The organism is Marinilabilia salmonicolor (assembly GCF_003003035.1).
GTDB classification, from domain to species: Bacteria; Bacteroidota; Bacteroidia; order Bacteroidales; family Marinilabiliaceae; genus Marinilabilia; species Marinilabilia salmonicolor_A.
Map to the genome: position 1 here is coordinate 57,672 of NZ_PVTS01000016.1, position 57,671 is coordinate 115,342.

At 43.7% G+C, this 57,671-nt stretch carries 35 protein-coding genes and 1 riboswitch (2 of these 36 cut by a window edge); of the genes, 3 read left to right on the top strand and 32 right to left on the bottom strand.

The window, feature by feature from the left end:
* On the top strand, window positions 1-460 hold the 3' portion of the coding sequence (locus tag BY457_RS14855; RefSeq protein ID WP_106154116.1) for an SDR family NAD(P)-dependent oxidoreductase. The gene continues 299 nt to the left of window position 1, outside the view; only the last 460 of its 759 coding nucleotides appear in the window; its start codon lies beyond the left edge, outside the window; its stop codon occupies window positions 458-460.
* A gap of 99 nt (window positions 461-559) precedes the next feature.
* Here the strand turns inward: BY457_RS14855 and BY457_RS14860 are convergent, their stop codons facing one another.
* From BY457_RS14860 to BY457_RS14880, 5 genes are all read right to left on the bottom strand, one after another.
* Complete coding sequence (locus BY457_RS14860) at window positions 560-1,774, bottom strand: serpin family protein (RefSeq protein WP_106154117.1); 1,215 nt, start codon at window positions 1,772-1,774, stop codon at window positions 560-562.
* Between the two features lie 594 nt (window positions 1,775-2,368).
* On the bottom strand, window positions 2,369-3,112 hold the full coding sequence (locus BY457_RS14865) for an NADPH-dependent oxidoreductase (protein WP_106154118.1): 744 nt from the start codon (window positions 3,110-3,112) through the stop codon (window positions 2,369-2,371).
* 49 nt (window positions 3,113-3,161) lie between these two features.
* Window positions 3,162-3,686: a TlpA family protein disulfide reductase gene (locus BY457_RS14870; RefSeq protein WP_106154119.1), complete on the bottom strand. Its 525-nt coding sequence runs from the start codon at window positions 3,684-3,686 to the stop codon at window positions 3,162-3,164.
* A 381-nt stretch (window positions 3,687-4,067) separates the two neighbouring features.
* Entirely contained in the window at window positions 4,068-6,842 is a 2,775-nt protein-coding gene (locus tag BY457_RS14875) for a putative glycoside hydrolase (RefSeq protein WP_106154120.1), read from the bottom strand.
* Between the two features lie 314 nt (window positions 6,843-7,156).
* Complete coding sequence (locus tag BY457_RS14880) at window positions 7,157-9,142, bottom strand: glycoside hydrolase family 97 protein (protein WP_106154121.1); 1,986 nt, start codon at window positions 9,140-9,142, stop codon at window positions 7,157-7,159.
* A gap of 494 nt (window positions 9,143-9,636) precedes the next feature.
* Here BY457_RS14880 and BY457_RS14885 point away from each other — a divergent pair, with 494 nt between their 5' ends.
* Complete coding sequence (locus BY457_RS14885) at window positions 9,637-10,011, top strand: BlaI/MecI/CopY family transcriptional regulator (protein ID WP_106154122.1); 375 nt, start codon at window positions 9,637-9,639, stop codon at window positions 10,009-10,011.
* Between the two features lie 8 nt (window positions 10,012-10,019).
* On the top strand, window positions 10,020-11,942 hold the full coding sequence (locus BY457_RS14890) for a M56 family metallopeptidase (RefSeq protein ID WP_258176755.1): 1,923 nt from the start codon (window positions 10,020-10,022) through the stop codon (window positions 11,940-11,942).
* Window positions 11,943-12,062: 120 nt separating this feature from the next.
* On the opposite strand, the gene BY457_RS14895 is transcribed toward BY457_RS14890, so the two are convergent.
* The 27 genes from BY457_RS14895 to BY457_RS15030 form a co-directional block, all read right to left on the bottom strand.
* Entirely contained in the window at window positions 12,063-14,276 is a 2,214-nt protein-coding gene (locus BY457_RS14895) for a glycoside hydrolase family 3 C-terminal domain-containing protein (RefSeq protein WP_106154124.1), read from the bottom strand.
* Window positions 14,277-14,919: 643 nt separating this feature from the next.
* Window positions 14,920-16,212 carry a cysteate synthase gene (locus BY457_RS14900; RefSeq protein WP_181256500.1) on the bottom strand — a complete coding sequence of 431 codons (1,293 nt, stop codon included), beginning with the start codon at window positions 16,210-16,212 and terminating at the stop codon, window positions 14,920-14,922.
* A gap of 71 nt (window positions 16,213-16,283) precedes the next feature.
* Entirely contained in the window at window positions 16,284-18,137 is a 1,854-nt protein-coding gene (gene cbiD / locus BY457_RS14905; RefSeq protein WP_106154125.1) for a cobalt-precorrin-5B (C(1))-methyltransferase CbiD, read from the bottom strand.
* 42 nt (window positions 18,138-18,179) lie between these two features.
* Window positions 18,180-19,976, bottom strand: a complete 1,797-nt coding sequence (gene cobM, locus BY457_RS14910; RefSeq protein ID WP_106154126.1) for a precorrin-4 C(11)-methyltransferase — start codon at window positions 19,974-19,976, stop codon at window positions 18,180-18,182.
* A gap of 4 nt (window positions 19,977-19,980) precedes the next feature.
* Window positions 19,981-21,165: a precorrin-6y C5,15-methyltransferase (decarboxylating) subunit CbiE gene (gene cbiE, locus BY457_RS14915; RefSeq protein ID WP_106154127.1), complete on the bottom strand. Its 1,185-nt coding sequence runs from the start codon at window positions 21,163-21,165 to the stop codon at window positions 19,981-19,983.
* Window positions 21,166-21,261: 96 nt separating this feature from the next.
* Window positions 21,262-22,662, bottom strand: coding sequence for a precorrin-3B C(17)-methyltransferase (gene cobJ / locus BY457_RS14920; protein WP_106154128.1), 1,401 nt, complete (start codon window positions 22,660-22,662; stop codon window positions 21,262-21,264).
* Window positions 22,663-22,748: 86 nt separating this feature from the next.
* Window positions 22,749-23,456, bottom strand: a complete 708-nt coding sequence (locus tag BY457_RS14925; protein WP_106154129.1) for a precorrin-2 C(20)-methyltransferase — start codon at window positions 23,454-23,456, stop codon at window positions 22,749-22,751.
* Between the two features lie 135 nt (window positions 23,457-23,591).
* The gene (locus BY457_RS14930) at window positions 23,592-25,010 is read right to left on the bottom strand and encodes a cobyrinate a,c-diamide synthase (RefSeq protein WP_106154130.1); all 1,419 of its coding nucleotides are present in this window, start codon (window positions 25,008-25,010) and stop codon (window positions 23,592-23,594) included.
* Window positions 25,011-25,072: 62 nt separating this feature from the next.
* A complete protein-coding gene (locus BY457_RS14935) occupies window positions 25,073-25,612 on the bottom strand; it encodes a bifunctional adenosylcobinamide kinase/adenosylcobinamide-phosphate guanylyltransferase (protein WP_106154131.1) in 540 nt (179 codons plus the stop codon).
* A 43-nt stretch (window positions 25,613-25,655) separates the two neighbouring features.
* Complete coding sequence (gene cobC / locus BY457_RS14940) at window positions 25,656-26,228, bottom strand: alpha-ribazole phosphatase (RefSeq protein WP_106154132.1); 573 nt, start codon at window positions 26,226-26,228, stop codon at window positions 25,656-25,658.
* 386 nt (window positions 26,229-26,614) lie between these two features.
* On the bottom strand, window positions 26,615-27,367 hold the full coding sequence (locus BY457_RS14945; RefSeq protein WP_258176756.1) for an adenosylcobinamide-GDP ribazoletransferase: 753 nt from the start codon (window positions 27,365-27,367) through the stop codon (window positions 26,615-26,617).
* A 517-nt stretch (window positions 27,368-27,884) separates the two neighbouring features.
* Window positions 27,885-28,961, bottom strand: a complete 1,077-nt coding sequence (gene cobT, locus BY457_RS14950) for a nicotinate-nucleotide--dimethylbenzimidazole phosphoribosyltransferase (protein ID WP_106154134.1) — start codon at window positions 28,959-28,961, stop codon at window positions 27,885-27,887.
* Window positions 28,962-28,965: 4 nt separating this feature from the next.
* Window positions 28,966-29,970, bottom strand: coding sequence for an adenosylcobinamide-phosphate synthase CbiB (gene cbiB, locus BY457_RS14955; protein WP_106154135.1), 1,005 nt, complete (start codon window positions 29,968-29,970; stop codon window positions 28,966-28,968).
* On the bottom strand, window positions 29,961-30,971 hold the full coding sequence (locus BY457_RS14960; protein ID WP_106154136.1) for a pyridoxal phosphate-dependent aminotransferase: 1,011 nt from the start codon (window positions 30,969-30,971) through the stop codon (window positions 29,961-29,963). Before BY457_RS14960 ends, cbiB begins: the two co-directional genes overlap by 10 nt.
* Window positions 30,968-32,437, bottom strand: a complete 1,470-nt coding sequence (locus BY457_RS14965) for a cobyric acid synthase (protein ID WP_106154154.1) — start codon at window positions 32,435-32,437, stop codon at window positions 30,968-30,970. The genes BY457_RS14960 and BY457_RS14965 overlap by 4 nt, the downstream gene beginning before the upstream one ends.
* Window positions 32,438-32,946: 509 nt before the next feature.
* Complete coding sequence (locus BY457_RS14970; protein WP_106154137.1) at window positions 32,947-33,990, bottom strand: FecCD family ABC transporter permease; 1,044 nt, start codon at window positions 33,988-33,990, stop codon at window positions 32,947-32,949.
* Entirely contained in the window at window positions 33,987-35,105 is a 1,119-nt protein-coding gene (locus tag BY457_RS14975; protein WP_106154138.1) for an ABC transporter substrate-binding protein, read from the bottom strand. The genes BY457_RS14970 and BY457_RS14975 overlap by 4 nt, the downstream gene beginning before the upstream one ends.
* Window positions 35,095-35,949, bottom strand: a complete 855-nt coding sequence (locus tag BY457_RS14980; protein WP_106154139.1) for a sirohydrochlorin cobaltochelatase — start codon at window positions 35,947-35,949, stop codon at window positions 35,095-35,097. The genes BY457_RS14975 and BY457_RS14980 overlap by 11 nt, the downstream gene beginning before the upstream one ends.
* A gap of 13 nt (window positions 35,950-35,962) precedes the next feature.
* Entirely contained in the window at window positions 35,963-38,125 is a 2,163-nt protein-coding gene (locus tag BY457_RS14985; protein ID WP_106154140.1) for a TonB-dependent receptor, read from the bottom strand.
* A gap of 116 nt (window positions 38,126-38,241) precedes the next feature.
* Window positions 38,242-38,523: riboswitch (cobalamin riboswitch) on the bottom strand.
* Between the two features lie 318 nt (window positions 38,524-38,841).
* Window positions 38,842-41,253 (bottom strand): glycoside hydrolase family 31 protein, encoded by a 2,412-nt coding sequence (locus BY457_RS14990; RefSeq protein ID WP_106154141.1) that lies wholly within the window; start codon window positions 41,251-41,253, stop codon window positions 38,842-38,844.
* A gap of 270 nt (window positions 41,254-41,523) precedes the next feature.
* A complete protein-coding gene (galA, locus tag BY457_RS14995) occupies window positions 41,524-44,391 on the bottom strand; it encodes a beta-galactosidase GalA (protein ID WP_106154142.1) in 2,868 nt (955 codons plus the stop codon).
* A gap of 424 nt (window positions 44,392-44,815) precedes the next feature.
* Window positions 44,816-47,245, bottom strand: coding sequence for a glycosyl hydrolase family 95 catalytic domain-containing protein (locus BY457_RS15005; RefSeq protein ID WP_106154144.1), 2,430 nt, complete (start codon window positions 47,243-47,245; stop codon window positions 44,816-44,818).
* Window positions 47,246-47,264: 19 nt separating this feature from the next.
* Window positions 47,265-49,694 carry a beta-galactosidase GalB gene (gene galB, locus BY457_RS15010; RefSeq protein WP_106154145.1) on the bottom strand — a complete coding sequence of 810 codons (2,430 nt, stop codon included), beginning with the start codon at window positions 49,692-49,694 and terminating at the stop codon, window positions 47,265-47,267.
* Window positions 49,695-49,772: 78 nt separating this feature from the next.
* The gene (locus tag BY457_RS15015) at window positions 49,773-52,613 is read right to left on the bottom strand and encodes a TIM-barrel domain-containing protein (RefSeq protein ID WP_106154146.1); all 2,841 of its coding nucleotides are present in this window, start codon (window positions 52,611-52,613) and stop codon (window positions 49,773-49,775) included.
* 342 nt (window positions 52,614-52,955) lie between these two features.
* On the bottom strand, window positions 52,956-54,680 hold the full coding sequence (locus BY457_RS15020; protein WP_106154147.1) for a cellulase family glycosylhydrolase: 1,725 nt from the start codon (window positions 54,678-54,680) through the stop codon (window positions 52,956-52,958).
* A gap of 171 nt (window positions 54,681-54,851) precedes the next feature.
* On the bottom strand, window positions 54,852-56,696 hold the full coding sequence (locus BY457_RS15025; RefSeq protein ID WP_106154148.1) for a hypothetical protein: 1,845 nt from the start codon (window positions 56,694-56,696) through the stop codon (window positions 54,852-54,854).
* 20 nt (window positions 56,697-56,716) lie between these two features.
* On the bottom strand, window positions 56,717-57,671 hold the 3' portion of the coding sequence (locus BY457_RS15030; protein ID WP_106154149.1) for a RagB/SusD family nutrient uptake outer membrane protein. Its footprint extends 761 nt past the window's final position; the window shows 955 of its 1,716 coding nt (coding positions 762-1,716); the start codon falls outside the window, past its right edge; the stop codon is at window positions 56,717-56,719.

A 57,671-nucleotide genomic window follows, 5' to 3' on the forward strand; every position in this document is an offset into this window, starting at 1 on the left:
CTGGAACGACTGGGAGCAGATGATTGATACCAATGTAAAAGGGCTGCTTGCAGTCAGTAAAGCGGTGATTCCGGGTATGATTTCCCGAAAACAGGGGCATATCATCAATGTCAGTTCCATTGCCGGCTCGGAAGTATATGCCAACGGAAATGTTTATTGCGCATCGAAACATGCCGTTCACGCCATCACCAAAGGTATGCGAATTGACCTGTTGCCACACAACATAAAAGTTTCATCCATCTCTCCCGGAATGGTAGAGACGGAGTTCTCCCTTATTCGTTACCATGGTGACAAAGAAAAGGCCGACAAAGTTTATGAAGGACTGACCCCGCTTTACGCTGAAGATGTGGCCGATGCAGTGGAATTTATGATTACCCGTCCCGGGCACGTGAATGTGAATGACATGCTGCTGATGCCAACAGCTCAGGCAAGTGCAGTTTACAATCACAGAGAGGGGTAGAATGGGTGAAGAGTTGAGAGTTGAGGGATGTTAGAGACGCACAATTGTGCGTCTTTACATCACCAAGAACAAAGACCAACCATTGACTTTGCCCAATTATTACAAGGGATTCTCAATTTTTCCGGAAAAGAGAATGGCACCGCTTTTCTCTTCTGCAATGGCAAAGAAGAATGGTCGATCCACTCTGAATACCGGCAATTCAGGCCCAACAGAGGTAACAACCATTCCCACACTGGTTGCAGCAGCTGCTTCTGTCCCCTCCTCATCCACCTTGATATATGTTTTGTGATTGACTTTATCAATGCAAGCAGGAGCATCAATCATATTGGAAAAATCGGCCTGAGAGGGAGAGAAAGGAAGCTCCATTCCCATATTTACAAGACTTGTATTCAGGAGATACGTGCATTCCACCTCGAAACGAGGCATAAAAACCTTAAGGTTCCGTTCAGCCATATTTCCTAATACAGCGTTCCATTTTTCGGATGTCATATTCTCTATCAACTGGTCAACAGTCGTATCCTCTTCAGGAAGTGCAATAACCATATAAAACGAACCATCGCCATAAGGAAGTTTCAATGCCTGCAGGTCATCACTTTTATGATACTGCAGGTCATTTTCCTGACTCATCATGGGCACCTGAACGACAGATCCGTCAGACAAAAGGAAATCTTCGTCCCGGGTATCGGATTTATCAAATTGATGTTGCCATTTACCCAGAAAATAAACGGCATTGACCAGAAACATATATTGCTGATCACCAATTTCATCAATAATTGTCGGTATTTTACCTCTGGTTTTATCCTTTACCCAATTATTGATAAGCTCCTTTGCAGCTTCTTTATTTGAGAAATCCACACCACTGAAAGCTGCATCATAATACTCTGCAACAGTCTCCCGAAACTCGTTCTTTGCCGGCAGATCCTGCCTGTACCACACCGAATTGGCAATTTCCATCTTCACTTTGGAATCTGTCGCTTGCAATACTTCTCGGATATTTTTAAAGGACTGATTCATCGTTTCCACTTCTCCAAAATCCATAACCTCAAGCATCTGGTCAAGTGTTTCACCGGCAGCACCGTTGGTGGTCATTCCCAATGCCTGAGCAACGCTCAGAGACGATATCACCATATTCTCTCCTTCATTAGCCTCAGAATTAACAGTCTCCAAAAGTTCCCAGCCAAACCGATCGGTTGCTTCCAGCACTTCCAACGACTTGAGATCAAATTCCTTTTTTACCGGTTCTTCATCATTATCAAACCAGCCACAACCTGCAAATGATGCTATGATTAATACAGCGAAAACAGAACGTATCATAATGACATCTTTTTAAAATTCACAATCAGAAATTAGCCTGAATTTATTGGTGTTTAAAAATCTCATAACGAAAACTCATGAATAAACCATGTTGGAGATTTTTACTAAGATGCAAAAAAGTGAAATAGGTTGCTTTTGTCAACCGAATCCTTTTGGCATGATGATTATTTCCCCGGGATGTTTTCTTTGGAAAATGGTAACAAACCAATCCCCTCGCGTCATTGGTGGAATTACGAGCAATTATGACTGCCGATGTAAGGGATAACCCGGGGCCCGGGGTGTTACCATGAATTATTGCCCTCAGACTTTCAGTCTGTTTACACTTTTCCTGAGCCAGGTAACAATAGATCGTTAGTGCCTTACTCCTAATATTCGTGTTTTCTTTGGCAAAACATTTCTAAAATGGCTACGCCATTTTTTGTTTAGCGTCCACGAATTAAGCGAATTAAAACGGCTGTGCCGTTTAACAAAAGCTGTAAAACAGCTTTTGTTATTCATATAATTTCGTGTAATTCGTGGACAACTAAAAATAATTGCAGGATATTGAGGGTTGTTCAGGGCTGCACACAGGCAGAAACCCAGACTATTGTTTTTCTATTTCAAAAAGCCCTGTTTTTTCAAAACATTCAGATAGACATTACTAAAGTGCTCATTATTAGCTTTGGTATAACGAACATCAGTAAAGACCTGCGCCAGAGTTTCCTTATTGTTTTCCGCCACAAACTGCTGATTCGCGTCCAGTTCTTCCTTTTCTTTGTACAACCGATTGATGTCTTCCTCAGAATAATCCTTATACCTCTCCTGGTGCACAACAGCCTCCAACGGAAGTCGCTCTGTCTGATCAGGATCTTCATCGGGCCAGCCAAGAGTTACGGTGGCCACGGGAACCACCCCTTTGGGAAGATTAAGAATATCAATGATTTTATCGGCATTGTAAGTTACGGTGCCAAGATAACAAATGCCCAGGCCTTTGGATTCGGCGGCCACACACACATTCTGGGCAACCAGAAGGGCATCAATAGCCGCAGCCACAAACGACTGGAAGTTATCATACCCCGGCTCCGCATTACGCAGCCGGCACCATTTATTAAACCTATTGAAGTCAGCACAGAAAGTCAATGATACCGGAGCATTTTTGAAAACAGGCTGACCAAAATGCGTAGGGGCCAGTTTCTCTTTCATCTCGTCATCCCGTGTAACCACAATGCTGTAAACCTGCATATTTCCGGTAGTTGAAGCACGGGTTCCTGCAGTGAGAATTTCATTCAGCAATGATTCATCAATGGGTTGATCGGTGTATTTTCTGATTGTGCGATGATTAAGTAGTACGTCCATCATAGTAGTTTACTTTTCAGCAAAGCTAAAAAAAAGATTTTCCATAAAACAATTAATCATTTGAAAGCAACTGGTTCAATAAAGCCAACATTTCCCCGAATTCTTCCTTCGAAAACCCAACAGAAGCGTAAACGATTGTTCCATCAGCATCAACAATATAATTCCGCGGAATATAGCCTTTGGCAAACTTACTGTAGATGCTTTTGTCCCGGTCACCATACATCGGAAACCCAAGATCCTGTTTTTCTTTAAACGTAGCTACCTCCCCATGCGTGTGCCCACGGCCAATTGACATCATTTTAAAATTGCTGTGATCTTTGTATTTCTCCCAAACATCTTTCTGAAGAAAAGGCATTTCCTGACGGCAGGGACCACACCATGTTGCAAAGAAATTAATCAACACAACCTTGCCATCAAAATCTTTCATACTGAGGCTCCCTCCCTCCTCTGTATTAATTGTAAAGGTTGGTACCTGCCCACCTTTTTCCACTATGTCATAGCCCTCCTGTCCAAATACTGAGAATGAGAAACTCATTAAAAAAGCCAGGATTGCCGTTTGATTGATTATTTTTTTCATTCATTTAAAATTTTGTAATTACATGATAAAAAACTAATTAAAAATTTGAGAACGAATGTAACCGCTTCGCTCTCACATAATATTTTTTAAACATATTCTTTTGTGATATTTATGCTTAAAAAATACCATGCTCGTCTCATCAGTAAATAATTTATCTAAGTTATTGGTCTAATGGAACTTCCATGCAAGAACTTATACATATTCTCTTGTGGCAATTGTTGTCATGATCAATTCGTTTGGAACAAAATTTCCTGTTTCCACTCAAATATAGAAATTCTTACCGGGAAAGATATGAAACTCAAATAAAAACCAAAACCGAAAAAAAAGTGAGAGTTTCCCATTTGCGACCCCCCCACTCTTCAATTTGAATACCTTTACCTACTATGGTTTTACATAAACCCTGGAGACATAATCCTTACCTGAGACCGATTTGGCTATCATAAAATACCATCCTTTAGGCCACCCGGAGCAGTTAATCCGCACACCTCCGACGCTTTTTAATGTTTTGGACGATTGTATCTTTTGACCGGAAAGATTAAAAATCTCTATAACCTCCAATTCTTCCGGAATATCCAAAACAAAAAAGGTTGCTGCCGGATTGGGAGAAACGCTGACCCTCTCTGCTGAGACAGCATTCAAAAAAGTGGGCTCGGTAACGGAATAGAAAACATCGTCAAAGATGAAACCATGGGACCGGCTGCCCGAACTCACAGCAAAAACATTCCCAACGATGGAAAGATCTAAAGCAGCCGTCTGGTTAAGAAGAGCGGCCATGGGAACCGAAATAAAATGCCATTCTCCGTTGCGCTGCACCCCATAAGGATCGGTACCCGGAGCAAAGAACAATTCTCCTTTTCCACCTTCTTTATCTTCTACCAGTACCGTAAATGAGTCATTGGAGCTTTCAGGAATTTTTATGCTGAAATTAAGAAATCCACCCTGGAAGTGAGACAAGTCCAAGGGTGTTTCTGAAAAGATCCCGAAGCCAGACCAGCCATCTTCAGAAGATTCAAAAGCCAGTAACTCCTCTCCTTCGTAAGGCGTTTGAGTACTCATTTCTGTAAGGTTATTCCAAATATGCAGAAAACCATTCTCCCGATCAATAGCAAAATGTTCCGTAACATCCGTTCTTTCGGTAAAAATGCCATATTGATCAACAGTAATCCCCGTATCCGGGTTACTGCCACCTGAATTCAAATTTGGATTTTCGGGTTGCTCAGCACCTACCGTATAAATTACATCATCGAAAGCAATATTGGATATAGTCCCTCCACTGGCAGCAAAAGGAATACCAACCGCCGATATATCCAATCCCTGTGAGGTCAATTCACTAACCGGAACAGATACGCGGTGCCACTCACCATCACGAGCAAACCCTTCAGGATCCTGACCATTCATAAAATGAAACAAAGCAACAGATCCGCCGGCTCCGTGAATTTCTATTTTAAAATCCTGTTGGGAGGCCGTTTTAACAGAAAAAGAGAGATACCCATCGGCGAAATGCGTTAAATCATGGGAATTATCATCATGAATACCAAATCCCCACCATCCGGCACTTCCCGTAGAACTGAAAGAAAGAAACTCATCCCCGTCATAAGGAGCCGTAGCAGTGGCAGTCAAAGTGTTATCCCAAATAAAAATATGCCCGTCTGCATCATCAATCAAAAATTGTTCCGACACATTGGGGTTTTCGGTAAAAATGCCGTAGAAATCAGCCTCCACTATGTATTCGGGAAGCTGCACAGGATTGTTTCTGTCCGCATTCAAATCATTATTAATCAATGGAGTCTCCGACAAAGAAAAATACACATCATCAATCAGGATATCAGACAAAACGCCTTCACCACCCAACATAAAAACATTCCCTACAGATGAGAAATCAAGTCCCTGCGCAGTCAGATCAGAAACAGGAATAGAAACCGTATGCCATTGATCATTGCGCGCAAAACCATAGGGATCGGTACCGGCATTAAAATTTATTTTGGCCTCATCCTGACTGGTATCACGCATCCCAAGCCAAAATTCTTGATCAGAAGAGGTTCGCATATTAAAATGCAGATAACCATTGGCATAATGAGAAAGATCCACTCCTGCTGATGAGTTTAGTCCAAAACCAAACCAGGATGCGGCAGGATTGCTATAAAGCGCAATCACTTCAGCCCCATCGTAAGAAGGAGCCCCATCAATAGCATCCATGGTTCCCTCCCAAATCTGAAGAGAGTTACCCACATCATCAATAACAAACTTTTCAGCAATATCAGAATTCTCTGTGAAGATACCGTAAACATCGGTTTGAGGAGCCGCTGGAGGAGTTACCACCATTTGTCCACCATCGGCTTCCTGCTGATATACGCGAATGTAATCGACATACATCTTTGCCGGCATTGGAGCCGAGATAGCGTTTGGGTCTGTAATACCGGAAAAAGAACCTCCCACAGCAAGATTGAGAATAAAAAAGTGGGGCCAGTCACGAAACTCCTCCGCATCTTCGCCATCAATATCCATGGCAAAATAAGGATTTGTATCCTCATTAAAATACATTTCGATTCGTGTGGGGGACCATTGAAGCGTAAAAGTATTGTACTCATATAGATTAGCTCCTTCTGCAGCAGTATATTGAGGACCATAACCGGCATAATTTCCACCATTTTCCCAATGTAAGGCTCCGTTAAAAGTACGTTCCTGAGTGCCGGCTGCGATTCCCTCAGCATGTCCGCCCTCTACAATATCTATTTCACCATTGGCGGGCCAGGTTCCTCCCTGCGTTCCGAGCATCCAGAAGGCAGGCCATAATCCATCGGCTAACTGAGGAAGTTTAATACGAGCTTCAATCTTTCCGTATTTAGCAGCTACTTTCCCTTCCGACTTAATCTTTCCTGAGGTAAATTGATAGCCATTGTAACTTTCATATTTGGCGGTTAGAATCAAAGCATTGCCACCCTCTCCATCAGGCCCCACTTCAACATTTTCAGATTTGTAATGCTGCAGCTCCTGATTAGCCCCCGTGTTCCAGATACCAACATTGTTCTCGGTCGTCCAGTAATCGGTATTGAGTTGGGTTCCGTCAAAGTTTTCTTCCCATACCAATTGATACTGGGCATTCATTGCGGCCATGCTGACCAGCAGACCGAAAAAAAACAAGTAAATTTTCTTCATAAAATAAAGGTTTTTGGGATTGTATATCTAAGCTGTTTTATTCATATCACAGGTATCAACAATTCATAATCAGCTCATAGAAAATAAACGTATTAAGAAATGTTAACAAGCCAAAAATCCTTAAGTCATAAAAAACTCATAATCTGAAAAATACAACCTCATAAAAAACTCATACACGGAGTATCAAAAAACACATGAATGAGCGTTTTACTTAATGCCTCACTTTCATGGCAACACAAAAAAAGGAGTGAATTGATTCAGTAAAATTTTTGAATCAATCCACTCCATATTAAAAGAAAGGTCTTCTTATGGCCTTACCTCACAGGTTCAATAACCGCGGCCCATCCACCACCACTTTTCATTTCAATTTTCAGTTTTTGGTCACCGTTAATGGTAATTTCTTCTTTGGTGTAATCACGGGCGGCCCGGTCAGCGTTGATACCATCGGCAAAAACCGTTGCTTTGTAGGCTCCATCACCCAGGAATGAGAAATCAAGTTCCAACTCACGGCCGTTCCAGTCGGTCATAGCTCCCACATACCAGGTATCTCCTTTACGGCGTGCGACAGCCACATAATCGCCAATTTCACCAGCCAGAGGCACTGTTTCATCGAAAACCGTGGGCACCGAAGCAATAAACTCAACACTCTCCGGCTCACGAAGATAGTTGGTAGGATTATCGCACAGCATAGAAAACGGAGAGTCGAATACCACATACATGGCCAACTGGTGAACCCTTGTACCCTGGCTCATTGGATCGCTATGCACAGCCCGCCAATTGAAACGATTGGCATTCTCCATGGCCCCGGGAGTATAATCCATGGGCCCTGCAAGCATACGAATATATGGCACTGTTACATCATACTCCGGAAAATTGTCGTATTCGGTCCACTTGACCTGTTCCAGACCAAAAACCCCTTCATACGTCAGCACATTGGGATAAGTCCGGTGCAATCCGGTAGGCTTGTAAGCACCATGAAACAGCACAAACTGCTCATATTCAGCCGCTTTCTCAGCAGTTTTATAATAAAAGTTGACCATTTTCTGATCGTCACGGTTCATGAAATCGATTTTATACCCTTTGACGCCCATTTCAGAGTATTTTTCAAAAACCTCGTCCATTTTCTGATTGAGAGGAAGCCATCCGGCCCAGAGTACAATATCCACGCCCTTTGAATTGGCATGGTCAACGATTTCCTGAAGATCAATTTCAGGAATCACATTCAGGAGATTGGTACTTTCTGACCAGCCCTCATCCAGGATAACATATTCAATTCCTTTCTCTGCAGCAAAGTCGATGTAATATTTGTAAGTCTCTGTATTGATTCCGGCCTGGAAATCCACATTGTAAATATTCCAGTCGTTCCACCAGTCCCAGGCCACTTTTCCGGGTTTAATCCAGGAAGTATCTTCAATTCGGGAGGGGGAAGCGAGTTTATAGACCAAATCATTGTCGAGCAATTCTGCGTCATTCTTACCCACTGCAACCATTCGCCAGGGGTACGCGCGATTTCCATGAGTTTTGGCAATAAAATCCGCCCTTTTGGTAACATATGACTGAAGATTATTATGTCCACCCTGCTCTTCTTCCAGGGGATAGCCGGCATATTCGGCCTCAAAACCTGTAGCTTCGTCGTTCAAAGACAAAAACATGCCAGGATAATCTTCCAAATCAGCTTCACTAACCACCAAAGAAGTCCCGTCATTGTTTTTTACCAAAAGCGGGGTTATGATTAATGAATCTGCATCAATTTCTTCCAGTTTTAAAACATCATAAGTACTTTCAAAAGAGACCTGGTACCGTCCAACCGGTTCACGTACATAAGGAACATAGAACTCGGAAGCATCCGGGAACACGAACTCAGTTTTCTCACTTTTTATTTTAATTTCGTTTTTGATGGATGTAACAAACCGATAAGCTATACCATCATTATAAGCCCTGAAGATTAAGCTATACCCACCCTTGAAAATCATATTCAACTCATTATATTGGTTGCTGATTTTCGATTTCTTATAGAAGGAGGTTTCAATAATCTCGTTTCGGGAACCGGGAAAAGAATTTCTCAAAACAGGTTCTTCTCCAAAGATTCCGTAGTCTTCCACCTCCAATGCAATAGCAGAAGGCCCCGCTACCAGATTGTCATTTACTTCAAGACTCCAGGTAATTTCATCGGTGACAGCAATGGAAACTTTTAAGCTGCCGTCGGGAGAAACAACCTCCACCATTTCATTCTTTTTCCCATAAGCTGATGAAGCCAATAAAAACATCAGGAACAACAGATTAACTCCAATTTTCTTCATAACAAAGCAGATTTTCTTTATGTTTTTTTCAAAAATAGGTCTATTTTATTAAATATTCTATCAAAGTATAAAATTCACCTATTGTTTGACAGAATTCGTAAAAAGATTTGTATGAACAGGCATTTCTAAGAAACAATAAAACTTACCCCGGGTCGATAACCCGGAGTTATTCAAATTTGCCCCCTACGGGAACGAACCAAGTCTGTCATAGACCCATTATTCCTCAAATATCTTTGAGGCAGGCACTCGCAATGGACTGTGCATCCGGTTGATGGAGAATATGTTGACAGAGAGCTCAGCCCGTGGCAATCATTAAACTTCCACACGCAACTATAAACTCAATCCAAAGTTTTAACAGCCCCCCTATTACAAAGCTAATTTTCAACATCTTACAAATATTGACTATATTTTTAGTTAATTATTTACCACAAAGCTTGACCGACTAATTTTTTAGTCATATATTTGTCATGAAGGATTGACAAAAAAGAAAAGATATGCAACTGACGAAAGCAGAAGAACAAGTAATGCAAATATTGTGGGAACTGGGCGAGGGCGCTGTTCGCGATATTCGTGAAAAATTTCCGGAGCCAAAGCCTGCGCGCAATACGGTATCTACAGTCGTTCGGATTCTCGAAAAGAAAGGATATGCCAGTCATAAAACATTTGGCAATGTGCACGTATTTCATCCGATAGTAAAAAAAGAAGAGTACTCAAAAAGCCAACTCTTCGGGGTAATGAAAAAGTATTTCAACAATTCGTTCCCAACTATGGCTTCCTTTTTTGCCAGGGAAAAAGATCTCTCCATTGAGGAGTTGGAACAACTCATGGAGGAGACCAAAAAAGAACTGAACAGAAAAAAGAAAAAATGAACCTTATTATGGAAGCTTTACTGTCGTATTTGATAAAATCATCCCTCTGGCTCATAGTTTTTGGGCTGATTTACTTCCTCGTTTTGAGCAACGAACGTTTCTTCGTGCTTAATCGTCTGTTTCTGCTTACCGGTTTGCTGTCTGCTATTTTATTCCCTTTGATTACTATCCGTTATCCTGTAACCGTCCCATTAACGCCGATCCCTTTCACTGCCGAAAGCGTGTCAGCACAGACGACACAGACAATCCGGGATCAATTAATCTCATGGGATTTTGTAATGGCAGCCATCATTGTAACGGGAGCATTGTTTTTTCTTCTGAGAGTTACGATCCAAACGCTGACGGTTTTCAGAACCATCAGACGCTCTGAAGTCAAACATCATAACAATCTGAAAATTGTTAAAACCGGAAAGTTCCGGCATTCTTTCTCTTTTTTCACATACATTATTGTCAATCCTTCATCCACAGAGAAAGAATTTCGGGAGATTATGGCCCATGAATCGGCCCATATCCGGCAATATCACTGGATTGATTTGATATTGACCGAACTGTTACGAACCTTTCAATGGTTCAATCCCATGGCCTGGTTTTATGGTCATTTTATCAGACAAAACCATGAATATCTGGCCGATCGCGCGGCTTTAAAAAACACGCCGGATCAGGCAGTTTACAAAGCCATTCTCATCAACCAGTTAATGGGTGGTGAAGCTATCAGACTGGGTCATTCATTCAGTTATTCACTCAACAAAAAACGATTTATCATGATGAAAAATACATCCATTCCTGTCATCCGTAAAATGAAATTACTCATTATTCTTCCGGTAATCGCCTGCATTTTTTATGCATTCTCTCAACCGGAGTATATCTATGAAACAAATGTCAGCACATCCCCGGAAAAAGTTGATGAAATGGAAACGTCTCCAGGAATTGCGGTTGCTGACAATGTTATTGCCGAGAAAGGAGATTCAAAGCTCTTAACATCCGGAGTAACAATACAGGATAAAACTTCAACACCGGAAGTTAACAACAATTCAAATCGTCGGAATGAATTAGCCAGACTTAAAAGGCTGGAGAATAATATCCGGGTACAACAAACCAAGAGAAAAACCATTGAAGGGAAGGTGATTCAGGAAAACGGTGATCCACTTCCCGGAACATCCGTGGTCATTGTCAACACCACCACCGGATCCGTTACAGACAAAGACGGGAGGTTTAAAATTGAAGATGTTGCCGATAACGCTGAAGTTGCTTTCTCTTTTGTGGGCTTCAAAACTGAAACAAAACAACCCGAATTCAATAAAGAGATGGTCGTTCTGCTCCGAAGAGATACTATTCAGAAAGATTTGAACATATCCATTCGTTCGAACGGAAAAACATCTCCTGAAAACAATCCCGTCATCTACCTGGATGGCAAAAAAGTTCCTTTTGAAACGTTAAGTGAGATTTCGCCTGAAAGCATTGAAGCTATTGAAGTATTGAAGGACAAGTCTGCGACTGAAAAGTATGGAGATGAAGGGAAAAACGGGGTGATTCTGATAACTTCGAAAGAGAAAAAGATTCAGTCTGTAGATAAAACCATCCGGGATAAAGGAGAGGATGCACCCACCTACAACGGAGGTCCCATCTTCTTTATTGTCGAAGAAATGCCCCGGTTTCCGGGAGGTACTAAAGCCCTGCATAAATACCTGGCCTCTAAACTGAGGTACCCCGAAGAAGCAAAAGAAAAAGGTATTGAAGGAACAGTTTACGTTACCTACATCATTGCCCCATCAGGTAAGGTTGACAATACCACGGTCGTCAGAGGAGTAGATCCTCTGCTGGATGCGGAGGCCAAGCGGGTTATTGAGGAAATGCCCGACTGGAAACCCGGTAAGCAACGAGGTGTAAACGTAGCAGTGAGTTATACCTCTCCGGTGAACTTTAAACTATAAAACATAAATAGTGGGGCAGAAAGAGAACGTTATCTCTTCTGCCCCACCATCGTCAAAATTTCAATCTACTAAATCAACTTTCCGTATCGCCGAAATCGTCAAAAAACGGCGACGCAGCTGTCATTCCTCAATGACAAACTGATCTTTCAATTGAATATCGGCCGATGAAGCACCGGCCAGTATTTTTATCATTCCGGGTTCTATTACAAAACGATCTTTCTCTGTATCATAATAAGCCAAATCGTCCAGTTTTACCGAAATCTGCACTTTTTTCGTTTCTCCCGGCTCCAAAGTAACTCTCTTAAACCCTTTTAATGTCTTATCAGGGCGTCTGGCAGATGACTCAGGGAAAGATGCATAGATTTGTACCACCTCATCCCCTTTGACTGGACCCGTATTTTTAAGTTTAATGGTAACCAGAAGTTTCTCCTCTTCCTTATTCACAGAAGATTTATTAATACTGATATCCTGCCATTGGAAAGAAGTATAACTCAATCCGAAACCAAACGGATACAAAGGTTCTTCATTAAAATACATATAAGTATGTCCTTTACGGATGTCATATTCCATCATATCCGGAAGCTGCTCCTCAGATTTGGGCCACGTTTGAGTAAGTTTTCCTCCGGGATTGTAATCGCCAAACAGGACATCTGCCAAAGCCGTACCAGTGGATTGTCCGTTGTGGGTGATATGTACAATGGCAGGTAAATTTTCCTGCGACCAATTGATGGCATAGGGAAAACTACTTTGCAAAACCAGAATGGTATTAGGATTGGCCTCAAAAACCCGCTGTGCCAGATATTCATTGGTCAGGCGCAGCGTTTTACGATCCACAGCTTCACGTCCCATCCCCGGATCAGGACAATCCCCCCATCGTTCGCTGTCGCAATAGGGATGGTTGCCCAGCACCACAATGGCAACATCGGCCTGCGATGCTGCCTCCACTGCAGCATTGTAATCGTTATCTGGTGCAAACAGCACATTTTCGGCACCAACTTTTTCTTTGATTCCATCCAGCGGGGTACTCATAAACGGAGGCATTCCACTGTACCAATCGAGCAAAACAGTGTCGGCCAAATGACCAATAACGGCCACTCTTCCCAGTTTATCTGCATTCAGCGGAAGCACCTCTTTTTCGTTTTTTAGTAAGACAACAGATTCCCGGGCCATTTGCAAGGCAGCTTCCTGATGCTCCGGAGTAGTCCACGGAGCCGGGTTGCCATCGCAACCAATGGATGCATAAGAAACCTGCTCCGGAGGATCGAGCTGTCCCAGTTTAATCATCACCCGGTACACCCCTCTTAACACCTCATCCAAATCTTCCTCAGAAAGATACCCATGAGCCAGCGCCCCCCAAACACCTTCTCTGTAATTGTCAAGAAATTGATTCAATCCGGCTTTGATTACGCCTTCTGCCGCCCTGTAAAAACCATCATACGCCTTATGGGCTCTTACCAACAACGTATATCCGCCCCCATCGGTACAAATAATGCCATTTACACCCCACTTCGCCATAGAAATCTCTTTGTGCATAGGATGAATATGAGCAGGAACACCATTCACAGCATTATAGGCAGCCATATAGGCATTGGATCCACCTTCCACAATTGCGCGACGAAAAGTAGCTCCATAATACTCGTAAAAAAGTTGCATATCGAAGTTGGAAGAAGAACTATCCCGGGTATTCTCATTACTGTTGGCCAGAAAATGCTTCAACAAAGAAGCGGTGCGCCAGTATTTTTGATCATCGCCCTGAAGCCCTTTTGTAAAAGCCGTAGAAAGGGTTCCCACTAAAAAGGGATCTTCCCCCAAAACCTCTTCCGTGCGTCCCCAGCGGGGATCACGTCCCAAATCGGCATTGGGAGCCCTTACCACCAGACCTCCTTTACCTATTTCCGGATTTTGAAAGATGTAACGGGCTTCAATGCTTTCAATTTCTCCAGCTTTACGGATAAGTTCAGGATTCCAGGTTGCTCCCATGCCATACGCCTGAGGAAACTGTGTGGTTGGCACCCGCTCATCGCCTTTAGGGGCCCAGTTGGCCGGACCGCCCATGGCTACTCCGTGGTAACCTTCGATATGCGGTGCACCTTTAATGCCGAGCCTCGGCACTGATGGATCAGTACTTAATGCTGACACTTTTTCTTCCAGTGTCATTCGGGAAAGGAGATCATCCACCCGGGTTTCCATATCCAGATCCGGATTCTGATAGGGATAACCGGTCTGTGCCGATGCATTTAATAAGGAAAAGATCCAGGTTAGTATCAGCAAGTAAGGGAGTCCCCGCAACTTCCCGAAATTGTTATTACTTAAGGAAGGAATTCTTGAGTTCATAATAATAAGCTTTATTAGTTATTGTGTACAGCACACTATAAAACTTAAAATTACATTTTTTTATGGAATTAGACAGATTCCTTCCTTCTGTCATAATTTATCCCTCCAAATAGTTCATTACAAATGATCCATACCTATTTAACCTGCATTTACATCGGGAAGTTGTTTTTTAAAAGGCCTAAGGGCATTAAGTAATAATCTGGAGCAATGCCCCGGGAGTATTATTCCCAGGATTTCAGTCTGCTTACACCTTACCTTTTCCTTGTATAAGGCAGGTTAAAAATACTCCGTACATCCCAAAAATAGTTCTAACATTTACTAAAGCATACGACACCTTCAGCGTCGATATCCTATACTTTGCGAAAAGCTAAAAACATAGGAGCCTTTCAGGCTCAGGATGGATTCTCCTAAATAAAAAAGCCTACCTAAAAAGGCATTTTCTTGAATCGGTTATACTGGATCCACAAAACTTAACACTAAGGAACAATCAGGTTTCCGGGTTCCTATACTTCGAAAACCTTATAGCCAGAGTGATGAGAAATTCAAAAATAAATTTTCTTTTTGGCATTGCCCCCCCAAAAAAAAGCCCTCCGACATTCGAAGAGCTTGCTATATAACTCGAAAATTTGCGCTGACAAAATAACTAAAACAGGTCTTTCAGGACTTTCTTCACATCCTCAATATCGGGTTCGATATCAAAAACATAATCCGGTTTCAGGTATTCCACTTCCTTTTCCCGTTTAAAGAGTTCTTCACCTCCACCGGTAATGTTGAGCATTACGATATCATCCTGGGGAACCGTTCCCTTTTCCACTTCTTTAATAAGTGTTGCCGTGGCAATACCTGCCGCCGGATGGATATCACAGCCTTCCAGTTCTTCGAAGAGCGCTGCAGCCTTACGACCTTCCTCATTTGAGGCCACCAAAACTTCGCCCGAAGTATCTTTTAAAGCATCGTACAAACCACCAAAAATAGGATAAGGAGGTTTACGATTTGACAACACTTTGGCATCCATATCTTCTACCTGCCTGCGGGCTTCATCATTATCAAATTCAAGCATCTGGCGGGAATCGGCCTTCCATGCATCATAGATGGGCGTAAACGGAGCGTTTTGTGCCACACGGAGTTTCATAATATTGGTTCCAAACCGTCCATCCACCATCAGTCGCTGATTGGCTTCCCAGGCGGCAATGGCACCGGTTCCACTTCCAACAGCCTGAAAATAATGATCTGGAATGTGTCCGATAAAAGTGGCAGCTGAAAGAACAGTGGTTCCCATACCATCGCGACGGGCCACATTCTTTGCACCACCTTCAGCAAAAAATCCGGGAAGATCGCAAATCATATTGGAAAGATGAATGGCATCGAAATAATCACTTCCGGAGCGGGTACTCACCAGCTTTACATTGCTTTTGATGGGCCGGTCGAACCACATAGCGCTGAGGTTGTCTTCAGGGACACACAGCAAAAGTTTTATATCATTATCGGAACAAACCCTGGCAAATGCACGTGCCGTATTTCCGGCTGATGCAACCACCAAAACACCCTCTGTATCGGCAGTAAGTCTTCCTCCAACAGAATAGGCTTCGGTCTCCTTAAACGAACAGGTCGGCATGAACGCCCCTTTTTCGGGCCAGTATCCGCTAAAAGTAATGTAAAGATTATTCAACCCCAGATGTTTGGCCAATCCCTCACTCTTGTAGGTTACAGGAGGTGCGGACCCCTGAAGCATGTGATTGACAGGCAACCAGTCAGCAAACTTGAATAAACCCAAAGATTCGTCTTTCAGATTTAGCTGAACCTCCTCATATACAGCCCTAATCAAAGAGGGATCATCCTCTCCCGGAGCATCAAGTGTCCAACCTTTATCAACAAATTCTTGTCCTGTTTTAACAGATTGCAGTAAATACTGAGTAGGAACAAATTGTGAAGCCATTTCTTTTAAGTATTAATTTTCGCGGTGCAAAAATAAAAGAATTAAAGGACTTATCCTTGTCCGGAACACAATTAATGCGCTGAACCGCTGCTACACTCAATCTTAATCCGGCTTCCCTTTCCTGTCAGCATTACAAATCTAAAAAGAACATCTTCCGGAATCAAAGGTTTGCAAACTTCAAAACATTTTGTGCCAATGGCCTGAAAAAAAAGAGGCGAAACTTGCGGCGGAATTATATCCAAGACAGCATTGGCCATCTTAACGGATTCAATTTTATCAATCACATCAGATGTAAATCCACAGTTCCGTGCAATACCTGCCAAAAAATCCGAATCGAAGCGACAATTTTTACTGTGGGTATTCAAATTCCCGGCAGCCAGCTTGGTACTTTTCGCGAACATCAAAGCCAAAGTGATTTTTTCAGCGCCCTCTTCCACCGCCAGCCTAATGGTATCTCCAATCAGATTTCCAAAATGCACAAAAGCGGTATCCGGCAGGTGAGAAAAATCTGACCGAATCAGGTTTTCGCTTCGCTTTCCGGAAGTCAATACAACTTCACGAAAACCGGTTTCCATGGCAACAGCCAACTGAGGACGAATGCTTGCCAGAAAAGCTTCGGATGAAAAAGGGATTACCCGCCCTGATGTTCCAATGATTGAAATGCCCCCTTCCACTCCGACTCTGGGATTGAAGGTTTTCGCGGCCAGTTTTTCTCCCTCCGGCACAAAAGCTCTCACCTCGAACCCGGTCTCCAGGTCATACTCTTGTGCGAGATGTCCCAACATTTTGGACACCATTTGACGAGGAACCGGATTAATGGCGGGTTGCCCCACCGGAATCTGTAACCCGGAAAGAGTCACCCTTCCCACTCCTTTTCCCTGTAAAAATTTCACCCCTGAAGCGGAGCATATTTTCAGTTCACAACCAATTTCATGACCATGAATCACATCGGCATCGTCACCCGCATCTTTAATCACTATGCAGGAGGCTTTTGAATCTTCAATCTTTCCCGGAAAAACAGGCAACACAACTTCACTTCCATCCGGGAGCATAACAGAAACTTCATCCGGGAAATCACCAGTCATCAATCCCAGGAAGCAGGCTTTCGCTGCAGCTGTAAGGCAGGTTCCGGTGGTGTATCCCTTTCGGAGAGCCGATTTATCCTGCATCAGCTCCTTTCGTAGTTGATAAAATCGCTGCAAAAACTCTTTTTGTGAAAATACTTTGTAAGAAAAATCAGGCAATGGAGGACGTCGAACCATCCAGAGCGGAACCTTCAGCAATGAAGCAGCCTCTATTTTGCTCTGAATAAAGCCCGAAGCACCGCTTTCCTTACTAAGCAAAACCCGGGCTCCGGTTTTCTTTGCCAGGGCAACAATACTGTCAACATCTTCATCGGGAGCCATCGGAATTACCAAATGTTGAGGAATACCATATTCATTGGCTTTATAGCGGCTCAGGCGGGTATCCAGAATCCGGAAATAGCATTGCCGGCTTTGCCATACCGCACGAAGCTTTGGAATGGTCTGCACTCCGGTAAGTGCAAGAATATTTTCGAATTCACTATTCAGCAAAGCCTCCTCCAAAGAAACAAAGTCATCAAAAAAACGCACATGATTATTGTTCAAGAAGTCAGGGACAGGACGCTCGAAACGAAGGGTTGTAATATTACATCTGATGGCTGCATTCTGGATATTATGATGCAAATCCACAGCAAAAGGATGAGCTGCATCAATAATGAGCCGAATGCCTTTAGTACTGCAAAACTTAGCCATCGCATCAGCATCCATAGCCCCGACAATCAATCTACCTCCAACCTTCTGAGAGGTCTGCGCTTTGGTAGAATAATAATAATCCTGTCCGATTATACCCAAAAGTCTGGCTGCCTTTCGGCCTTCTGTCGTGCCACCAAATAGTAGAATCATAGTTTTCTGCTTTGTGCATGGGGCATGGAGCAATGGGAAACACTATTCTCCATGCTCTCTGCTCTCGGCCTTAATTCCTTCCCTGAACTCATGTGTAAACGATGGGTCGTACAACTTCGAAAAACCGGAACGATTATCGATGGCTTTCCCAACTACAATAAGGGTTGTCATCTTCAAGTTATTTTCCTCCACTGTTTGTACAAGTGTATCAAGCGTACACCGATAGATTTTTTCATCCTTCCAGGTAAGTTTGTAACACACAGCCACGGGCGTTTCGGGCGGATAATGCGTTAACAACTCCTGCTGTACTTTGACAGCTATTGCGGCACTCAGATAAATACACATGGTACTTAGCGATTCCGCAAGTTTGTGCAATTGCTCACGTTCCGGCATAAGAGTGCGCCCTTCACCCCGGGTAAGGACAATGGTTTGCACCTCCTCCGGAATGGTAAACTGAGATTTCAAAGCTGCTGCCGCTGCCTGAAATGAGGAGATACCCGGTGTTATATGATATTGCCATCCCCATTGATCCATAATATTCATCTGTTCCTGAATGGCTCCGTAGATACAAGGATCACCGGTATGCAGGCGAACAATTAACAGCCCCCGGTCGTAGAAGCGCTTCATGCTCTTCATTTGCAGCATCAAATCCATTCCTGCCGAACTTTCCACCACACATCCGGGTTTGGCATAATTGGTCAGCTCCCGTGGCACCAGACTTCCGGCATAAAGAATATAATCGGCCGCCTGAAGCATTCGTTTCCCTTTAACTGAGATTAATTCCGGATCGCCCGGTCCCGCCCCTACAATTTCCACAAAACCTTTCCGTTCAAAGCGTCGATCGATGGCAACAGCATAAGTAAAGTTTTTGTCTGCGACGTGTCCCTTGGTTTTCTCAATCAGCAAATTATTATTAGCCAGATGCATGGCCGAAGCCTCGGCAACTCCGGCGGAACCGGTCATCTCTCTTACCCGTTCCGATGGATTTGGAACCTTATACTTACTGAGTTCGTCACCAGAAAAATAACGCAACGGAATGTTCCACTTTTCACTCAACTTCAGAAAAGCCGGCTCATTTTTTTTCAATTCAACTGTTCCCAGGGATGCCAGGGAAAGCGGGGAAATACCTTTCTGCTGAAAACCATCCAGCAGCAGTTTCTCAAACTCATCGAAGAGCAAATCCCGCTGACAGCCAATTCCGGCGTGTAGCATGGGGGGGCGATAAAAAATGGCCTTGGTGCCAAAATCGTAAAGAAACGGCGTGATTGCTATAATTAACTGATAATCATCAGGATTTACCGCCGAACCCTTTAAAAAGAGATCCACATGAGAAGGGAGTTCAGTTTCCAGAAATAAAGTTCCCTTATCTCTGGCTTCCAACAGTAAAGCTGTTTTCCGGCCATTGACAAAAGCAGCCATCAGTCGGGTGAGATTTCCTGAACATTCCATTTTCCAGTTAAAGCGGGCCGGCAGAGCATCCAGGGCCCACAACCGGGACGTATCACTAACCGTCGTAATGACGGGCTGAGCACCCATTCGTTTTGAAAGGCTACATGCAAGCTCATTGGCGCCCCCCAGATGGCCCGAAACCACCGGCTGAACAAATTGTCCGTTGGCATCGATATTTATTACGGCCGGGTCCGTTTTTTTATCTTTCAGGAAAGGAGCTATTTCGCGAACACAAATGCCCAGGGCACCAATAAATATCAGTGCCTTATTCTCTGCCCATAGCTGATCGTAATTTTTTGGGGATCGGATTATGGTCGCTTCCAGACCAGCTTCTATCAATCTTTTTGCCAGTCGCTGGCCTTTATCGGAATGGGTGATAATTGTTTGCATATATTTATCTTTTCTTCTCTGCTATCAGAATAGAGATGGGGTTATGATCGTCCACCTGAATTTGTTGTTGTTGTATTATCTCAGATTGATTGTGAGAGCACCAGTTCAGAAACCGAGTCCTGCTCTCGCCGGAAACAGAATTAAACCCAATGACACCACCAGTAAGCAGGTATTTGTTTACATCATTCAATACCTCCTCCATTTTGCCACCATAGCCACCAATAAAAACGGCATCGGGAGCAACCAATTTCTCTTTTTTTGCTTTTAAAAAATCACCGATAATCAAATAAACCCCCGGAGCCTGAAATTTTCGGGCATTTCGATGAATGATGCCTTCCGATTCGGGACGAATCTCAAAAGCAGTTACCTGCAAATGAGGATGGCTTAATCTGGCTTCAATCGACACACTCCCGGTACAAGCACCCACATCCCAAAAACTCTTGCGCTTATGAAGCTGCATCAATGCCAGAGTGGTAATTCTAATCGGCATTTTTGTAATCATGCGGGGACGGCCCTCCAAAGGTTCAAAATCCGTTTCGTGAATACCCCCGGACGGAATGGCATTATTGGTTTTTTCCAGAAAAAAGCAATTGGGATGACAGAAATCCATTTCCAACACTTCATCCAAATCCAGTGTCAGCACCCGCTCGTTTTCTCCTCCCATTTTTTCACCGTAAAACATTCGGTAATTGGTATATCCATAAGAAATCATCCTCCTGCCAATTTCAACAGGCGTCTTTTTACGGTCAGTGAGAACAGCCATGCGGCTTGCACCCATAATCAAAGCCTTATCAAAAGCACCCCACGGGCGCCCTGTCAGCGATACCACTGGATATTCACCATAGTTAATCCCCAAACGATGAGCCAGTAATTGCAGGGAGTTAAATTGTGGCAGCAACTTGATTTCTGCATCCGGGAACACACGTTTTAAGGTATTGCCGATGCCAAAAAACAATGGGTCACCCGAAGCTAAAATCACCCAGTTGCCCTTCTTATTTTGAATATCTTCAAACAAACCCGACAAAGGCACCACAATAGGACTCCAATGATAGGTCTCCGGCAGGTACTTCTTTACCAATTCATGATGACGATTGCCTCCGGCAAAAAAATTCGCCGATGCAATGAAGGTTTGCACCTCTTCGGTAAATTCCGGAAGCCTGTCGTTAATGCCAATGATGGTTATCTTCATATTATTTTCTTTTGTGCTTCAAGAATCTTTGTACTGCTCTCCTGGGCGAATAGGAATTCGCTATACCACTCCGGGCGAATAGGAATTCGCCCCACCTCACAATCCATCACCGGGATGCATCGCCTGGGCATCGTCCCAGCTCAAAATGGCATTGATGATGGTTGCCGCCACATTGCTGCCACCTTTCCGACCATCCACAATAACCGCAGGAACCTCAGGACATCCGAACTTCAACTGCCATTTGCTTTCACGAACATTAACAAATCCTACCGGAGCCGCGACAACTCCGACGGGTTGAGCCTGCCCGTTTCTTATGAGCTTTACCAGTTCCATCAATGCAGTAGGCGCATTTCCAAAGGCAAAGAGGGCATCAGGATGCTCCTGCACGGCCAGACGAATACCTGCCTGTGTACGGGTGATATTTTTATTGGCAGCCAACGTTTTAACGCGGTCATCATCAAGATAGCATTTTACCTCAACGCCCAGTTTATTAAGGGTTTCCCGACGAATTCCACGGGTGACCATCGAAACATCGGTGACAATAACCGGAGGTTTCCCGGAATAAAAAACCTTATGCAACCTGGCAACCATATCATTTCGGATTTCGAGCAAATTGTTCATGCCAAAATCGGCCGTGGTATGAATACAATGCAGGGCCACCCATGTATGATCCAGAGGTTGGTTTTCAACATTCAGGCCCTTTAAAATGGTGCGAAAACTCTCATTCATAATCTGACGACCGGGTTTGTCCTCCTGCGTTCCTTTCTGATTATAGTAACCACGAGGCGTCACCATGTGATTATTAATCATGCGTGTTTGGCTATTGCCTACCATCACCAGGGAAAACATATCCACCATCGAAGCATCCAGTTCTTCAATGGTCAGGAAATTCAATTGCTCATCCTTTCGCCCCACATTCCGTGCAATACAAACACAAGTCAGAGGAGACCGAAACTGCAAAAAAATGTCCCGGAGCCGCATTAGTTGCCAGAATCGTCCCTTGCTGACAGGATTGTAAACAGCAGTCACGAAATCAGCCCCGGCAGCTGCCTCAATCCGTTTTTCAATTCGTTCCCAGGGCGTGAGCAAGTCGGACAAAGAAATCGAACAAAAATCATGTCCCAACGGTGCCCCCATGCGTGCTGCAGCAGTAAACATGGCACTGATACCCGGAACAACTTCAATTTCCACCTCCGATGCACGTTCCTCTTTCATCTCCCAAAGAAGCGGGGCCATCCCGTAAACTCCTGAATCACCGCTGCTGATAACCGAGACTGTTTTCCCTTTTTCAGCCTCCTTAAAAGCCGATTTGGCACGATCCCGCTCTTTCTTCATACCTGTGCTGATCGCCTCTTTCCCTTTGGTGAGGTGACCGATGTATTCGAAATAATGGTGGTAGCCAACAATAGTATCGGATGCCTTCAAGGCTTCTACTGCCTGGGGAGTCATCTGATTCTGGTCACCGGGACCAATACCTATGGTGTATATTTTGCTCATAAAATAGTATGGTTGAAGGAGAAAAAGGTAATAGGGTAATATGGTAAAAGATGAAGTACTTTCTATACATTCATCGTTCAACCTTTCTACCCTTCCACCATTGTCCCGCTGTAAAACATTATCACTGAAAAATAAGGAATCTCCCTATCCTTTAAATCCTCCACATTTGAGGTAACAAACTCATCGGTTGTGCCAGCCTTTTCCACATAAAGGAAAGGACGAGAGCATTGCTTCAGGTGGTGATACCAGCCGGTAAGCACTTTCATTTTCATTACCACCAGCGTGTTGTCAGGATTTTCCTGAAGCATTTGGGATATCTGCGCAAAGCTTTTTGGTCGGGCAATAAGATTAAATCCGGCACTACCTTCTACAATTGGCAAATGCCCCAGACTCCCGGCTGCGATAAAAGCAGGAATCCCTGAAACCACTTTACACTCTACACCATCGGCCTTGGCCATCTTCAACAAATATCCGAAGGTGCTATAGAAAAGCAAGTCGCCCTCATTAACAACGGCTACTTCCTTACCCTCAACCATAGCTCCCTTCAACATTTGATAAGCCTTCCGGTAAATCTCATCCCGGTTTTTATCCGTCATGGGAATGATTAATGGCCGAAACTCCGTTCTTATATCCAGCTGCTGTAAGATTTCCAAAGAGAAAGATTTTACCCTCCCTGATTCGGAATACGTGGCCGGATAATAGATCACATCTGCCTGTTGTAAAGCTTTTAACGCTTTCAGGGTAATCATCTCCGGATCGCCGGGGCCGAGACCTATACCTGTTAGTTTTTTCATGTTTTTTTAAAGCAAGAGATTCTCTTAACCTTCAAACAAGAGACGCTTGTTCAAGCATCTTTACTTGCTCTTATCCTAATCTCTTATGATTACATCAATTTCAATTCCCTTTTTCACCATTTGTTCCTTTCATCATTAATCCCCTAAAACAAGCTTCAGAAAACGCTTCATTCGCCCAGGTTCTCCCAAATACAAGTGCATGTAAGAAGCCCACACCCCCTTGTGACGGAAGACCGGCATTTCAATCTGTTTGCCCCGGGCTGATTTCACCACATATTCAGGTGTGGTACAGGCATTCAACAATTCGGAATAATGAAATTCATGGCCCCTTAAGGAAAAAGGTTCTCCACTCACCTCCCGATATCCCAAATGGAGTTTCATATCTTTAAAAGAGGTTGAAAAATCGAATACTCCTGCCATGGGAAACGACGAACCATCTTTAAGTATTATCTCTTTCCCCAGATACATCATTCCACCACATTCGGCCACAATGGCTTTTCCTGATTCTGCAAACTTTCGAATTGCAGATAGCATCAGACGATTCTTAGATAACTCCCCAGCAAATAATTCAGGATATCCTCCGGGCAACCAGATAAGATCCGCATCAGGTAAGTTTTTATCAGATATTGGAGAAAAGTACTCCAACGTCCCCAAAGCCTTGAGACAATCTAAATTTGCCTGATACGTAAAATTAAAAGCTTTGTCGGAAGCAATGGCTATTTTTAGATTTTGCGATTCAAAGGAAGCCTCTCCAAAGTCTCCACATTTATTATTCCGAACACTTTGAGGTAGGGAAGATTGCTGACAAAGAGATTCTTCACTCCGTTCAGAATGACAAAAGCCGCTAGAATCTGGATGTTTTGTATTCTCTCCCGGCACCCCTCCAGCTGCCTCAAGCAAGGCTGGAACCAGCACATGCTCCTTTATGAGATCTGCCGCTTTTTTTACTATTTCAGCCTCTTTTCCTTCACCCGGCATGTGTAATCCCAAATGCCGGTCATCAATGGCCAAAGCCTTATCTCTTGGCACATATCCCAGTGCTTTAACACCTGAATCTTCTGCTGCTTCTTTCAGAAATTGGTAATGAGAATCTCCTGCCACCTTATTGAAAATGACGCCGGCCAGTCGAATACCCCGATCGAAATGCTTAAATCCATACAAAAGAGGGGCAACAGAATAAGCCACACTGGAAGCATCCACCACCAAAACCACCGGGACATCCAATAACCGGGCGATGGCAGCCGAACTTCCCTCATCCTTTCGGGCTCCATCAAACAAGCCCATAACACCCTCCACAACACCCACCCCGGCATCTTTCATCTGAGAATGAAAAATTGATTTTACATGGCTTTCTGATGACATCCACAAATCCAGATTGTAAGAAGATCTACCAGCAATGGCCGTATGATGCATCGGATCGATGTAATCGGGGCCGCATTTAAATGGTTGCACACAATAACCCTGGTCACTAATAGCTTTAATGAGTCCCAGTGTTATCAAGGTCTTCCCCGAATTACTTTTGGGCGCGGCAATAAGAAAGGTTGGTTTTGTCATATCTAAATAAATTTGCAAGGTGCAGAGGGCTTGGTGTAAATAGAAAAGCCGTTTGACAACTTCTATGCACCATGCGCCGTGCCCTTTGCTCCAGGCCCTTTAAGTTGCAAGGGCAATCCTGCCACCATCAGCGTTGCTACATCGGCCAGGCCTGCAATGTGCTGATTCATCCATCCCTGCAGATCGGTAAAACGTCTTGCAACCGCGCTCTCAGCATGGCCGCCCAGCCCTATCTCATTGGAAATAACGATTAGGGTGACATCCTTCGTAATCAGTTTGCCAAACTCTTCTTTAGCCATTTCTAAAACCTCATCCACCGACATATCCTGATGATCAAAAAAGAGGTTGGTAAGCCACAATGTGACGCAATCCAGCACCACAACCCGGCCCGACACTTTACAATCAGAAATATTCAGCGGTTCTTCAATATTTGTCCATTCGGAACCACGATCCCTTTGATGGCGTTCCACTCGCTGGCGAAAATCATCATCCCAAATACGAGCAGTAGCCAAATAAACAGGGTTGGATGATATTTTCAACGCCAGCTTTTGGGCGTAACTGCTTTTTCCTGATCGTTGTCCGCCTGTGATGAAATAAAGCATTATTTAGATATTAGATGATTAGACAATAGATAATAGAGGCTTCCTACAAATATTTCACTTTATAATATTCGCTATTGTACCATTCCAAACAAATCACATCTCCGTAATCGATATGCATGGCAAATATCTTCCGGGGCGATGCTTCCAACAGATGAGCCAGTAAAGCTCTCAACAATCCGGCATGAGTAACCACCATAATGTTCGTGTGACCGGTATTCACCAATTCATTCAGAAAGGAAAGAACCCGATGCTGCACGTCAAAAAAATTCTCTCCCCCATGAATTTTACAATTGATAAAATCCTGCCCCCACTGCTCTTGCTCCTCTTCAGGAATATCGATCCAGGGTACCATTTCCCATCGGCCAAAATTGATCTCCCGAATGCGTTCGGAAGTCACGACCATCCGATCTTGCATCAATGCTCCGGCAAGCATGGTACATCGCGAAAGCGGACTGGAATAGCAGATGTCAACACTCGTACCATTAAGTTTAGTCCGGGCTTTAGCAGCTGCTTTTTCCAAAGATTCAGCAGATGGTTTCACATCTGAGTTGCCATAGCAAACGCCTGGAGGAGCTTCTGTTTTAGGATGTCGAATAAAATAGATGTTCTTTGACATAATATTTTATTTTAAACGCAAAGAATTAAAGAAATTTTCTCCAGGTTAATCTGGGTTCTAACTTCCAATCTTATACCTTTTTTCATTTTTGTTAAGCTTTAGCTTAATATTGCATAGGTATTTAAAGAATGTTTCAAACAATCAGGGATACCTTCCATTTCTTTTTGATGAGTAATCTCCAATTATATCTCCGACCCCTAAGCGGGTCTCATATTTATAGCCAAATAACAATGAGAAAATATCGACCCCGAAGGCGGTCGAATACAATTCACTATTTTTCGGTTGTTCGACACCTTCAGCGTCGGGTGACATATGTATGCCGCGTTAGCTATAAATATTGGAGCCCTTCAGGCTCCTTTTCAACAAGAGCAAACTCCCATCAAATTTCAACCAACACCAATCAACAAAACAGCCATTACCAACACCTCATTTACCTGCTGTACAGCCCCCAGGCAATCTCCGGTATATCCACCAATTCGTTTTTGAAACCATTTTCCTGACAATAGAGAAAACACAGTGACAACAGGAACCGTCACCAGCACCCACCAGGATTCAAACAACAACAGTGGAGAAAATCCAAGTACAGTTGCCCAGAAAAACCGCATCCATGAAATGGGATGACTGGTATCGCGTGACTTAGACTCCCCGGTTGGCCGGGCATAACTCCAACCCATAGATATTATCAGGGTTGACCACCGACTCAACACATGGGAAGTAATCAAAATAACAGGTATCCACAAGGCATTTATTTCTATAAGCAAAGCGATTTTGAGTGCAAATAAAAGCACTACACCTATTAGCGCATAGGCTCCAACACGCGAATCTTTCATTATCTTCAATCGCTGGTCTTTACTATATCCCCCACCAAAAGCATCACAAACATCCGCAAATCCATCCTCATGGAAAGCACCTGTCACCAACACACTCGCACCCAACGAAACAATTACAGCCACTGATTGTGGCAAATAAAGATGGGGCAGCCAAAAGACAAGAGCTCCCAAACCTCCCACGATAAAGCCAATCATGGGAAACCAGGTTAAGGCCAGTTGCTGATTCTCTTTTCGATACTCCACTTTAAACGGCAAAGGCAGCCGGGTGAAGTAGAGAATTGAGGAAAAAAGGATATTTAGTTCTCGCATAAGCATTGATGGTTAAAAGCAGAGTGCAGAGTGCAGAGTGCAGAGTGCAAAGAGTGTGTGTTTGTCCACTCCATGCACTTAACGCAATATCCAATGCACCTTTATTTTAGACCTGTTGAAAAAGTCAGCAGTTCCAAATATCTAATTTTTTATTATTGTTCTTTTTGGCATTGCCCCAAAAAGAAACCAATCCCGAATTAAGTTTTGTAAGGTTTTTTGGCCTTAAAGCCAAAAACCAACAAAAACTATTCTCGGGAAGTCCGTTTAAACCTATCCGCCCGCATCAAGCTTAATTTCCGGCTGACCCGCAAGGCTCTGAAGTCGTCCATTAAGCCTTCTCGCCAACCGCCGGCCCGGAAAACGGACAGGCCAGCCCGCCATTTAAACAGTCAATCTCTTTTAATCACAAAAGAGTTGTTTAGTTAGCAGGTTGTTTTACAAGGTTGCCTCTCTGGTGCAGACTAAATTCAAGGATTGCTTATACAATCTTGTACTTTCAAAAAAAACAATAAACACTTTATTTCGTCACAATATTTCCGGTTTCATCTACCACATTATAAACTTTTGCTTCACCAAAGGAGGTCATTTCATTAAGCATAGCCACACTTCCCTGAATGATTGGATAGGCAATAGCAGAGCCTGTTCCCTCCCCCAAACGAAGATCAAGATTTAGCAACGGCCGACCGTTCATGTAATTAAGCATTTTCACATGTCCATGCTCTTTGGAACAATGAGAAAAAACAGCATAATCCCGAACAGTGGGACAAATTTCGTAAGCTGCTAAAAATGCCGACGTCGTGATAAAACCATCCACAACAATGAGCATTCGACGTTGAGCCGCTTCCAGCATTCCACCTACCATAGTGGCAATTTCAAGACCTCCATAAGCGGCAAGATTCGCTTCTGGTTTTTCAAGAATGCCATGTTTCTCGATGGCCTGTTGCAATACACCAGATTTTTTTTGAATCCCCTTCTGATCCAACCCACATCCGGGACCAGTACACTCCTCCAGAGACAGCCCGGTATAAACAGACAGTAATGCAGTTGCAGGAGAGGAATTTCCAATACCCATCTCACCAAACCCAACAACATTACTCCCTTTTTCAGCAAAAAGGGCCACCACATCCCGACCGTTCTGAATTGCCTTGTCACATTCCTCCTGTGTCATGGCGGGTTCTTTCAAGAAATTTCGTGTTGCTTTGCGAACCTTTTTATCAATCAATCTCGGATGAGGTTCAAAATCGTGATCAACACCTGCATCCACTACATACAAATCGAAACCATATTGTTTACAAAATAGTCCGATTCCACCGCCACCATTGATAAAATTATTCACCTGCTGCCAGGTAATCTCCGGAGGCACCGGACTTACCCCTTCCTCGGTGATGCCGTGGTCGGATGCCACTGTAAGCATCACAGGCGATTTTAATTCAGGCCTTGTACTTTCCTGAATGAGACCAATTCGTAAGGCCAACTCTTCAAGATATCCCAAAGAGCCCACCGGCTTAGTCTTCTGGTCTATATTGTGCTGAAGAAGTTTTCTCAACTCACCATTTTCGATGGGCTGAATGTTTAGGTTTTTAAGTGAATTCATAGTTTTATTGTTTTATAGTGAAGACAAAACTGCCGGGACCAGAAAACAGAACCTCTGCATTTTGTGCTCCACAAGGTAAATCAGTGATAATCCAGACCGAAATAACCAAGACAATCATCAGGATTTCAACTGCCCTGTTGATTTGAATTGTTTTATTCAGGTCCGATATATTTATAGCTCTTTTGTTGTTGCCAATTTTCGGTTTGGAAACCACCTCTCCAAAATAATCATGATCCCCCCCAAACTGGACATTCAGGATGCCGGCCAAGGCAGCTTCGGGATATCCGGCATTGGGGCTGTTATGCGATCTCCCAAACCGAAAAATGAACTGAAAAGCCCTGTATCTCATTCCAAAAAATGCCATTAAAAGTGCTGTAATTCTAGCCGGAAGGTAATTAGCAATATCATCCAATCGGGCAGCAAATTTCCCAAACTGTTCATATCTTTCATTTTTGTAACCAATCATTGAATCCAGTGTATTGATCATCTTATAAGCCATCATACCCGGAACCCCGAAAATGGCCAGCCAAAATAGAGGAGCCACAACTCCGTCACTCAGGTTTTCGGCCAATGTTTCAAGAGTGGCAGTTTTAATTTCATGACTACTCAGGTTTTTGGTGTCGCGCCCAACAATCCGCCCAACCTGTCGCCGCCCTTCGTCGATCCCTATCTGCAACTTTTCGAAAACAGATTCCCCTTCACGAATAAGAGTGGTACCGGCCAAACCCATAAAGATAAAGACCATTTGAAAAAACACTTCCAGCCAGAGATTTATCTGACCCAACAGAAAAATGACCCGGTAAAAAAAGAAAAACACCCCGGTGACCAAGACGACCGTCACCACCATTCCACGCACAAAATTGCCTCTTCCCCGGTTACATTTCTTCTCGAAAAATGCAATAAGTTTTCCAAATACAACAACCGGATGTGGCATCCAAGAAGGATCCCCAAGAATACGGTCGAGTATCCAGGCAAAAATCAAAGCCGGTATAAGCAAATTCAACTCCATTCTTTGAGCGCTTCAATTAATTGGTTATTTTCTTTGGGCGCCTGCACCGAAACCCTGAAATAATTTTCTGTCAGGCCCCTGAAATTGGATGCATCCCTTATCAGAATGTTATTATTATGAGCCAAATGATTTTTCAAAACTGCTGCAGAAAACGGGGCCTCTACCAAAAAAAACGTAGTTGAAGAAGGCTCCACCCTAAACCCGTCTATATCATTGATCGCATTTTGAAATCGCTGGGATTCCTGAAGATATCCGGCCACTTCCTGCTTATCGTGATCAAGATTGCTAAAACAAAAACGTCCTGCCTCCAGTGCCAGGGCATTAATTCTCCAGGGCATCACTTGTCGGTACAGTCCATCAATTATTGTTGAATCTGCCAAAAGATACCCCAGCCGGAGCCCGGGAATCGCAAAGATTTTGGTTAACGATTTTACAATGATTAGATTTCTGTATTCCGGCAAACAGGATTCGAGTGATATATCACTGTTTAAAAAATCGGTGTAGGCCTCATCCACCACAAATATAATATTGGGATTATCCTCAATTTCTTTCACCAGCTTTTCCTGGTCATAAATGCGACCGTCCGGGTTGTTGGGATTACAAATCCAAACCAGATCTAACCCTGAATAACCCACATCTCCGAATGTTGTTTGGTGGAAAAACTCAATTTGGTGATTGAACTTAAGGCAGGCATCCTCGTACTCCGAAAAAGAGGGATAAAAGATTAATGACTTCTTCCCCTGAAACATCTCCGCAATTAAATAAAAAGCTTCAACAGCCCCGTTAGTAATCATGACACTTCCGGCAGAAAGATGTTTGTGATGTTCTATCTGACACGCAAGCCCTTCACCCAAAGGATCCGGATAACATTCAATACATTTCAAACAGGAACTCAGGTGATTTCTCAACGACGGATGTACCCCCCCCGGAATAACATTCGAACTGAAATTGATTCGAATATCCGGAAAATCATAGATGTCGTCACCGTGTCCCTTAATCATTCTGACAATATTTTATAGGTCAGATCCATATCCACATTTTGGCGAATATGATCGGCCAACAGGTCGTACTGATTTTGTTTAAACTCATCATAACTAATGGAGGGGGTGACACCTTGCACATAAGGAGCCAGAATATCTTCTATCACAACCGGGTTATCAAGTATTCCATGCATATAGGTACCCCAAATTTGTGTATTCATCCGGCACCCTTCTGATTGCCCGTTTTCCAGACGATTTAAGACTTCAGCACCATCACCTCTCGTTTGCCCCATGTGGATTTCATAGCCACTGCAAGGCTCCTCAAAATCCTTGAAAAAAAATGAAGTTCGCACGGTGTATTTCTCCGATTCCAGGGTGGTCGTCACCGGTAAAATATTCAACCCGGGCACTGCATCCACACTCCCCTCCACATGTTCGGGATCTTCAATTCGAGCTCCCATCATCTGATAGCCCCCACAAATACCAATCACTGATTTTCCGGCCCTTGACTGGCGAATAATCTCCTCTGCCACCCCATTTCGACGCAGCTCAATCAAATCTGCAATGGTACTTTTAGATCCGGGCAAAATGATGATGTCGGCTTTTTTGATCTCTTCCGTATTATTGGTGTAGAAAAGATTCACTCGCTCGTCTTGTTCCAGACAATTGAAATCTGTGAAATTAGACAATCTTCTGAGATGAATCACTGCGACATTGACCTTATTATCGAGAGCAGAAGTCGCTTTTCGCTCTAACGAAATGGAGTCTTCCTCTTCAATGCTGATATGACTGAATGCCGGAATAATGCCAAGTACTGGAACGCCGGTCAAATCTTCCAGAATCTTTCGTCCCTCATCAAACAAAGAAACATCTCCCCGAAATTTATTGATAATAACACCCTTAATCTGTTTTCGCTCTTCCGTATCAAGCAACATAATGGAGCCAAAAACCGAAGCAAAAACCCCTCCCCGCTCAATGTCAGCCACCAGTACCGTGGCCGCTTTAGTCGCAACGGCAATTCGCATATTCACAATGTCATTGTTTTTCAGATTAAGTTCGGCAATGCTCCCCGCACCTTCAATAACCACGGGATTATACGATTTAAGCAAACGTTCAAACGCCCCTGTGACTTCCCCAAACAACTGGTCTTTTATCTCGCCCCTGAAATAACTGCCTGCAACATAATTCCCCAGTACCTTTCCATTTACTATCACCTGAGATTGCTTATCCGAGCCGGGCTTAAGCAACACGGGATTCATATCGGTATGACAATCCAACCGGCACGCCTCTGCCTGCACCGCCTGTGCGCGACCAATTTCTCCCCCGTTAGCAGTTACGTAGCTATTGAGTGACATATTCTGCGCCTTAAAAGGAACGGGACGATATCCATCCTGCAAAAAGATGCGGCAAAAGCCGGTAGCCAGCACACTCTTCCCTACATCGGAACCGGTACCTACTACCATCAGTGGATGCTTTAATTTTATCATTTCCATTTTATTTACAATTCTCCGTTATCCCGAAATTTCGAAATTGCAATGCATTGAAATTCAATTACTTGAAATCATAGTTTTTATCATCTAAAACACAGAATATCAACATTATATAAATTGTCTTAAATCAATAGAGTCCTAAACATTTTCCAAAAGGGATTTCATCCCTTAAACCCTGAATTACTTTTTTGTCTTGATACAAAAAAGTAATCAAAAAAAATCAAGACTTAACCAGCTTTCACTCTAAAAACTACGGTTCTTCCATCGAAATCGTCTAAACTCATCTCACTTGCTGCGCGCCTGAGATTCAAACAAAGACGATTTTTCGATGAAACAACCTTGTTTTTAGGCTTACCTGCCAAGGTCCACACTCAACAAGCCCGACAGCTCTTAAAAAAAATATTTTGGACAGGGTTGATCTTTAATCTAAAAGTCTAACAATCTATTGCTATTTAAACGCAAATACGCGATAGCCATTTTATTCTCTTTGCACCATGCCCCATGCACTATTCTTTATTTCTCTTTCCCTTCCAAATCACCCATATAACCACAGGAGCCCCCACGAAGGCAGTTACCGAATTAATGGGCAACTCCTGCTCCAATCCCGGAAGGCGGGCCACCAAGTTACATAATAAAGCTGTTGCGCCCCCAATCACTGCAGCATTGATGACCAGATGATAATGATTGGCTGTTCGCGATAATAATTTGGCCAGATGCGGCACTGCCACTCCGATAAATATCACCGGGCCACAAAATGAGGTCACCAGGGCAGTGAGAAAACCTGCGGATGCAATCACTCCAAAGCGAGCCCTTTTTAGCTTTAAACCCAGATTAATGGCGTATCTGTCACCCAGTGACAATAGATTCAAAGACTTACTTAAAGCCAGTGACGAAATGGACAAAGCGATTGTCACCAAACTAAAAATCCAGGCTTTTTCTGCCGACATTCGACTAAAACTACCCAGGCCCCAAATCACATAATTGTGCACATCTTCTTCTGTGCTGTAAAATTTCAACAGCCCAACCAATGAAGAGGACAAATAACCAATCATCACCCCGATAATCAACACACTGAGTGTTCCTCCTATGCGACTGGAAATAAAAAGAATCAGCAAAAGCACTATGCCCGCCCCCAGAAAAGAGGACAATATCACTGCAAAATCCCCCCACCAACCAAGACTGTAAAATGAAAAGCCTAAAAACTGACCGGAGAACAACATCACAAAAGCAACACCCAGGCTGGCTCCTGATGATATCCCTAAAACAGAAGGGCCGGCCAGCGGATTCTTAAACAGGGTCTGCATCAATAATCCAGCGACACCGAGAGCCATACCAGCCCCAACAGACACCAAGGTTTGAGGCAGGCGGGTTTTTAAAACAATATTATCAAAAACAACATTACTGCTCTCCCCTGTAAAAAGAAGAGAGACCACTTCCGACAAGGGAACATGCACCGACCCCAAAGCCATATTTAAGACCATGAGAATGGCGGTCAGCAAAAGTGCTGCCAACAAGACAATGGTGACTCGTTTACTCCCTTTCCCAATCATTTCAATCTTTCATAAAAAAACGGTTCATAACCCGGTAAGACCTCACTATGAAAAAAATGGATATAATCGGCCAAAAGCACATCCGGTTTCACGGCTGACTGCTCATAATATGGTTTCTCACGGATATTGCATAACAAAACATTTCTCTCTCTGGCGGCTTTGAAATCAGCGTACCTTACATCCTGCTGCAAAAAATCAGGTAGAGAAAGTCCGATTTTTTCCGGGTGAACCAGGCGCCAGAAATCAGCATCATACGCCTTTCTGTAAATAGTCTCAAAATCAACCGGATACGCCCCCTGCTCATTATCATCAACGACATAATCAGCGCCTGCATCCCGAAACAAGCGAGCATAGAAACTATCCCCGCCAGGAACATACCAGGAACCGGAACGCATCTTCCCCGAAAAAACCGTTGGACGCATATCAATGCCAGCCACCTGGTCTTTTAATTCATTGTAACGCTTTGCAAGCTTATTAAAAATCGTATCTGCCTTTGTCTCCTGCCCAACAAACAGCGCCATCATCTTCAGCCATTCGGCGCGTCCAAGCGGGGTCATTTCATTGTAAGCAGCCATCGGAACAAGCGGAATTCCCATATTTCTTAAAACATCGTACCCACCAGCTTTGAACGGTGACACAAAAATCACATCAGGATTCAAAGCTGCCAGCACTTCCAGGTTAAAATTCCCTTCCTTTCCGATCTGCTTAACTTTACCTTCAGCCACCCGGGCATTCATCTCTTCATGAAAAAGATAGCGACTGCTATTAATCGCAACAATGTCATCGATATCCTCCAGGGCAAAGAAATAAGCCAACTGAGTTGATGAAACACAGACAATCTTTTTGCATGGTACGTGAATCACATTTTCTATGCCGGCAGCATCTGCACTATCCTTTACCAAAGTAAACTTGCGGGCCGACTGGTCAGAGTGATCCTCATCCATAAAAACCGTCAGCAAATGGCGATTTCCCTGCTTTTGCAAAGAAAACTCATGAGCATACTTTAATTCTATATTTTCAATGTTGCCCGATGCAGATTGACCTTTCTGCTGCTTAACACTGCAACTTAAAAAGAACACAATCAGCAACAATGAACTACACAGTTTACAACTCATCAAAAGCCTCCTTTAAATGATCGATCCATATCATTACCACCTCATCATATTCGGCAAGTCCTTTCATCACAACATCCACCTCAAACCCTTCAGCTTCGAGCTGCGATTTCCAGCTCTCCTTCTCCTCGCCTGCCATATCGTTTTGGGCATGATCTCCGGCAACCGACATAAATGGAGTTAATGTCACTTTCTGAATATGTTCTTTTTTCAATTGTTTTATCACATTATCCAGTGAAGGATATCCTTCCACAGTTGCCACATAATGACGGTCTGACAAATCATTCAAATAATATTGAAATCCCGGATAATAGATATTGGCATCGTGATGGGTACCATGCCCCATAAGCACTACCGCCTCATCATCCGAAACTGGAAGTTGTTGCGTAAAAAAGCGGGCCATACGCTGGAGATCCTCATGGTTACTTACCAACGGACGCCCCATGTTTGTTTTCCCGACCCCTTTTTGAACCAGGCTAAACCCTTTAACAGTATGTACCACATCATGAAATTCAGCCCCCGGAATAATATGCAGCGATTGTGCTGCTACGAGCGTATATCCGGCCTCTCCAATTTTAGCCAGCGCTTCGGATGGCGAATCCATCTGAATGCCTTGTTTTGCCAGTTTTTTTCGAATGAATCCGGATGTGTAGGCCCAGTAAATATCAACATCAGGCCAGTGGGTTTTCACCTTCTGTTCAATATTTTCAAAAGCTTTTCGGGCTTCAGGGTAACTGGTACCAAAAGTGATCAGCAAAATGCCTTTCTTCCCTGTTTTAGTCTGAGCATTTGTTCCCATATTAAAGAAGATTATAGCAAATAAGCCGATTAATAATAAGTTCTTCATTTGATTTGGCGTTTTACTCTGAAAAGTTTATTCTCAACCCCGCAAAAAAGGTGCGTCCTGGCGTTAAAGTACCGTAATGAGCCCCAAGAGGACTGTCATCCACATAATCAAAAACATTGTCAACACCGGCAGACAATTCGACAATCAGACTCCCCAAATTGGAAAAAGTATGATTGGTGGTGAAATTCCATAAATCATACCCCTTGGCATTGGGATCTCCATCATAGAATTTTTCATCCTGGATACGGCCAAAAATATTCGCATTCAGCGCGTAATTCTTCCAATGGTGATCATAAGCCAGTCTGATGTTACCACTATGCTCCGCAACTCCTTCCAGGCGAATATCATCCGTAAGATTGCGGGCATCCACATAACTGTATCCCCCGCCAATGGAAAAACCAGCACCTGTCCGCACATCCAGCAACACATCAATCCCCTCGGATCTGGCTTCTGAAATATTATCATGAATTCGAACATTCTCCCCTCCACCATCAACATAGTCAATCAGATTATCAACATTGTTGCGGTAGGCTGATGCACTCAGAGAAACCAGACGGGTATTGTATTCAACACCGACAGATAAATACTCTGATTCCTGGGGATCCAGGTCAGTATTCCCCAGGTAAACGCGTCCCCGCTTTTCATAATTGTAATAAAGTTCTTTGAGTGTAGGGGCTTTAAAACCTATACCATACGTACTCCGAATATTGAAATTCCCAACCTTGTAGAGTGCTGAAAGTTTAGGAGTAAAGGCACTACCTAACTCTTTGTGATTGACGTACCGGACGCCCGCCACCACATCCAAAGCATCGAAAAACGTCATTTCATCCTGAGCATAAAGAGCGATGGTATAAGCATCGGCTTCTCCATCTACCAAGCGGTTGGCCGATACCATTTTCTCATTCAGGTAATCAACACCAAAAGTCAGGGTGTTATCAGACGATAGGACATTCAGATACTTTAAACGTGCATTATCCAGGCGCTGATCATTATTAATAGTCTTCTGATCTTTCTGAAAATCTCCGTCCACATCATCATGATTGTACCGATAGTAATAAAGAAACTTGTCGTGATGATAATCAAAAGAAATATAATCCCTGTTATCCAACAGGTATTTAGTTCCGGCTCCATAAGTCTCATCCTGATAGTAATAGCCATAATCAGCCACAGACTGCTGCCTGAACATATCCTTCTGGTAATAGGAACCTTCGGCGTAGAAATCGAGTTTTGGTGTAGCAGCAAATTCAAATTTCTGAGATAGCGTAAAGTCCTCATAAGCCTTCATGGTTTTCTCTTCTGTTTCAACCAATTCATCACCAACTTCTTCATATTTACTGAGCTGCCACCCATCGCTGCTCTTACGGTCAAAAGAAGTGTGAGAGGACAATCTGCCGGCATCCACTTCCACCACATTATTTTGTTGCCAGGTACTATTTCCCCTGATGCGGGTGGTGTTAGAAAAATGGTTTTTTTGTCCGGATTCTTTGGTGATAATATTCACAACACCGGCAATTGCATCGGAGCCATATAGCAGTGATGAAGCTCCTTTCAGTATTTCGATACGTTCAATATTATCGGGATTGATTCGATTGAGATCGATATTGCCACCAATATCCCCATAAAGTCGTTTCCCATCAATCAATACCACGATAAAATCGTTGCTCAAGCCGTTTAGCTTCATGAAAGCTCCCATGGTGCCGGGACTAAAGTCAAATGAAGGGCTCAGACTCAGCATCAAATCATTAAAATCGGTAGCCCCAACGCTTTTCACCTCTTTGGAGGAAATGAGTTCTGAGGGGACAGGCGCATTTTTTAAATGGTGGGCAGTTCCTGTACCGGTAACGACAACTTCACCAAGATTGCTGTTTGATTCCTCCAATGAAAAGTCCATTTCATTGCGGCCTTCAGTAATTTCAACCTCCTGTCTGATTCTTTTAAATCCGTTGAAAGAGACAATCAAAGAGTAATTTCCGGGCTTAATACTGTTAAGTTCATAATGCCCCTTATTGTTGGAGGCGGTTCCGATATTGGTTCCTTTGAAATAAATGTGAGCCCCCGGCAAAGGATTGCCGGAATTGCTGGTTGTGATAACTCCTGAAAGCGAAGTGTTTTGTGAAAAAGCGGGCAGTCCTATTCCAATGAATAAGAATACAATGATCCAAAAAAATTTCTGCATGGTTAAAATAATTTTAATTAATTATTCCACCTTGCATCCATAATGATAAAGAAAAACATGCCGAACACGCGCGCGAATGTCCTAAACATAACTTCTATCCCGGAAGCAAAATGTTAAGAAAAAAATGCATTCTGGCAGGTTTTCTGGCTCGCTCCGGTTTGAAAAGACCTTCCCGGAAACATTTTCAATGATCAATTACCAGCTATCAATTATCAATATTGAATTGATAATTGGTCATTGGTCACTGAGCATTGCCTTTTGTTTCCAGTGGTAAAAGAGTTTTTTCAAACCACCATTAAAGAGCTTACAGCTGCGGGTACAGCTCCGGATTTACACCGGATTCCCTTTTATCGACAATGAAGATTTCATCGCCGATCACCAAAATCGAGGCAAATATATTGATTATTTATCAATATGAAAGTCAAAAAAACATGTAGCCTTGTAACAAATAAAAAAAATTAAGGACGATAATACCAAAACAATCAACCCCTATTTCTCATGATATCAAAAAGATAAATAACGTCCTAAACAAGACAAGAATTGTAACTAATTTTTACGCCTTTTAATTAACAATAGTCCTTAAAAAGGCCCAAACACAGAAGCGCAAAATTCTTATTTTCAAAGTAATTTGCAAATATTTACTGAGAATAAAAAACCCCGCCAGGAATTCCTGACGGGGTTTTTTATCTCAAAGAAAATGTATTAACAAACCTCGATTACTTAACTGTGACATTCAGTGTTGCTTTTCCTTCCAGCAGGTTTTCTTTTAATACAAATTTTTCGTCTTCCAGTTGTATCTCCACTTGCTGTAATTCATTATCAGAGGGCAGACAAACCATTCCTTTGACCGATATTGCATCGGCAGCAAAGACTTTCAACTCCAGTTTCGACCAGTCCATTTGCATGGTTGACTGGGCCAGATGAATGTGTGGCACCACTGCGCCGTCACGAACCAGCATTACCACAGGAATGTCACCTGGCCTAATGTCATTCCAACCGGGATTGTAAACATTCCCTGACTGATAATCGATCCACTTATGTTTTCCAGGCAGATAAACCTGACGACTTTCTGCTTTCTCAAACATGGGAGCCACCAGAATATCCGAGCCAAACAAATACTGGTCATCCACCAACCAGGCACCAGGATCATCGGGATATTCCACAAACAGAGCGCGCATCATTGGCAAACCATTCTCTGCGGAATGCCTGGCCTGAGCGTAAATGTATGGCATCAATTCATAACGCATATTCGTGGCTTTTCGGAAAGCATCGGTAAAGTCCTCTCCATATTCCCATGGTTCTTTTGGGGGAGTACCATGCGTGCGTGAATGCGACGACAACAAACCAAATGGTAACCATCGGCGATAAACATCCTCCGGAGTTTTCAGCACAAATCCACCGATATCGTGACTCCAAAATGAGAAGCCGGATAATCCCATTGACAAACCGCCACGAACCGTTGCTGCCATAGCCGAATTGGTATTGGCAGGGTCTCCACCCCAGTGCAACGGCCACCGCTGACTGCCGGCCCACGTACTGCGTGCCCACATTATCTGGTCTCCCGTCACCTCTTTGGTAACCTCAGCAACCGCTTTATTGTATCGCAGAGGATAAAGGTTATGCTCGTAAAAACCGGTGCGACCATTGTGATAAACCCCTTTGGCAGGAGCAGCCTCCCCAAAGTCCACTTTTATGGCACCCACGCCCAGTTCGAGCAACCCTCTGAGTTTATTTTGATACCACGAAACAGCTTCCGGATTGCTAAAATCCAGAATGGCATCTTCAGTGGGAAGATTTCCCTTGTCGTTTTTTATGAACAGTCCCTTTTCAATAATCTCAGGGAAGAGCGTATTTTGTGGAACAAAGTACGGCAATTGCCAGAGTGATGTATGAAAACCCTGTTTTTTGAGGTCTTTTATCATTCTTCCGGCATTATCGAAACGCGATTCCGAAAACTGATAATCGCATCGCCAGTCAGTTTCGAACCAACCGGTATCAAAATGAATCACATCACAAGGAATTTCATATTTGCGCAGTTCATTCGCCACATTGCGTCCATCCTCCTCCGAGAAATAGGTAATTCGACTCATCCAAAGCCCAAACGACCACAATGGGGGCATTTCAGGTTTTCCGGTTACATCGGTATAAGCATCCAGAACCTCCCTGGGTTCTCCCAGAAAAACAAACAAATCCAATGTTTCGTCACCGACCATCAGGGAATTGACACCACTAAAATATTTACCCACGTCGCAGGTAATGGGTGACGAAGTATGCATAAACATTCCGTAACCACGGCTACTCAGAAAAAACGGGATGGGCTTGTAACTGGTTTCGTTCTGGGTACCATTGGCATCATCAACCCACAGAACAACTTTCTGTCCCCGCTTATCCAATTCGGTATATTGTTCGCCAAAACCGAAGATTTTTTCATCGGGTAAAAGATTAAAAGTTGCCGAGAAACTACGGCTGTAGTCTGAGGCTCTGCGAACGTACGAAAAAGGCATTATGGGCGTGTAAGTAGCATCAGCATTATCCACATGATGGTTGGTGCTGGTTAACAGTTTGCCCTTTTCATCGTAGAACGAAACGCGCCAGGGATTTTCATCAATCACAACAGCTCCAAATTGGCTGCTGTACCTGTGGCCCCCCTCTATTTGTTCATATTTCCAGGCATCGCTGGGTGGCATCTCATTGTTGACGAGCATCATGGATTCTCCATTGGCCACTTCGGGGCTCACAAAGCCGGACTGAGCCTGCAATCGGACCGTCCGGGGAGAAACAAACTGCACCGAAAACGGAAGCGTGGGCGACACTTCATATTCGGCTTCAGGAAACTCATTGGGTGTCACAGGACGCAAAACTCCCAGCATATTATTAAAAGCCATCCGGGTTTTGAACTCATACCGGTTGTAAACTATTTCTCCGCTCCCGGTTTTCGGGTCAAAATTGACCATTTTATCGGCCAGATAATAAGTGTTTTTAAAGCTGCGAAAATCATCACTGATATCCACGGGTTCGTTTCGAAGGCCCATTTCCTGGCGTTGACCTGTTACAGGCAGCATCGCCAGCACTGATAAAAACAGCAAAGCCGGTTTTGCCCATAATTGGAGATAAGTTCTTTTTTTCATAGACTATTTATTTTAGTAAGAAGCTATATTTGTTCAAACCACATTTAACCTACCTTATCCAAAAGACAGGTAACGTATAAACAGGCTGAAAAATTCCCTGAGGCTGTCGCTTTAGTTTAAAACATTAAATCATTGTCAGTCTGAGTTGTTTGAAATATCTGTATATCAAACGACAAGCTCAGAATGACATCTAATTTGGACTTTTGAGACAGCCCCAGGCTATTGCTTAAAGACCGTCGGCTTTTTAAAGACACAACAACAAGCAAAGTTTTACTTCACTGCAGGACTGCCTTCGGCTTCCACCGCTTCAATAACCAATTCTCCGGTTTTCAGCCCATCTGAATTACCGATTAGCTTTATTTCACCGGCTCCGCCAGTCGATTGAATAATCACCTGGGCCAAACCATTAAATGTTTTGCGCTGCCATGGCTCAGCAGGAATGACTACCTGCAGTTTTCCGGGTTCAGTATTTACCACCGACCACGGGTTTTCTTTCACATAAGGAGTAGCAATAACCACAACACGATTGATTCCGGCTTTCAAATAATCTTCTTTAAGATGAAAGACTTTTTCGTACTCAGAAATATTCTCCGCAATCAATTGACCATTAACATACAACGATGGATTATCCCCAATACTGCGGAACATCCAGTTAATATCGCCGCTAAGTTCCTCTTCTGAAAGATCAAACTGACCAATAAACACGGTTTTCTGAGCTTCTGTACCTGGTTCCAGGCCATCATTGTTCAAGGCATCTTTCAGCCCTTGCACATCGAAGTCAGGATTAAGCACCTGTGAAATACCTGATTCAGTAGCCAGCGTTTGTTTCCAGTTGGTGAAAGTGACTGTTTTGTAGGTATCAATAAAACGATCTTTTTCATGCGAAGTGGGGTCTCCATTACCCACCCCAATAATTTTGCCGGGGCCTTCAATTTCAAAAGTTATATTTCTGTTAGCTGTTGGAACCACGCGTCCTTTCTTATCTGTTACCTGTACAGTAACCATGGCCACATCCTCCCGATTACCTTTAATTATATTTTTATCTGACACCATTGTCACTTTAGCAACTTCGCCGGTGGTTTCGACAATTTCGGTAGCGGCTTTTTTCCCATCTTTAAAAGCCACAGCTTTCAGTTGTCCCGCTTCATAAGGAACTTTCCACTCCAGGTGACTGTAGGGTTCCATCTTCTTGCGACCAAAACTCTTTCCATTAGCAAAAAGCTCTACTTCATCGTAATTACTGTAAACCCAAACATCAATCTCCTCGCCTTCACGACCATCCCAGTTCCAGTGAGGCAAAATATGAAGTACATCTTCATCGCTCCACCACGATTTCAAGTACCAGACATTGTCTTTGGGAAAGCCACACAAATCGAACATACCAAAATACGAAAGCACTGACGGATATCTGAAAGGAGTGGATTCCCCGCGATAGTCGAAGCCAGTCCAGATAACCATCCCGGCAAGGTAATCGCGATCGGCATAGTGTTGCCATCCCTGCTGGATACTCATAAAACCCGAAGGCGTAGGAACATCATAAGCTTTGAGGTATTGCTTTTCCTGATTATCAACATAGATCCCACGAGTAGTATTGGTGGAGCCCTGTTCAGTTCCAAGAGAAGCCTGCCAGGGAAATTTCTTATGATGCTCATCGGTACTGCCATGTCGGAGATAATTGAAGCCCATCACTTCCACAACAGATGATATTCCAGCTCCCCAAGCACCACTTACAGCCGCATTAACCGGACGCGTAGTATCAATTTTTTTCACATAAGCCTGCATATTTTCAGCCATCATGGCCCCTCGTGGACCATTCTCTATCATCCACTCTTCATTCCCAATGGACCACAACACAACTGATGGATGATTACGATCCCGAATAATGAGACGTTTGAGGTAATTCCGAATATAATCGGTAGTTCCCATCAGGCGGTTTTCATTCAGAACAAGCATTCCCATACGATCGCAAGCCTCAAGTAATGCAGGCGTGGGAGGATAATGGGCTGTGCGATAAGCATTGTTGCCCATCTCTTTCAGTTGCTTCAGCCGCCATTCATGCAAACCATCGGGAATGGCGGTTCCTACTCCTGCATGATTCTGATGATTATTAGTTCCTTTAATCTTCACATGACGCCCGTTCAGGAAAAAACCTTTATCAGGATCCCACTTGATGGTACGGATTCCAAAGGTTGTTTTATAAACATCAGCAACCTCTCCATTACTGCGAATGGTTGTAACCAATTCATACAAATGGGGGTCATCCAGATCCCACAAACGAGGGTTCTCTACGTTATATTCCAACTCATATTCATCAATGTGCATAGAGCCAAGCTCGAATTCATCAGAAGTGCCGGATGCAACCACCTCTCCTTCTGCACTCAGAATTTTATTTTCAATAATGAATGGGGTATCTTCGAGATACTTATTCTCCACCTTTACACGTGTAGTTACTACCGCCTCATAGTCATTGACTTCAGAGGTAACAAAAGTTCCGTATTGAGGTACATATAAAGGATTCACTTTGGTCATCCACACATGGCGGTAAATACCGGCTCCTTCATAAAACCAACCCTCTTCCATGCTGGCATCCACGCGAACAGCCACCACATTCTCCCCGCCATAATTGAGGTATTCGGAAACATCATAAGAAAAACTGGTATATCCGCTGGGCTCGTTTCCACAATAAAATCCATTCACCCACACTTTAGAATCTCTAAAAACCCCATCAAATTCGAGAAAGACACGTTTTCCCTTATCCGATTCGGGAATGGAAAACGTCTTACGGTACCAGCCAACATTATTATCAGGATAACCAGGGCCTACTTTTTTGTACCCATGACTGTGACTGGCATTTCCAGAAAAATCCATTTCAGCAGCCCAGTCGTGAGGCAAATCCAGGTTGCGCCAGGTGCGATCGTCAAAGTCGGCCGATGCTGCACCATCACCATACCCGGCTTTGGCCAGATAGGTAAAATAACTGGTACCCACATTAAAATCTTTCTCTACATCATTGGGATGTCCAAAGGTAAATTTCCAGTCGAAGTCCATCAATAACCGCTCACGGGGAGCAGCTGATGATAAAAATGGCACCAACAGGAAAAGCAGTAAAAAGATTTTTTTTGTTGCGTGTGTTTTCATATTATAGATAGTTTATTTTAAATAAAGGAGCTGTCTAACCTGCTTAAAAAGTTTGTAATACTAATATTTACTTCTTCATAATTGTTCTTTTTAGCATTGCCCCAAAAAGGAACCAAAAAAGTCTAGTCCGCTTAACCCTATCTCCCCGCGAAAGCCAAAATTTCCGGCCATTGCGCAAGGCCTTGAAAGTCGCCCATTTTGACTTTCCTCCATCCGCCGGCCCGGAAAGCGGACAGGCCAACGCGCCTTTCAAATAGCTAAAGGTGTTCATTCATATAACATTCATATAAAGATGTAAAATCTTGACACTTTCCCTTTACAGTTGAAGAATTTCTAAATATTTGCATAAAAAATTTGAATCAGAAAATGAAATTTCACTATAAATCATCCAATTTTCAACTATTACGCATTGCTCAGAAAACTCCTAATAATAAATTACTCTTATTGTAATTGGGGCCCTTTCCTTCAGACTCACCTCCATCGTTCCCTCTGTAAGTTTTTTTCTTTTAATGGAGGATGCACTATTTTCGGTCTCAACTTTTGAAACAACTCCGGGCAACTCAACCGTCACATCCTGATCTTTGCCCGATGTCAAAGTTACTTCAAGTCCCTCTTCAGTCCACGACAAACGATCAATCGTAATTTGTCCCCGCAGGGCCATTCCTTCAATGCTACCGGTTTTCCAGTCTTTGGGAAGGGCGGGCAGCAATTTCACCAGTCCGGGTTCTGAATAAGCCAGAGTCCGCATAATTACGGCAGGAAAACCACCACTCACATCCATGTTAAAGAGATTGCCTGAATTGTGATAAGTTCCCAGTGACGGAGTGAAATAATAGCGCGAAATCCAATTGATAATTTCTCCGGCAATCTCGCTATTTTCCAAATTGGCAGCTATCATACCCATTTGGGCCAGACCAAAAGCCATCTCCCCACCGTTTTCATTACGGCGATGCACCATTCTACGCTCAACTGCCTCTCGGGCAGCGGCCATTAGCTCAGGACTATTTGTAAATTCAGGGGCGATGATTTCATACAAAGCATACAAATGCGATACATGACGATGTTTGTAATTATCTTCAAATTTTTCGGGAATCCATTCTGCCAGAGCACCATCTTCATTTACCCGATAATCTGGCATTCTGGTAAGCATTTTTTCCCATTTAGCAAGTTGCATTTTCTTCTCTCCAACAAGCCTTCCGGCTTCAATGCTGTTACGTAACAACTCCTTCGCAACCATCACATCCATGGTTGCATCAACAGTAACCTGTGCGTTGCTGTTAGAAGGAGTATTCTCAGGCGAATAAGAAGGTGTAAAAACATATTTTCCATCTGCTCCCTCGATCAGAAAATCTTCGTAAAACCATGCAGCCTCACGCATAAACGGATAAATATGCTCCTTCAAATACTCCCGGTCGCCGGTATAGAGAAAGTAATCGTAAAGAATCCCGGAAGCCCATCCTGCCCCACCTGTCCACAATGAAAGAGTCCACTCATCATCGAAGTGAATATTCCATCCGTGGGTACTTGAATGAGCCGGAACTACAATCCCGCGGGTTCCAAAAAGGCGACTGGCATTATCACGATAATAGGGCAACATGCGCTCATGATAATCCATATAAGCTTTGAGCAGTTCGGGCGTATTTGCAGGCAAAAGGGCAGAAACAGCAACTTCAACATTTCCGTCATGTGTAAAACCAGATGACCAGGGAGGTGTCCATGTTCCACTCCAAATTCCCTGTAAATTGGGAGGATTGGTTCCGGTAGATGAAATAATGTTGTACCGGGCAGCATCAAATTGCTTTTCAATAATTGCAGGCGATGTTTTCTCCCTGGCTTTCATAACCAGGGCTTCAGATTGCAAACCCGATTCATCGCCATTGGCAAGATCCAGCTCAACCCTGTTAAACAAATCACCATGAATATTCTTATGAACGGACAGGAGCCTTTCATATCCTGAGTCTATTGCTTTGAGGGAAAGTTTTAAATCATCAATCAGGGATTTTTCAAAATTATAGTTGGGAACCACACGCATCAAAACCAAAATTTCATCAGCATTCTTGATATTCATACGATCTCCCTGATAAGAAACCTCTCCACCTGATGAAATTACGCGGGCAACACCCTCAAAACCTTCAGGATTGCCCTCCCATTTTCTGTTAAATTGGGTAGAATAGGTCAAAAAACCATCCCCGGCAGATGTTTCTACACTTTGTATGGCGCTGTTGATATACTCCCATTGATCCCACGCAACAGGATGACGTCTGAGAGACAGTGACGCACTTACTTTGTCACTGCCCGAAATGCGCATCACCAAAAGGCTGTCGGCACGTGACACAAACAAACTCCGCTGAATTAAATTTCCGTTTTGCAACCACTCAACCTTTGCCTCTCCGGTCTCGAAGTCCACCATCCGGGAGTAGTCTTCCACGTTTCCGGCTGGCATCTGAACATCAATATTGCAAAATGGTACATAAGGATCGATCCATTTCTTTTCACCATATCCCTCTTTCATACTCTGGTCAACAGGGACCTCTGCGGCTTTTCTGTATTTACCTTCCGCAATAAGCGACCTGATTTCATCAAGCCGTGAAGCCTGGTTGATGGGCTGCAAAGGCACCCAGTTGGGCAGATAATGCAGCGCATGATTTACCACAACAGTCTCCTGATGAGGATCTCCAAAAACCATGGCCCCCATTGTGCCGTTTCCCGACAAAAGAGCGGATTCCCAGTTGGGTGCCGGCTTCCAGCTCACAAAACCATGCCCCGGCTCTTCAAATGACTGTGCCACAGCAGTTACTCCGGTTATTGCAAACAGGAATCCGAGACAAATATTACTTAAAATTCTTCTGTGCATTGTTCTTAGATTTTCAATCTCATTTCAACTCAATTCTGATTCCGGCCTCGGGCATTCCGGAAGTATTGGCTTTCAACATTACAGAGCCCGGTTTTCGCCCTGCTTTAATAACCGCAAGGCACTTGCCGTTAAAGGCTTTTCGCTGGGTAGCCTGAAAAGAGGCATGACTGGTCTGGTCACCATTATCCGTCGCCACAATGGTGGCTTCGCCATCCAGACTGAACTTTATCAGATTATCTGCATCAGGAACCAAGTTCCCATCCTTATCGGTGACCAAAGCAGAGACAAAAGCCAAATCATTTCCATCAGCATCTATGGATTGACGATCCACACTTAGTGATATAATCGCAGGTTCTCCGGCAGTATGTATCTCTTTTTCAGCAACTACCTGACCCTCAAGTCTGGAGACGGCACGAATTGTTCCGGGCTGATAATCAACTCTCCACATCACATTAAACCGTCCTTCCGGTTTACTTTTTGTTCCCAGTGATTCACCATTCAGAAACAACTCAACCTCATCGGAATAATTGTAATAAGCCCAGACATCAATGGTTTGCCCTTCTTCCCAGTTCCAGTGCGGAAACACATGAAGCACAGTATCCTCCGACCACTCACTCTTATAGAAAAAGTAAGGGTCTTTCGGGAAACCGGCTAAATCGACCATCCCAAAATAGGAACTGCGCGATGGCCATTGATAAGGCGTTGGCTCACCAAGATAATCAAACCCCGTCCAGATAAACATCCCCGACATATAATCATTATTTTTAATCAGATTCCAGGTATCGGTGTGCGTAGATCCCCAGGGCGCACGGCAATTGTCGTAAGCCGAACAAGAATTTCCGGGATTCCCGTCATAAAAAGGAATATCCCAGCGTTTGGGCCAGATGCGCACGCTATCGGAGGGCATGTCGTAATGACCACGGGAATGTAGAGATGAGTTGGTTTCGGTAGCGATAAATGGTTCGCCGGGAAAAGTATTGGGGAAGTCGAGCCAGTCTTCGTGATGGTAATTGAAGCCCACCAAATCCAAAGCGCCCGATTTATTCAATGAATTACCGGGTGACGGTCCGTTGTTACCGGTTGTGATGGGTCTGGTTTTATCAAGTTCGCGCACAATGGAAGCCAGTTCTTTGGTAATCCTGATTCCGGTAGAGTCCCATTGCTCCAATATTTCGTTCCCGATACTCCAAATCATCACACTCGGGTGATTTCTATCGCGGCGAATGTGGTCACGCAAGTCCCGCTCATGCCACTCATCCCAATAAAGCGAGTAGTCGTAATCGCTTTTGGCTTTGGCCCACATATCAAAAGTTTCATTCATGACGATAAGTCCCATCTCATCACATAACTCCAGAAGTTCGGGAGCGGGAGGATTATGTGATGTGCGAATGGCATTGGCCCCCATTTCCTTCATGATTTCCAATTGCCGTTCAATAGCCCGACGATTAACTGCAGCCCCTAAAGCTCCGAGGTCGTGGTGCATGCATACGCCTAATATTTTTGTGGGTTGATCGTTAAGAAAAAAACCCTTTTCGTGGTCGAAATGAAAAAAACGAATCCCAAAATCGGTTTCATACTTGTCTATCAACGTACCATCGGTCTCAATTCTGGAAACGGCGGTGTGCATAGCAGGGTTTTCGAGTGTCCACAATTCCGGTTGAGATACCTCTGTAGAAAGGTCAATGACTTTGGTTTCACCAGCAGCAATGCGAACGTCAGCCGCCCTGGCCGAACCTATCTTCTGCCCATCAGCAGAAAAAATATCGACCAAAAGCTGAAAAGTAGTATCCCCATCAAAATCGTTGCGAATTGAATGCTCAATATGCACCAAAGCCGCATCCTGTGTCACCTCAGGTGTTGTAACAAAAGTGCCCCACTGATCCAGATGAAGAGGATTTACCGAGGTGAGCCAAACATTGCGGTAGATCCCGGAACCGGAATACCACCGGGAGTTAGGCTGAGCGCTGTTGTCCACTTTTACAACAATCACATTCTCTTTTTCACCGAAAAGGAGATAAGGTGTAAGATCGTATCTAAAGGAGATGTATCCATTAGGCCTTTTGCCAAGATAATGTCCGTTGATCCACACTTCACTGTTCATGTAAACCCCGTCGAACTCAATAAAAAACATTTTATTGCTTTGACATTCGGGCAGCGAAAACGTTTTCCGATACCATCCCAGTCCGCCGGGAAGCGCACCTCCTCCAACTCCTGAAGGATTATTTTCATTAAAGGTCCCTTCAATGCTCCAATCATGAGGTAAGTCCAACCTCCGCCAGTTGGAATCATCAAAATCCGCATGGTGATACCCGTTCGAATCCAGACTATCCACAAGAGCAAATTTCCAGTCGCCGGTAAATTTATTTCTTGTGCGAACTTCCTTATCTTCATGTGTACAAGCCGACAAGAACAACCCGGCAACCATAAAAAACAAGACAAAAGACCTCATAGTGATTAGTTGTATGTGTGGAGAAATAAAAAAAGGCCTGATAATCCATATATCATCAGGCCTTTAGTTCAATTCAATCTACTCAAAAACGACCTCGACAGCCTGACCGGAGTAATCCACCAGCTGCCCCCGGGCGACATCAGGATTGAAACCGACAGATTTGTCGGGCGCAACAAATACTACATTAAACTGACGTTCATTCAGCATACCCTCGAATGACCCCTGACGGCTGCCAATGGTAAGTGTTTTATTGTCGTTGTTGTATGTGAAAGGAATGGTAGAAAATTTACCCTCCTCATAATTATAGTTGGTGTTTTCGTCTTCGTAAAGCTCAAACTCACCATCATCACCGGTGTAAACATAAACAGTGATCAGCTCAGGTTTTTTCTCTGTGGTGTACTGGATTTCAGGACCGGCTGTAATAATGGCTCCTGCAGGTGCATACATCGGCATGCGTTCGTAGGGGGCATCCACCTCTTTGGTTTGTCCGCCCTCTACAAATTCTCCGGTATAGAAGTCATACCATCCCTTGTTTTCGGGGAAATAAACCTCACGGCTGCGTGCTTCATATTCATAAACGGGACATGCCATCAGACCTCCGCCAAACATAAACTGATCGTCGATGTTATAAACGTTCTGATCGTCGGTGTAATCCATTACCAGACCACGCATGATGGTATAATTATCGTGGTAAACAGCACCGGTAAGACTGTAAATATATGGCATCAGACGATAGCGAAGCTTGTTGTAATAAAGCATGGATTCATAAGCTTTGTGTCCTTTGGGTGCAATATTCCAAAGCTCTCTGTAGGGATATTGACCATGTACACGGAACAAAGGAGAAAAAGCACCAAACTGGTACCAACGGGTATTCAGCTCACGCCACTCTTTCATATCTTCGCTTCCTTCCTCTGCTCTTTCATATCTTTTCTCCACACAAAATCCACCGATATCCATCGTCCAGTAAGGCATTCCCGAAAGAGAAAAATTGATAGCAGCAGGAATCTGTGCTTTCAGGTCTTCCCAAACAGTTCCGATGTCACCACTCCAGGTAACTGTTCCGAAACGCTGCATTCCGGCAAAACCCGAGCGGGTAAGGATAAACACACGCTCATCATTTTTCTCAGCACGCTGACCTTCGTAAATTCCTTTGGCATTCATCAAAGCAAAAGCATTGAAATATTGAGTGGATGGTCCCAAATGTGTAGGATTCATCAAATCTTTACGATATTCCATGCTGGCATTGGAAAGAATATCTGGTTCGGTAGCATCCAGCCACCACGCATCAAAACCTTTGGTATAAAGTTCTTCTTTTATTTGCTCCCAGAATAGTTCCCGGGCACCGGGTGCATACGCATCATAAAAGGATCCCACATATCCCGGATAAATCCAGTCTTTGATGCTGTCTTCCACGGCCTGACGATACATCCAGCCATTCTTGTCGAACTCTTTGAAATGTTCTGTATTGTGGTAAAACTTGGGCCATACAGAAATCATGATGCGCGCATTGTTTTCATGCACTTCATCCACCATTCCTTTGGCATCGGGGAAACGTTCCTTATCAAACTCATGACTTCCCCATTGATCCACAGGCCAGTATGACCAGTCCTGAACAATATTGTCAAGTGGAATCTCGCGCTCACGGAATTCATGCAACACATCAAGCAATTCATCCTGTGTTTTATAGCGCTCACGGCTCTGCCAGAATCCCATGGCCCATTTGGGCATTACCTGGGCTTTTCCGGTGAGTTCACGATAGCGCGAAATCACATCGTCCATTGAATTTCCGGCCATAAAATAATAGTCAATCTGATCGCCCATTTCACTCCAGAAAGAAATACGCTCCTGTTCTGCAGGATCCACAGGGGTTAAAGCTTTCAGTCCGATATATGACTCTCCCCCATCAGGAATCCAGTCGAGCTTTACATGGTATTTTTTCCCGGCTTCCATATCCACTTCAAACTTAGCTACAGATGGATTCCAGGCAGTACGCCAACGATCGGCCATCAGCTCTCCGTCAATCCAGATTTTGGTATATCCGGCATAGTACATCAGGAACCGGTGAATACCAGTCTCTTCAGGCTGTAATTCCCCCTCCCAGGTAATCCGGGCATTGGTAAAATCAAAACCTTCAGGGAAATTCTCAATGGTGGTCAGATTTTCATAATCAATGGTATTTTCCTGACGAACCGTGAATACATTTCCTGTTTCTTTGTTATCGATGTAAGTGGCAGTAAGGCTTCCCTCTTCTCCTTCGTTGTTGAATAGTTTAAATTGATCTAATTGTCCGTAAGGACGAGGATCTCCCCAACGTGTCAGGGAGTAATTATCCCACAGAATACCGTAATTGCGGGTAGATACAATCACAGGCACCGAAACTTTGGTATTGTATTGAAACAACTCCTCATTTTTGCCTTTGTAATTGTAATCGTGCGCCTGATGCTGCCCCAGTCCATAGAGACCTTCATCGTCATGAGATTCCCACACCTGACGCACTTCGTAACCTTTTACGCCATCCACTTCCATGGACTTAATGGTTTTTCCACCCTTCTCTTTTTCCTGAAGTATCATGTTTCCGTCCGCATCAAAGAACTGAACCTCTCCGGTGGTTTGAGATACTTTAGCAGTAAGCTTTGCAGTGGTAAGGATCAGAATATCTCCATCTTCTGTGACATCAAAATCAACAGTTTTCTCCAATGGCAAAGCAACCAGACTCTCTTCATTACTAAAAGCATCGGCAGCTGTAGCAGACACTTTGATGATTTCTTCACCAAAGGGAGTCAGACGAATAGCCTGAACTGCTTGATCAGACGGATCCTCAGGAAAAACCGTCAAACCGGAATCATCAACCTTCCATCCTCCCTGAGAACATCCAAACCCCAGGATCGCAATAAATCCAAGTAACAAAAACTTCTTCATAATTTCCTATTAATGATCCTTATAAGCATAATTTACTCATAAGATGATTCTAAAAATAAAATGGCAATATTCTAAACTTCAGGTAAAGGGATAATTTCTTAAATTATTGTGGCCTCCATACAAAGATTGCAAATAAGTGTGAAAATTACACACCGTATCTGAACAAAATCTGATATAATTTTTAATCTAAAACGTTTCCCATCTTTACAATCATTAAAAGTCCGGAAGTTTCCCCTGAAAAAGAAAGGAGCAAAAATTGACCACTTAACCCCTGGCTCCCGTCTTCTCACAGCGAGAAACCTCCATGACTTTAAATGAGTTATAAAACGGCAACTACGACATTCAGAAAGGATACTCTCCGGCGTTGGAACCCTCCATCAATGCATCGTACAACAATTGGTCGCCCACTTCTAACTGGTTTCTGTCTATCATCCCGAACCCATGGTTGGTCAGACTTCCTTCATCCCAGTAAAAAGGGACCATTCCGTAATTTTTTGCCTGCTCGGTAACATACCGGTTAAAATAAGCACGTGACTCATAATGAAGCTGTTGCCAATTAGCATTGTCACTTATGGTGCGACGAATAGCGCCAAACTCTCCCAGAATCACCGGAATTCCAATATCCACAAACTGATTTTTCATTTTCTGAAACTGAGTTAACACAAAGTCCTCTTCACAATCCCAGTCGGGGTAACGTCCTTCGGCTCCATCTATGTGATAATTCTCACCCCAGAAGTAATAAAAGTCTCCCCAGGTTTCATCCTGTGTTAAACCACAAAAATTCCATGGAGTATAGTAATGTACCTCGGCCATCAGACGGTCTTTCACATCATCCTGAGGCAAAGTGGTCATCAATGTATGGGTTTTATCAATATCGGTCGAAGGCCCCTGGAAAATAAGCACGCGATAGGCATTGCGACCACCGGTAGCCCTCACTACATCTATAAATGTCTGCTCATAGTTGAGAAGCACTGCCATCTGTTCTGCATCTTCCACATTGGGCTCGTTGGTTCCGGCAAATAACAGATGTTCGTCATAGTCCCGAAAATGAATGGCAATCTGTTTCCAAAGTGCTTCCTGTTTTTGACTCACTTCTTCTTCCTTTTCGGGGGTTATATTTTCTTCAAGCCATCCGCCATCCCAATGGATGTTGAGGATGACATACATATCGTTGGCATAGCAATAATCGACCACTTCCTGCACCCGTGCCAACCACGATTCTTTAATTTTATAGGTTTCCTGATCTTCGATGTAGCTGTTCCAGGCACAGGGAATACGCACTGCATTGAAACCGGCAGCAGCCACAGCATCAATCAGGGCCTGCGTAGTTTTAGGGTTTCCCCAGGCTGTTTCTCCGGATGGTGGTTCCATGGAATTTCCGAGATTCCAGCCCATATTCATTTTTGATGCCAGTTGGATGGCAGTACTCTCCATGCCGGTCATATCGGCAGGAATAGAGGTGTCTATGCCAGACTGAACCACCGTAACGGTATCTTTAATGTCCCCCATTAAGAAAATAACCAGACCTGTACGTTGAAAAATTGAAGGATTGGGTGCCACAGAAAACTCTTCAGAAGCCTCTGAAAGTGATTTATTCTGCGAGATCCAGTCAGACTGAATGCTCAATTCATAATTATTGGTAACCTGCAGATTTACGGAAAAATTACCTCCCGATGCCTCAATCTCAAACCGATCTTCCTCAATAATCATTAGCTCACTTCCGGCTTGCGTGACCACAACCTCCTGTGTCAGTCCGTCAGCAGAAATGGTTATTACAGCCGTTCTTTCAGCGGCATCAGGATTTTTCTGAACCGTCACGGCAACAGAAATTTCCCCATCGGCGGCGGATCCGAAAAGCATATCAACATTTAACCAAACAGCTCTTTCTGAGATAACCCAGTCACGGTTGGACTGAATATTCAGAAATTTAGATCCACTATTGGCAGGAAAAGAGAGTTCATCAACATTTACCGACAATGAAGCCTCTTCAAAGGAATCGTCATCGGAGCAAGATGAGCACTGGAGGCTCAGCAATGCCAGAAAAAAGAAAAATACCAGTTTCTTCATAAAAAACAGATCAGTAGATTTGGGAGCTTCGTTATTTAACTATCCAGCTCCATGAGTAATTAAGCTGCACTCACAACTTTGTCGTCTGAACAAATTAATGCAAGCCCCGGCTCAATTACCGGGACTTGCCTCTAATTGGCTATAAATAGAGTTTATTTTAAATCTCCTTTGTTAATAGACCAACACCTCATCAATGGTAGCTGCTACGGCAGTCATATCAGCAATATCCTCTCCCATGCCGACTATATCAATCACGAACACCATCACGCCTTCCGACAAGGTTCCGGGAGCAAATGTAGCAGTGTAGGTTCCATCTCCGTTTACCGTGATGACCTCTCCGTTAGCCTGGGGATTCCAGTCTCCATCTGCATAAAGAATCGAGGCATCATAAGATCCTTCAGCTCCTTCAGTCAATGTAACCCCACTAAGAGTAAATGTAACTTCCAGGCTGTTGAATGAAGCCAGTTCGCTGGTTGAGAATGGAGGATCTTCTTTAGTGCTACCATACTCGTTAAAAAGCTCCAACCGGAGGTTCCCTTTTTCTTCAATATCACCATAAGCAAGTTTGGTATTATCGAATGCCAGCACTGTTGGCTGAGGTTCTGCATCATCGCTTTCAGGAGCCCCTCCAGCTGAAGGAACCAGATGGTAAGCAACATATTCGGGCTTTTCGGGATCTTTTGCACCAACCCACATGCCTGTTACTTTACCGGCAGCATCTTTTTCAATGGACATAATCCGCAATTGATTGTCAGCAGTTAACCCAAAACTGGCCCATCCAATCACTGAAAATGAAGGAGCGATTCCGTCGAATGTATAAATTCCTTTTTCATCCAATGTATAAGTACCTGTCTCAGTAGTTCCGTCAGGAGCAACATACTCAACGGTATTGTCATCTGAGTTCAGTGTAAGTGAAAACCCTTCATAAACACTGGGATCAGGAGTTCCTAACCAGTCGGGGTAATCCTCCGGAGCATTCCACCCATTCATTCTTGTTCCATCGAGATTACACCAGTCAATAGGATTCTGATCAGACAATGTCCAGGAGATAGAAGTAGAAACTACCTGCGAAATATCCTCCTGCCATCCGGCGGGAAGTTCAGGCTCAGGATCCGGAAGATCTTCAGGAACCCAGTTATCATAGTATTCTTTAGAAACATAGTTGTAAACAAGCAAGGCAGGACCTTCTCCCGACAATGCCTCGTCACGAATAACACCAAGCTGCATAGCATCCTCAGTAAGAGACATTACCCGGATATCTCCCCAGTTTATTACCTGTCCATCACGTCCTTCATCATGCAAAGGAGCGGCATCAGTCATGGAAAGCGTTTTGGCATCAGCATCCAGGAAATAAGTACCATTGTCCACTCTTCCGAGTACTTCATGATTTACCGTAACAGTTGCATTTCCTTTAAGACTGAAAGTCATTGTTCCGTAATCCGCTGCAGGCATTATCCACTGGTTTCCTTCCCAGTCTGCCTGCCAGTTCCAGGTATCTCCTTCAATGGTTTGTCCTTCTGTTACAGTAGCCCAGCTGTCGTCGGTACCATAAAAATAGAGAGGCCCGACAAAATAGCGACTTTGACCATCAGCATTCAGATCCAGCAGCCACGTTTTTTCTTCACCAACACCACCGGTCAGTTTTGTCCATAATGGATCATTGACATAATTCAGATTGGTGGTTGTAAGTTCCAATGTAAAGGTATCGGCCTGGATCACTCCACCAGGGGTTACCACACCATAAACAAAGTCGTAGTTTCCCTCAAACGGAATACGAACAGTATCATTCACCCTGGTACTTCTTCCCATTGGTGTTGTCCAGAAAGGAGCGTATCCATCGTTTCTGGCCATCAGGATCACCATATTAGGATCTTCTGCATCCTGAACAATGCTGTATTTCAAATCTTCCTTTGAGAGCATTTGTCCCAGTTCATATTCCTCGGGCTGACAGGCCGAAAATAACAGCGTCATTACAGCCAGCACCGAAAAGCATATATTGAAAAATTTAGTCTTCATAATCTAATAGTTTTTTGTAATTACCATCCTGCATTTTGCTCCAGCAGGTAATTCGACAGTGTTATCTGAGTTTGAGGAATCTGGAACAAACCTTTTTTCTCCACAAAGTTGGAAGCCTGAATTACCACCTGATCCTGATTACCACCACTCAATACATCCACACCATTCTCTTCAGCAATTTCAGAAGCGGCCTTATCGATTCCCTGACGCAGCAAATCCCAATAACGAATTCCCTCAAAAGCAAACTCAAGTTCTCTCTCTTCCAGAATGTTTTCGGGTGTAGCAGAAATTTCATTAAACCCTGCGCCCACTTCTCCATCCACAGTATAAGCTCTTCTCCTCACGCGGTTGAGGTATTCTGCAGCATTGGCACTACCCAGTTCGGCAGCCATCAGTAATACATCAGCATAACGAACAATTACCCAATCCTGATACTGAGAAATCTGAAAATCACCTTCGCCCAGACCGGCTACCTCGTCAACAAGTGTCCACTCACCTGATGCTTCATCCTTTTGCCACTTACTCATGGGAGTATATTTCTTCACAGAGAAACCGGTATATTCACGCTGATCATCCAGGGTTTCGAAGTCGCCTTCGATGCCTTCACCAACCAGGTCAATCATTGAAGCAGCGCGACGGGTATCTCCGTCTCCAAAAGCCTGAGCAAATTCAGGATGGACAGTACAAGCACCCCAGCCACGACCGTAAGGAAAACTACTAAAGTTTCGCATTCCCATCATTACAAGCCAACGGTTTCCATCCATATTGCCATTGTAATCCTGGGTATAATTAAATTTCTTGGCCAGCACTACTTCCTGATTTCCACGGCCGGCGTAAGATGACTTCATTATTTTATTATCGCCATCCTCTTCCAGCGTCATACTGGCAGCAGGCCACAGATTCTTAAATTCCCCTACGAGGCCGTACTCTTCACTGGAAATAATATCTTCAAGACCTGACAATGCCTCCTGAGCA

Coding starts and splice junctions, on each gene's coding strand:
- BY457_RS14860 (WP_106154117.1), bottom strand. CDS start 1,774: ATGATACGTTCTGTTTTCGCTGTATTAATCATAGCATCATTTGCAGGT.
- BY457_RS14865 (WP_106154118.1), bottom strand. CDS start 3,112: ATGATGGACGTACTACTTAATCATCGCACAATCAGAAAATACACCGAT.
- BY457_RS14870 (WP_106154119.1), bottom strand. CDS start 3,686: ATGAAAAAAATAATCAATCAAACGGCAATCCTGGCTTTTTTAATGAGT.
- BY457_RS14875 (WP_106154120.1), bottom strand. CDS start 6,842: ATGAAGAAAATTTACTTGTTTTTTTTCGGTCTGCTGGTCAGCATGGCC.
- BY457_RS14880 (WP_106154121.1), bottom strand. CDS start 9,142: ATGAAGAAAATTGGAGTTAATCTGTTGTTCCTGATGTTTTTATTGGCT.
- BY457_RS14885 (WP_106154122.1), top strand. CDS start 9,637: ATGCAACTGACGAAAGCAGAAGAACAAGTAATGCAAATATTGTGGGAA.
- BY457_RS14890 (WP_258176755.1), top strand. CDS start 10,020: ATGGAAGCTTTACTGTCGTATTTGATAAAATCATCCCTCTGGCTCATA.
- BY457_RS14895 (WP_106154124.1), bottom strand. CDS start 14,276: ATGAACTCAAGAATTCCTTCCTTAAGTAATAACAATTTCGGGAAGTTG.
- BY457_RS14900 (WP_181256500.1), bottom strand. CDS start 16,212: ATGGCTTCACAATTTGTTCCTACTCAGTATTTACTGCAATCTGTTAAA.
- cbiD (WP_106154125.1), bottom strand. CDS start 18,137: ATGATTCTACTATTTGGTGGCACGACAGAAGGCCGAAAGGCAGCCAGA.
- cobM (WP_106154126.1), bottom strand. CDS start 19,976: ATGCAAACAATTATCACCCATTCCGATAAAGGCCAGCGACTGGCAAAA.
- cbiE (WP_106154127.1), bottom strand. CDS start 21,165: ATGAAGATAACCATCATTGGCATTAACGACAGGCTTCCGGAATTTACC.
- cobJ (WP_106154128.1), bottom strand. CDS start 22,662: ATGAGCAAAATATACACCATAGGTATTGGTCCCGGTGACCAGAATCAG.
- BY457_RS14925 (WP_106154129.1), bottom strand. CDS start 23,456: ATGAAAAAACTAACAGGTATAGGTCTCGGCCCCGGCGATCCGGAGATG.
- BY457_RS14930 (WP_106154130.1), bottom strand. CDS start 25,010: ATGACAAAACCAACCTTTCTTATTGCCGCGCCCAAAAGTAATTCGGGG.
- BY457_RS14935 (WP_106154131.1), bottom strand. CDS start 25,612: ATGCTTTATTTCATCACAGGCGGACAACGATCAGGAAAAAGCAGTTAC.
- cobC (WP_106154132.1), bottom strand. CDS start 26,228: ATGTCAAAGAACATCTATTTTATTCGACATCCTAAAACAGAAGCTCCT.
- BY457_RS14945 (WP_258176756.1), bottom strand. CDS start 27,367: ATGCGAGAACTAAATATCCTTTTTTCCTCAATTCTCTACTTCACCCGG.
- cobT (WP_106154134.1), bottom strand. CDS start 28,961: ATGAATTCACTTAAAAACCTAAACATTCAGCCCATCGAAAATGGTGAG.
- cbiB (WP_106154135.1), bottom strand. CDS start 29,970: ATGGAGTTGAATTTGCTTATACCGGCTTTGATTTTTGCCTGGATACTC.
- BY457_RS14960 (WP_106154136.1), bottom strand. CDS start 30,971: ATGATTAAGGGACACGGTGACGACATCTATGATTTTCCGGATATTCGA.
- BY457_RS14965 (WP_106154154.1), bottom strand. CDS start 32,437: ATGATAAAATTAAAGCATCCACTGATGGTAGTAGGTACCGGTTCCGAT.
- BY457_RS14970 (WP_106154137.1), bottom strand. CDS start 33,990: ATGATTGGGAAAGGGAGTAAACGAGTCACCATTGTCTTGTTGGCAGCA.
- BY457_RS14975 (WP_106154138.1), bottom strand. CDS start 35,105: ATGAGTTGTAAACTGTGTAGTTCATTGTTGCTGATTGTGTTCTTTTTA.
- BY457_RS14980 (WP_106154139.1), bottom strand. CDS start 35,949: ATGAAGAACTTATTATTAATCGGCTTATTTGCTATAATCTTCTTTAAT.
- BY457_RS14985 (WP_106154140.1), bottom strand. CDS start 38,125: ATGCAGAAATTTTTTTGGATCATTGTATTCTTATTCATTGGAATAGGA.
- BY457_RS14990 (WP_106154141.1), bottom strand. CDS start 41,253: ATGAAAAAAAGAACTTATCTCCAATTATGGGCAAAACCGGCTTTGCTG.
- galA (WP_106154142.1), bottom strand. CDS start 44,391: ATGAAAACACACGCAACAAAAAAAATCTTTTTACTGCTTTTCCTGTTG.
- BY457_RS15005 (WP_106154144.1), bottom strand. CDS start 47,245: ATGCACAGAAGAATTTTAAGTAATATTTGTCTCGGATTCCTGTTTGCA.
- galB (WP_106154145.1), bottom strand. CDS start 49,694: ATGAGGTCTTTTGTCTTGTTTTTTATGGTTGCCGGGTTGTTCTTGTCG.
- BY457_RS15015 (WP_106154146.1), bottom strand. CDS start 52,613: ATGAAGAAGTTTTTGTTACTTGGATTTATTGCGATCCTGGGGTTTGGA.
- BY457_RS15020 (WP_106154147.1), bottom strand. CDS start 54,680: ATGAAGAAACTGGTATTTTTCTTTTTTCTGGCATTGCTGAGCCTCCAG.
- BY457_RS15025 (WP_106154148.1), bottom strand. CDS start 56,696: ATGAAGACTAAATTTTTCAATATATGCTTTTCGGTGCTGGCTGTAATG.